This window comes from Variovorax durovernensis, assembly GCF_977011995.1.
This window is the reverse complement of record NZ_CDRNCW010000001.1, coordinates 5,867,347-5,923,694: the sequence shown is the minus strand read 5'-3', so window position 1 is coordinate 5,923,694 and position 56,348 is coordinate 5,867,347. Positions and strand designations below refer to the sequence as shown.

52 protein-coding genes (2 of these 52 only partly in view) are annotated in these 56,348 nt (G+C 65.2%); 26 read left to right on the top strand and 26 right to left on the bottom strand.

Going from position 1 to position 56,348, the window contains the following annotated elements; genetic code table 11:
* From ACWV14_RS28060 to ACWV14_RS28010, 11 genes are all read left to right on the top strand, one after another.
* Positions 1–567: the 3' portion of an acyl-CoA dehydrogenase C-terminal domain-containing protein gene (locus ACWV14_RS28060; RefSeq protein ID WP_454904844.1), read on the top strand. 1,230 nt of this gene lie to the left of the window's left edge; the window shows 567 of its 1,797 coding nt (coding positions 1,231–1,797); the start codon falls outside the window, past its left edge; its stop codon occupies positions 565–567.
* 47 nt (positions 568–614) lie between these two features.
* Positions 615–1,049 carry a DUF2147 domain-containing protein gene (locus tag ACWV14_RS28055; RefSeq protein ID WP_454904842.1) on the top strand — a complete coding sequence of 145 codons (435 nt, stop codon included), beginning with the start codon at positions 615–617 and terminating at the stop codon, positions 1,047–1,049.
* Positions 1,050–1,170: 121 nt separating this feature from the next.
* Positions 1,171–3,594 carry a 3-hydroxyacyl-CoA dehydrogenase/enoyl-CoA hydratase family protein gene (locus tag ACWV14_RS28050; protein ID WP_454904840.1) on the top strand — a complete coding sequence of 808 codons (2,424 nt, stop codon included), beginning with the start codon at positions 1,171–1,173 and terminating at the stop codon, positions 3,592–3,594.
* Between the two features lie 62 nt (positions 3,595–3,656).
* On the top strand, positions 3,657–4,073 hold the full coding sequence (locus ACWV14_RS28045; RefSeq protein WP_454904838.1) for an endonuclease domain-containing protein: 417 nt from the start codon (positions 3,657–3,659) through the stop codon (positions 4,071–4,073).
* A complete protein-coding gene (locus tag ACWV14_RS28040) occupies positions 4,070–5,278 on the top strand; it encodes an acetyl-CoA C-acyltransferase (protein ID WP_454904836.1) in 1,209 nt (402 codons plus the stop codon). The genes ACWV14_RS28045 and ACWV14_RS28040 overlap by 4 nt, the downstream gene beginning before the upstream one ends.
* A 128-nt stretch (positions 5,279–5,406) precedes the next feature.
* Complete coding sequence (locus ACWV14_RS28035) at positions 5,407–5,556, top strand: hypothetical protein (protein WP_454904834.1); 150 nt, start codon at positions 5,407–5,409, stop codon at positions 5,554–5,556.
* 29 nt (positions 5,557–5,585) lie between these two features.
* Complete coding sequence (locus tag ACWV14_RS28030; RefSeq protein ID WP_454906101.1) at positions 5,586–6,422, top strand: acyl-CoA thioesterase; 837 nt, start codon at positions 5,586–5,588, stop codon at positions 6,420–6,422.
* Between the two features lie 6 nt (positions 6,423–6,428).
* Positions 6,429–7,178 carry an SDR family oxidoreductase gene (locus ACWV14_RS28025; protein ID WP_454904832.1) on the top strand — a complete coding sequence of 250 codons (750 nt, stop codon included), beginning with the start codon at positions 6,429–6,431 and terminating at the stop codon, positions 7,176–7,178.
* A 124-nt stretch (positions 7,179–7,302) separates the two neighbouring features.
* On the top strand, positions 7,303–7,899 hold the full coding sequence (locus ACWV14_RS28020; RefSeq protein ID WP_454904830.1) for a DsbA family protein: 597 nt from the start codon (positions 7,303–7,305) through the stop codon (positions 7,897–7,899).
* Between the two features lie 34 nt (positions 7,900–7,933).
* On the top strand, positions 7,934–8,698 hold the full coding sequence (locus ACWV14_RS28015) for an enoyl-CoA hydratase (RefSeq protein ID WP_422088357.1): 765 nt from the start codon (positions 7,934–7,936) through the stop codon (positions 8,696–8,698).
* 174 nt (positions 8,699–8,872) lie between these two features.
* Complete coding sequence (locus ACWV14_RS28010) at positions 8,873–9,988, top strand: ABC transporter substrate-binding protein (RefSeq protein ID WP_454906099.1); 1,116 nt, start codon at positions 8,873–8,875, stop codon at positions 9,986–9,988.
* Between the two features lie 10 nt (positions 9,989–9,998).
* On the opposite strand, the gene ACWV14_RS28005 is transcribed toward ACWV14_RS28010, so the two are convergent.
* Entirely contained in the window at positions 9,999–10,424 is a 426-nt protein-coding gene (locus tag ACWV14_RS28005) for an acyl-CoA thioesterase (protein ID WP_093057333.1), read from the bottom strand.
* A 41-nt stretch (positions 10,425–10,465) separates the two neighbouring features.
* Between ACWV14_RS28005 and ACWV14_RS28000 the strand changes: the two genes are divergently transcribed.
* Together ACWV14_RS28000 and ACWV14_RS27995 are read left to right on the top strand one after the other, a co-directional pair.
* Positions 10,466–12,307, top strand: coding sequence for an ABCB family ABC transporter ATP-binding protein/permease (locus ACWV14_RS28000; protein ID WP_454904827.1), 1,842 nt, complete (start codon positions 10,466–10,468; stop codon positions 12,305–12,307).
* Positions 12,308–12,349: 42 nt separating this feature from the next.
* Entirely contained in the window at positions 12,350–13,288 is a 939-nt protein-coding gene (locus ACWV14_RS27995; RefSeq protein WP_454904825.1) for a 2-hydroxyacid dehydrogenase, read from the top strand.
* A gap of 108 nt (positions 13,289–13,396) precedes the next feature.
* Here the strand turns inward: ACWV14_RS27995 and ACWV14_RS27990 are convergent, their stop codons facing one another.
* Positions 13,397–14,833: an amidase gene (locus ACWV14_RS27990; protein ID WP_454904823.1), complete on the bottom strand. Its 1,437-nt coding sequence runs from the start codon at positions 14,831–14,833 to the stop codon at positions 13,397–13,399.
* Between the two features lie 61 nt (positions 14,834–14,894).
* On the opposite strand from ACWV14_RS27990, the gene ACWV14_RS27985 reads away from it, so the two are divergent.
* The 6 genes from ACWV14_RS27985 (at position 14,895) to ACWV14_RS27960 (ending at position 20,883) form a co-directional block, all read left to right on the top strand.
* Positions 14,895–15,881: a LysR substrate-binding domain-containing protein gene (locus tag ACWV14_RS27985; protein WP_454904821.1), complete on the top strand. Its 987-nt coding sequence runs from the start codon at positions 14,895–14,897 to the stop codon at positions 15,879–15,881.
* A 175-nt stretch (positions 15,882–16,056) separates the two neighbouring features.
* Positions 16,057–17,523, top strand: coding sequence for an aspartate ammonia-lyase (locus ACWV14_RS27980; RefSeq protein WP_454904819.1), 1,467 nt, complete (start codon positions 16,057–16,059; stop codon positions 17,521–17,523).
* Between the two features lie 168 nt (positions 17,524–17,691).
* The gene (locus ACWV14_RS27975) at positions 17,692–18,591 is read left to right on the top strand and encodes an amino acid ABC transporter substrate-binding protein (protein ID WP_454904817.1); all 900 of its coding nucleotides are present in this window, start codon (positions 17,692–17,694) and stop codon (positions 18,589–18,591) included.
* Positions 18,592–18,689: 98 nt separating this feature from the next.
* Entirely contained in the window at positions 18,690–19,418 is a 729-nt protein-coding gene (locus tag ACWV14_RS27970; protein WP_454904815.1) for an amino acid ABC transporter permease, read from the top strand.
* Between the two features lies 1 nt (position 19,419).
* On the top strand, positions 19,420–20,106 hold the full coding sequence (locus ACWV14_RS27965) for an amino acid ABC transporter permease (protein WP_130427494.1): 687 nt from the start codon (positions 19,420–19,422) through the stop codon (positions 20,104–20,106).
* 39 nt (positions 20,107–20,145) lie between these two features.
* The gene (locus ACWV14_RS27960; protein ID WP_454906097.1) at positions 20,146–20,883 is read left to right on the top strand and encodes an amino acid ABC transporter ATP-binding protein; all 738 of its coding nucleotides are present in this window, start codon (positions 20,146–20,148) and stop codon (positions 20,881–20,883) included.
* Between the two features lie 59 nt (positions 20,884–20,942).
* Here ACWV14_RS27960 and ACWV14_RS27955 read toward each other — a convergent pair whose 3' ends face one another.
* The 3 genes from ACWV14_RS27955 to ACWV14_RS27945 all read right to left on the bottom strand — a co-directional run bounded on the left by ACWV14_RS27955 (position 20,943) and on the right by ACWV14_RS27945 (position 23,970).
* Positions 20,943–21,992 (bottom strand): alpha/beta hydrolase family protein, encoded by a 1,050-nt coding sequence (locus tag ACWV14_RS27955; protein WP_454904812.1) that lies wholly within the window; start codon positions 21,990–21,992, stop codon positions 20,943–20,945.
* Between the two features lie 103 nt (positions 21,993–22,095).
* Positions 22,096–23,073, bottom strand: coding sequence for a nucleoside hydrolase (locus ACWV14_RS27950; RefSeq protein WP_454904811.1), 978 nt, complete (start codon positions 23,071–23,073; stop codon positions 22,096–22,098).
* A 69-nt stretch (positions 23,074–23,142) separates the two neighbouring features.
* Positions 23,143–23,970 (bottom strand): dienelactone hydrolase family protein, encoded by an 828-nt coding sequence (locus ACWV14_RS27945; RefSeq protein ID WP_454904809.1) that lies wholly within the window; start codon positions 23,968–23,970, stop codon positions 23,143–23,145.
* 123 nt (positions 23,971–24,093) lie between these two features.
* Here ACWV14_RS27945 and ACWV14_RS27940 point away from each other — a divergent pair, with 123 nt between their 5' ends.
* A complete protein-coding gene (locus ACWV14_RS27940) occupies positions 24,094–25,059 on the top strand; it encodes a GlxA family transcriptional regulator (RefSeq protein WP_454904807.1) in 966 nt (321 codons plus the stop codon).
* 30 nt (positions 25,060–25,089) lie between these two features.
* On the opposite strand, the gene ACWV14_RS27935 is transcribed toward ACWV14_RS27940, so the two are convergent.
* The 3 genes from ACWV14_RS27935 to ACWV14_RS27925 form a co-directional block, all read right to left on the bottom strand.
* Entirely contained in the window at positions 25,090–26,127 is a 1,038-nt protein-coding gene (locus tag ACWV14_RS27935) for a DctP family TRAP transporter solute-binding subunit (protein WP_454904805.1), read from the bottom strand.
* Positions 26,128–26,487: 360 nt separating this feature from the next.
* On the bottom strand, positions 26,488–27,786 hold the full coding sequence (locus ACWV14_RS27930; protein ID WP_454904803.1) for a TRAP transporter large permease: 1,299 nt from the start codon (positions 27,784–27,786) through the stop codon (positions 26,488–26,490).
* Entirely contained in the window at positions 27,783–28,346 is a 564-nt protein-coding gene (locus tag ACWV14_RS27925; protein ID WP_081268393.1) for a TRAP transporter small permease, read from the bottom strand. Before ACWV14_RS27925 ends, ACWV14_RS27930 begins: the two co-directional genes overlap by 4 nt.
* 715 nt (positions 28,347–29,061) lie before the next feature.
* On the opposite strand from ACWV14_RS27925, the gene ACWV14_RS27920 reads away from it, so the two are divergent.
* The 3 genes from ACWV14_RS27920 to ACWV14_RS27910 all read left to right on the top strand — a co-directional run bounded on the left by ACWV14_RS27920 (position 29,062) and on the right by ACWV14_RS27910 (position 32,463).
* The gene (locus tag ACWV14_RS27920; protein ID WP_454904801.1) at positions 29,062–30,144 is read left to right on the top strand and encodes a hypothetical protein; all 1,083 of its coding nucleotides are present in this window, start codon (positions 29,062–29,064) and stop codon (positions 30,142–30,144) included.
* A 309-nt stretch (positions 30,145–30,453) separates the two neighbouring features.
* Positions 30,454–31,869: an IS1182 family transposase gene (locus tag ACWV14_RS27915; RefSeq protein ID WP_454904799.1), complete on the top strand. Its 1,416-nt coding sequence runs from the start codon at positions 30,454–30,456 to the stop codon at positions 31,867–31,869.
* Between the two features lie 282 nt (positions 31,870–32,151).
* The gene (locus ACWV14_RS27910; RefSeq protein WP_454904797.1) at positions 32,152–32,463 is read left to right on the top strand and encodes an AAA family ATPase; all 312 of its coding nucleotides are present in this window, start codon (positions 32,152–32,154) and stop codon (positions 32,461–32,463) included.
* Positions 32,464–32,530: 67 nt separating this feature from the next.
* On the opposite strand, the gene istB (ACWV14_RS27905) is transcribed toward ACWV14_RS27910, so the two are convergent.
* The 3 genes from istB (ACWV14_RS27905) to ACWV14_RS27895 all read right to left on the bottom strand — a co-directional run bounded on the left by istB (ACWV14_RS27905) (position 32,531) and on the right by ACWV14_RS27895 (position 36,027).
* Complete coding sequence (gene istB, locus ACWV14_RS27905; protein ID WP_454901618.1) at positions 32,531–33,334, bottom strand: IS21-like element helper ATPase IstB; 804 nt, start codon at positions 33,332–33,334, stop codon at positions 32,531–32,533.
* Positions 33,324–34,913 (bottom strand): IS21 family transposase, encoded by a 1,590-nt coding sequence (gene istA, locus ACWV14_RS27900; RefSeq protein ID WP_454901620.1) that lies wholly within the window; start codon positions 34,911–34,913, stop codon positions 33,324–33,326. The genes istB (ACWV14_RS27905) and istA (ACWV14_RS27900) overlap by 11 nt, the downstream gene beginning before the upstream one ends.
* A gap of 82 nt (positions 34,914–34,995) precedes the next feature.
* Positions 34,996–36,027, bottom strand: a complete 1,032-nt coding sequence (locus ACWV14_RS27895) for an ATP-dependent nuclease (protein ID WP_454904795.1) — start codon at positions 36,025–36,027, stop codon at positions 34,996–34,998.
* Between the two features lie 92 nt (positions 36,028–36,119).
* On the opposite strand from ACWV14_RS27895, the gene istA (ACWV14_RS27890) reads away from it, so the two are divergent.
* Together istA (ACWV14_RS27890) and istB (ACWV14_RS27885) are read left to right on the top strand one after the other, a co-directional pair.
* On the top strand, positions 36,120–37,709 hold the full coding sequence (istA, locus tag ACWV14_RS27890; RefSeq protein ID WP_454901620.1) for an IS21 family transposase: 1,590 nt from the start codon (positions 36,120–36,122) through the stop codon (positions 37,707–37,709).
* Positions 37,699–38,502, top strand: coding sequence for an IS21-like element helper ATPase IstB (gene istB / locus ACWV14_RS27885; protein WP_454901618.1), 804 nt, complete (start codon positions 37,699–37,701; stop codon positions 38,500–38,502). The genes istA (ACWV14_RS27890) and istB (ACWV14_RS27885) overlap by 11 nt, the downstream gene beginning before the upstream one ends.
* A gap of 50 nt (positions 38,503–38,552) precedes the next feature.
* Here the strand turns inward: istB (ACWV14_RS27885) and ACWV14_RS27880 are convergent, their stop codons facing one another.
* From ACWV14_RS27880 to istA (ACWV14_RS27865), 4 genes are read right to left on the bottom strand one after another with little or no spacing between them, the layout of a single operon-like run.
* The gene (locus tag ACWV14_RS27880; RefSeq protein ID WP_454904793.1) at positions 38,553–39,110 is read right to left on the bottom strand and encodes a UvrD-helicase domain-containing protein; all 558 of its coding nucleotides are present in this window, start codon (positions 39,108–39,110) and stop codon (positions 38,553–38,555) included.
* Entirely contained in the window at positions 39,100–39,861 is a 762-nt protein-coding gene (locus ACWV14_RS27875) for an ATP-dependent endonuclease (protein WP_454904791.1), read from the bottom strand. Before ACWV14_RS27875 ends, ACWV14_RS27880 begins: the two co-directional genes overlap by 11 nt.
* A 60-nt stretch (positions 39,862–39,921) precedes the next feature.
* Positions 39,922–40,725, bottom strand: a complete 804-nt coding sequence (gene istB / locus ACWV14_RS27870; RefSeq protein ID WP_454901618.1) for an IS21-like element helper ATPase IstB — start codon at positions 40,723–40,725, stop codon at positions 39,922–39,924.
* Positions 40,715–42,304 (bottom strand): IS21 family transposase, encoded by a 1,590-nt coding sequence (gene istA, locus ACWV14_RS27865; protein ID WP_454901620.1) that lies wholly within the window; start codon positions 42,302–42,304, stop codon positions 40,715–40,717. The genes istB (ACWV14_RS27870) and istA (ACWV14_RS27865) overlap by 11 nt, the downstream gene beginning before the upstream one ends.
* 92 nt (positions 42,305–42,396) lie before the next feature.
* Between istA (ACWV14_RS27865) and ACWV14_RS27860 the strand changes: the two genes are divergently transcribed.
* Positions 42,397–43,623, top strand: a complete 1,227-nt coding sequence (locus tag ACWV14_RS27860) for a hypothetical protein (RefSeq protein WP_454904789.1) — start codon at positions 42,397–42,399, stop codon at positions 43,621–43,623.
* 1,112 nt (positions 43,624–44,735) lie between these two features.
* Here ACWV14_RS27860 and ACWV14_RS27855 read toward each other — a convergent pair.
* From ACWV14_RS27855 to ACWV14_RS27805, 11 genes are all read right to left on the bottom strand, one after another.
* Complete coding sequence (locus ACWV14_RS27855) at positions 44,736–45,707, bottom strand: NAD(P)H-dependent flavin oxidoreductase (RefSeq protein ID WP_081270846.1); 972 nt, start codon at positions 45,705–45,707, stop codon at positions 44,736–44,738.
* Between the two features lie 11 nt (positions 45,708–45,718).
* Complete coding sequence (locus tag ACWV14_RS27850) at positions 45,719–46,651, bottom strand: electron transfer flavoprotein subunit alpha/FixB family protein (protein ID WP_454904788.1); 933 nt, start codon at positions 46,649–46,651, stop codon at positions 45,719–45,721.
* Positions 46,652–46,665: 14 nt separating this feature from the next.
* Positions 46,666–47,415, bottom strand: coding sequence for an electron transfer flavoprotein subunit beta/FixA family protein (locus ACWV14_RS27845; RefSeq protein WP_454904786.1), 750 nt, complete (start codon positions 47,413–47,415; stop codon positions 46,666–46,668).
* Between the two features lie 38 nt (positions 47,416–47,453).
* The gene (locus tag ACWV14_RS27840; protein WP_454904784.1) at positions 47,454–48,494 is read right to left on the bottom strand and encodes a Bug family tripartite tricarboxylate transporter substrate binding protein; all 1,041 of its coding nucleotides are present in this window, start codon (positions 48,492–48,494) and stop codon (positions 47,454–47,456) included.
* Entirely contained in the window at positions 48,491–50,443 is a 1,953-nt protein-coding gene (locus tag ACWV14_RS27835) for an acyl-CoA synthetase (protein WP_454904782.1), read from the bottom strand. Before ACWV14_RS27835 ends, ACWV14_RS27840 begins: the two co-directional genes overlap by 4 nt.
* 55 nt (positions 50,444–50,498) lie before the next feature.
* Positions 50,499–51,488 carry a Bug family tripartite tricarboxylate transporter substrate binding protein gene (locus ACWV14_RS27830; protein WP_454904780.1) on the bottom strand — a complete coding sequence of 330 codons (990 nt, stop codon included), beginning with the start codon at positions 51,486–51,488 and terminating at the stop codon, positions 50,499–50,501.
* 40 nt (positions 51,489–51,528) lie between these two features.
* The gene (locus ACWV14_RS27825) at positions 51,529–52,737 is read right to left on the bottom strand and encodes a CaiB/BaiF CoA transferase family protein (RefSeq protein WP_454904778.1); all 1,209 of its coding nucleotides are present in this window, start codon (positions 52,735–52,737) and stop codon (positions 51,529–51,531) included.
* A gap of 61 nt (positions 52,738–52,798) precedes the next feature.
* Positions 52,799–53,620 carry an oxepin-CoA hydrolase, alternative type gene (locus tag ACWV14_RS27820; protein WP_454904776.1) on the bottom strand — a complete coding sequence of 274 codons (822 nt, stop codon included), beginning with the start codon at positions 53,618–53,620 and terminating at the stop codon, positions 52,799–52,801.
* The gene (locus tag ACWV14_RS27815; RefSeq protein ID WP_454904774.1) at positions 53,617–54,783 is read right to left on the bottom strand and encodes an acyl-CoA dehydrogenase family protein; all 1,167 of its coding nucleotides are present in this window, start codon (positions 54,781–54,783) and stop codon (positions 53,617–53,619) included. The genes ACWV14_RS27820 and ACWV14_RS27815 overlap by 4 nt, the downstream gene beginning before the upstream one ends.
* A 12-nt stretch (positions 54,784–54,795) precedes the next feature.
* Positions 54,796–56,013 (bottom strand): acyl-CoA dehydrogenase family protein, encoded by a 1,218-nt coding sequence (locus ACWV14_RS27810; protein WP_454904773.1) that lies wholly within the window; start codon positions 56,011–56,013, stop codon positions 54,796–54,798.
* 10 nt (positions 56,014–56,023) lie between these two features.
* Positions 56,024–56,348: the 3' end of an acetyl-CoA C-acyltransferase gene (locus ACWV14_RS27805; protein ID WP_454904771.1), read on the bottom strand. Its footprint extends 866 nt past the window's final position; 325 of the gene's 1,191 nt are visible here — the last part of the coding sequence; the start codon falls outside the window, past its right edge; its stop codon occupies positions 56,024–56,026.

The window sequence follows — 56,348 nt, the reverse complement described above, 5'->3', positions numbered from 1 at the left end:
ACCAATGCCTGCATGCAGGTGTTCGGCGGCCACGGCTTCATCAAGGAATGGGGCATGGAGCAGTTCGTGCGCGACAACCGCATCAACATGATCTATGAAGGCACCAACACCATCCAGTCGCTGGACCTGCTGGGCCGCAAGGTGCTGGGCAACAACGGCGCTTCGCTGAAGAAGTTCGGCAAGCTCGTGGGCAAGCTGGTGGAAGAAGAAGGCGTGAACGAGAAGATGGCCGAGTTCATCAACCCGATCGCGGGCCTGGGCGACCAGCTCACCAAGTTCACGACCGAGATCGGCTTCAAGGGCTTCCAGAACCCCGACGAAGTGGGCGCCGCCGCGGTGGACTACCTGCGCGTGGCCGGCCACTTCGTGTTCGGCTACCTGTTCGCCCGCATGGCACAGGTTGCATTGCGCGAGATCGCGGCCGGCAACAACGACCCGTTCTACGTCGCCAAGCTGCAGACCGCGCGCTTCTACTTCGCCAAGCTGTTCCCCGAGACCGCGACGCTGATGCGCACCGCGCGCGCCGGCAGCAAGGTGCTGATGGACACCGACGCAGCATTGGCCTGAGCGGTAGTACCGTCTCGTCTTTCCTCAACTCCCAGGAACCGCCGATCATGAAGACAACACTCGCAGCCCTCTTGTTCGCCGCCACAGCCGCTTCGGCCATGGCCCAGAGCACGCCGGTGGGGCTGTGGCGCAACGTGGACGACAAGACGGGCGAGGTCAAGGCCGAGATCAGCATCGCCGAGAACGGCGGCGGCCTGTCCGGGCGCATCGAGAAAGCGCTGGGCAAGGACGCCAAGCCCGGCGCGGTCTGCAGCGAATGCAGCGACGACCGCAAGGACAAGCCCATGGTCGGCCTCGACATCATCCGCGGCGGCAAGAAGGCCGAGGGCAAGGACGTCTGGGAAGGCGGAAAGATCCTCGACCCCGAGAACGGCAAGGAATACCGCGCGAGCTTCACGCCCATCGAGGGCGGCAAGAAGCTCGAAGTGCGCGGCTACCTGGGCCCCTTCTGGCGCACCCAAACCTGGAACCGCGTTCCTTGACCCACCCCCGTAGCTGCTCACTTCGTGTAGCAGCCTCCCCCTCAAGGGGGCAACACCAGCGGCCCGGCAAAGCCGGTTCCGCGGTGTTCCCCGAACCGAATCAAAACTTCGAAGCCCAGTTATGTCCCGATTTCAAGTGAAGAAGGTCGCCGTGCTCGGCGCCGGCGTGATGGGCGCGCAGATTGCGGCCCACCTCGTCAACGTGCGCGTGCCCGTCGTGCTGTTCGACCTGGCCGCGAAAGACGCGACCGGAGCTGCCGCTCAAGGTGCGGCGAAGAACGGCATCGTCACGCGCGCCATCGACAACCTCAAGAAGCTCAAGCCCGCGCCGCTCGGCGACGTGGCCGACGCCGTGCTGATCGAGCAGGCCAACTACGAGGACGACCTGGCCAAGCTCGGCGAGTGCGACCTCGTCATCGAAGCCATTGCCGAACGCATGGACTGGAAGCTCGATCTGTACAAGAAGATCGCGCCGCACGTCGCAAAGCATTCGATCCTGGCCTCGAACACATCGGGCCTGTCGATCACCAAGCTCAGCGAAGCGCTGCCAGAAGCACTGAAGCCGCGTTTCTGCGGCATCCACTTCTTCAACCCGCCGCGCTACATGTTCCTGGTGGAGCTGATCAACACGCCCACCACGCAGCCGCAGGTGCTCGACGACCTGGAAGCCTTCGTCACCAGCACGCTGGGCAAGGGCGTGGTGCGCGCGCACGACACGCCCAACTTCATCGCCAACCGCGTCGGCATCGCCGGCATGCTGGCCACGCTGAAGGAAGTCGAGAAGTTCGGCCTCACGCCCGACGTGGTGGACGACCTCACCGGCAAGAAGCTGGGCCGCGCCAGCTCGGGCACCTTCCGCACCGCCGACGTGGTGGGCCTGGACACGATGGCTCACGTCGTGAAGACGCTGCAGGACAACCTCGACGCCGAGACCGATCCGTTCTACGCCAACTTCGCGACGCCGCCGGTGCTGGCCAAGCTGCTCGAGCTGGGCAACCTGGGCCAGAAGACAAAGGCCGGCTTCTTCAAGAAGGTCGGCCGCGACATCCTGCGCTTCGACCTGAAGAGCGGCGAGTACGTGCCCGCCGGCGCCAAGGCCGACGAGGTGTACGGCCGCATGCTCAAGAAGCCCGCGGGCGAGCGCCTGAAGCTGCTGCGCGAGAGCGAAGGCCCGCAGGGGCAGTTCCTCTGGGCCATCCTGCGCGACGGCTTCCACTACGCCGCCGTGCACCTGGCCGACATCGCCGAGAGCGCGCGCGACATCGACTTCGCCATGCGCTGGGGCTTCGGCATGAAGCAGGGCCCGTTCGAGCTGTGGCAGGAAGCCGGCTGGGCGCAGGTTGCCAAGTGGGTGCAGGAAGACATCGACGCCGGCAAGGCGCTGAGCAGCGCACCGCTGCCCAAGTGGGTGTTCGAAGGCCCGGTGGCCGAGGCCGGCGGCGTGCACACGCCCGAAGGCTCCTGGAGTGCATCGCAGAACAAGTTCGTGCCGCAGCGCAGGCTGCCGGTGCATGACCGCCAGCTGTTCCCCGAGAGCGTGCTCGGCGCTAACGCCGCCGATGCCAACAAGGCCGGCACCACGATCAGCGACGAAGGCGACGTGCGCGTGTGGACGCTGGATGGCGAAGTGCTCATCGCCAGCATCCATTCGAAGATGCACGCCATCAGCCCCGACGTGGCCGAGGCGCTGGGCGCCGCGGTGGAGCTGGCCGAGGCCGAATACAAGGGCCTGGTGATCTGGTCGCCCGACGAGGTGTTCTCGGTCGGCGCCGACCTGCAGGCGATGCTGCCGGCCTTCGTGGTCGCCGGCATCGGCGCGGTCGAAGGCGCCGAGGAAGAGCTGCAGAACGTGATGCTCAAGATCCGCTACGCCAACGTGCCGGTGATCTCCGCCGTGCGCGGCATGGCGCTGGGCGGCGGCTGCGAGCTGGCCATTCATTCGGCCAGGCGCGTGGCGGCGATGGAGAGTTACATCGGCCTGGTCGAAGTGGGCGTGGGCCTGATCCCCGGCGCCGGCGGCCTGACCTACATCGCACGCCGTGCTGCGGAGAACGCTGCGGCCTCGACGGGCACCGACCTGCTGCCGTTCCTGACCGAAGGCTTCACGGCCGCCGCGATGGCGAAGGTGGGCACCGGTGCGCTCGATTCGAAGAAGCTGGGCTACCTGCTCGACAGCGACGTGATCGTGCCGAACAAGGACGAGCTGCTGTACGTGGCGCTGCAGCAGGCCAAGGCCATGTCCGACGCCGGCTATCGCCCGCCCCTGCGCCGCAGCTTCCGCGTGGCGGGCCGCAGCGGCGCCGCGACCATCAAGGGCCAGCTGGTGAACATGCGCGACGGCGGCTTCATCAGCGCGCACGACTTCCACATTGCCAGCCTGATCGCCAACGTGGTCACCGGCGGCGACGTGGACGCGGGCTCGCTCGTGACCGAGGAATACCTGATGACGCTGGAACGCAAGGCGTTCTGCTCGCTGATCGTGCATCCGAAGACGCAGGAGCGGATCATGGGGATGCTGAGCACGGGCAAGCCGGTGCGCAACTGACGCTCGTCTTCCTCTTCCGCCTTCCCCCTCTGGGGGAAGGCCGGGATGGGGGCAAGCAGCCTATGCAAAACCAATCGACTCCCAACGCGCAACAGAATGCTCGCACCCTGCGGCGCGAGATGACCGACTCCGAGCGCAAGCTCTGGAGCGGTTTGCGCGGTGAGCAACTGGGCATGAAGTTTCGTCGCCAGCATCCGATCGGAAACTACATCGCCGACTTTGCATGCCTTGACCCCAGGTTGATCGTCGAACTCGACGGATCGCAGCATCAGGCGCAAGAAGGCTACGACGCACGACGCGACGCTTTCCTGCGTGCTCAGGGATTCGAGGTACTGCGCTTCGGATCGAATGATCCGTTTGTCAATTTTGAAGGGGTGTTGCAGGCCATCGTCAATCGACTGGATGAATTGACTGCCGCTTGCCCCCATCCCAACCTTCCCCCAGAGGGGGAAGGAGCCAAATCCAGGAGCTATCCATGAAACAAGTCCAAGACGCCTACATCGTCTCCGCCACCCGCACCCCCATCGGCAAGTCGCACCGAGGCTATTTCCGCAACTACCGCCCCGACGACCTGCTGGCCACCACGCTGCGTGCCGCATTGGCCGCCGTGCCCAGCCTCGACCCCAAGGCCATCGAAGACATCATCTGCGGCTGCGCCATTCCCGAATCGCAGCAGGGCCTGAATGTCGCGCGCATCGGCGCGGTGCTGGCGGGCCTGCCGACCAGCGTCGGCGGTATCACTGTCAACCGCTTCTGCGCATCGGGCCTGTCGGCCGTGCAGATGGCGGCCGACCGCATCCGCGTCGGTGAAGCCGACGTGATGATCGCCGCCGGCGTCGAGAGCATGAGCATGGTGCCGATGATGGGCAACTCGCCCTCGCTGTCGCCTTCGATCTTCGAGCCCGCATTCGACGTACAGGGCGACGTGGGCATCGCCTACGGCATGGGCCTCACCGCCGAGAAGGTCGCGCAGCAGTGGAAGGTGAGCCGCGAGGCGCAGGACGAGTTCGCGCTCGCCTCGCACCAGAAGGCACTGGCCGCGCAGAAGGCCGGCAAGTTCGCCGATGAGATCACGCCCATCGAAGTGACCGACCGCACGCCCAACCTGGAGACCGGCGAGTCGATCGCGAAGACGCGCACCGTCAACCTCGACGAAGGCGCGCGCCCCGACACCAGCATCGAAGGCCTCGCCAAGCTGCGCACCGTGTTCGCCGCGCGCGGCACGGTCACGGCCGGCAACAGCTCGCAGACCTCGGATGGCGCCGGCGCGCTGATCCTGGCGAGCGAAAAGGCCGTGAAGCAGTACGGCCTCACGCCGCTCGCGCGTTTCGTGAGCTTTGCCAGCAAGGGCGTGCCGCCGCACATCATGGGCATCGGCCCCATCGAAGCGATTCCGGCCGCGCTGCGCTATGCGGGCCTGAAGCACGAGGACATCGACTGGTTCGAGCTCAATGAAGCCTTTGCCGCGCAGTCGCTCGCAGTCATCAACACGCTGGGGCTCGATCCGTCGAAGGTCAACCCGATGGGCGGCGCGATTGCGCTGGGCCATCCGCTCGGTGCAACGGGCGCCATCCGCTCGGCCACGGTGGTGCACGCGCTGCGCCGCGAGAACCTGAAGTACGGCATGGTCACGATGTGCGTGGGCATGGGGCAGGGCGCCGCAGGCATCTTCGAAAGGGTTTGAGCAAACCCCCAGGCTTCGCGCACCTCGTGTCGCTGCGCCAACCCCTTGCAGGGGCAACACCTGCGGCCCGGCAAACCCGGTTCCGCGGTGTTCCGCGAATAGACGGTGACCGTTCTGGAGAAACGAGCATGCAACAGGAAGTTCTGAAGGTCGACGGCGGCGCGCAGCAACTCGCGGTGCGCCGCTGCGAGCCCGCCGGCGCGCCGCGCGTCATCATGCACCGGCTCGCATCGCGTACTGCAGTGCAGCACACCGGCGTCCCGCACACGACTGCGTGAGCGCACCCACCGGAGGCACACTGCCGATCATGACGACGAGCATGCACCCCTTCGACAAAGCCCTGACGATCCACCACAGCGACATCCGCGTGGGGCATTTCACCGGCACGACCAGCCCCGACTACTGGAACATGGTCGGACCCTTCGGCGGCACTACCGCGGCCCTGGTGCTGCAGTCGGTGATGCAGCACCCCGACGTGCTCGGCACGCCCATTGCGCTCACCGTCAACTACGCCGCCGCGCTCGAAGCCGGCGCGTTCGACATCCAGGCCACGGCCGTGCGCACCAACCGCTCGACACAGCATTGGACGGTGCAGATCACGCAGCCCGGCCCCGGCGGCACGCCCAACATGACGACCACCGCCACCGTGGTCACGGCCGCGCGCCGCGACACCTGGGGCGAGGGCGACATGCCGATGCCCGAGGCACCGAGGCCCGAGACCGTCGACCGCATGAGCATCGGCCCTTCCGGCGTTGCCTGGATCAACCAGTACGAGATGCGCCCCTTCAGCGGCGGCATTCCTTCGAAGTGGGACGGCAGCCTGCATCACAGCGAAACCCGCATCTGGCTGCGCGACGCACAACCGCGCCCGCTCGACTTTGCCTCGCTCGCAGCGATGAGCGACATGTTCTATCCGCGTGTGTGGCTGCGCCGAGCGAAGCATGTGCCGGCGGGCACCGTGTCGATCACCACCTACTTCCACGTCGGTCCGTCGGAGCTTGCCGAAGTCGGCACGGGCTACCTGCTGGGCCGCGCGGCGGGGCAGCAGTTCTTCAACGGCTTCTTCGACCAGACGGCGCATCTGTGGAGCGAGAAGGGCGTGCTGCTGGCCACCTCGAACCAGATCGTCTACTACAAGGAATAAAGAGACATGACCGCCTTGCATAAAGCCGCTCTCATCGTCGGCGCCGGCGACGCCACCGGCGGTGCCATCGCACGCCGCTTCGCGCGCGAAGGCTTCGCCACCTGCGTCACCCGGCGCAGCCTCGACAAGCTGCAGCCGCTGGTCGCGCAGATCGAGGCCGACGGCGGCCGCGCCCATGCCTTTGCCTGCGATGCGCGCAAGGAGGAAGAAGTGGTCGCGCTCGTCGAGCAGATCGAATCGACCGTCGGGCCGATCGAGGTGATGGTGTTCAACATCGGCGCCAACGTGCCCGAGAGCATCCTCAACGAGACCGCGCGCAAGTACTTCAAGGTGTGGGAGATGGCCTGCTTCTCGGGCTTCCTGAACGGGCGCGAAGTGGCGAAGCGGATGGTGGCGCGCGAGATGCCCAAGGGAGGCCATCGCGGCACGATCATCTTCACCGGCGCGACGGCCTCGCTGCGCGGCGCGGCCAACTTCGGTGCCTTCTCGGGCGCCAAGATGGCGCTGCGCGCGCTGGCCCAGTCGATGGCGCGCGAACTGGGCCCTCAGGGCATTCACGTGGCGCACGTGGTGGTCGACGGCGCCATCGACACCGAGTTCATCCGCAGCAATTTTCCCGAGCGCTATGCGCTGAAGGAAAGCGACGGCATCCTGAATCCTGACCACATTGCCGACAGCTACTGGATGCTCCATTCGCAGCCGCGCGATGCGTGGACGCACGAACTCGATCTGCGTCCTTGGTCGGAGAAGTTCTGAAAATGAAGCGTTGCCGTTCGGGGCTTGCTCACGCCGACGGGGGACATTCGCGGAGGGGAGTACCCAGTGGCCTGTGCAAGCACCCCGAACAGCAGCCCCTGAAGCACAAGCAAAGGAGACACGCATGAAGAAATCAGTCGACTTCTATTTCGACTTCGGCAGCCCCGCCGCCTACCTCGCCGCGACGCAGCTGCCGCACATCTGCGCCGACACCGGTGCCGAGCTGGTGTGGAAACCCATGCTGCTCGGTGGCGTGTTCCAGGCCACCGGCAACCATTCGCCGGCCGAGATCAAGCCCAAGGGTCCGTACATGACGACCGACCTGAAGCGCTTCGCCAGGCGCTACGACGTGCCATTCGCGCATAACCCGCACTTCCCGATCAACACGCTGCTGCTGATGCGCGGCGCCACCGGCATCCAGATGAAGGAGCCGGCGCGCTTCGGCGCCTACGTCGATGCGGTCTACCACGCCATGTGGGTCGAGCCGGAGAACCTCAATGACCCGGCAACCGTCGGCGCCGTCTTGCAAAATGCGGGCTTCGACGCTGCGGGCCTGCTCGCGCTGGCCGGCGCGCAGGAAACCAAGGACCGCCTGAAGGCCGTCACGCAGGAAGCGGTGGAACGCGGCGTTTTCGGCGCACCCACCATGTTCGTCGGCGACGAAATGTTCTGGGGCCAGGACCGGCTCGATTTCGTACGCGAAGCACTTGCCGCCGCCTGAGGGCGGCACCACCCGTTCCATTCAAGGATTTTTTATGAGCGACATCCTCGTCCACACCGAAGCCGGTGTGATGACCATTACCTTCAACCGCGTCGACAAGAAGAACTCGATCACCAGCAGCATGTACGCCGAACTGGCCGACGCGCTGGCCACCGCCGAGAGCGAAGCCACCGTGCGCTGCGTGCTGATCCAGGGCGACCCGACGATCTTCAGCGCGGGCAACGACATCGGCGACTTCCTCAACGGCCCGCCGTCGACGCAGGAGTCGCCGGTGTTCCGCTTCCTGCGCGGCATCGCCACCTTCCCCAAGCCCATCGTCGCCTCGGTTTGCGGCCCGGCCGTGGGCATCGGCACCACGATGCTGTTCCATTGCGACCTGGTCTACGCGGGCGACAACGCGGCTTTCTCGATGCCCTTCGTGAACCTGGGCCTGTGCCCCGAGGCGGCGTCGAGCCTGCTGGTGCCGCAGATGCTGGGCTACCACCGCGCCGCCGAGGCGCTGCTGCTGGGCGAACCCTTCATGGCCGAGGCCGCGCTCGAAGTGGGCCTGGTCAACCGGGTGGTGCCGCCGACCGAGGCCAACGGCATCGCGCAGATGCAGGCCCGCAAGCTCGCGGCCAAGCCGCTGAGCGCGCTGATCGAGACCAAGCGCCTGCTGAAGAAGGGCCAGATGCCCGCCGTGCTCGAGCGCATGGGCGAGGAGGGCGCGAGCTTCGGGCGCATGCTGCGCGAGCCGGCGGCGCGCGAGGCCTTCGGTGCCTTCATGGAGAAGCGCAAGCCCGATTTCTCGAAGGTCTGACCTGCTTTCCGGACTTGCGCGCTTACACTGTCCGGCGTGCAAATCCCAGGGGTCAGAACTCTCGCAACGCCCGGCCAGCGGGCGAATGACGCTACTGAAAAAGTAGCATTCCAGCCGGTGCGCCGGCGTACTTTGGGTTTGCTTGCGGGCGCACTGGCTGCGCCCGCGCTGGTCATGGCGCGGGTGCGGCCGCTGCGCATCGGCGTCGTCGGCTCGTGGTCCGGGCCCTATGCGGGCGGCGGGCGCCAGTTCGATGCGGGCATGGCCGTCTGGCTGGCTGCGCACAACCATCACATCGCGGGCCGGCCGGTCGAGCTGCTGCGGCGCGACGTGCCTGGCAGCGCGCCCGACCAGGCGCGGCGCCACGCGCAGGACCTCGTGGAAAGCGAACAGGTCGACCTGCTGAGCGGGCTCGACTTCAGTTCCAACGCCTACGCGGTGGGCGCTGTCGCCACGCAGGCCAGGGTGCCCCTCATCGTGATGAACGCCGCGTCCTCGGGCATCACGTCGCGCTGCCCGTTCGCGGTGCGGGTGTCGTTCACCATCGCCCAGGTCACGCTGCCGCTGGCGCGATGGGCGCTCCAGCAGGGGCTGCGCGACGTGTGCACGGTGGTGGCCGACTACGCCTCGGGCGTCGATGCCGAGAGCGCCTTCGTCTCGGGCTTCACCGCGGGCGGCGGGCGGGTCGGCGCGATGCTGCGGGTGCCGCTGGCCACGCTCGACTACTCGGCCTACATGCTGCGGCTGCGCGAGCTCAAGCCGCAAGCGGTGTTCTTCTTCCTGCCCTCGGGGCAGATGCCGGCCACCTTCCTGAAGTTCTGGCGCGACCGCGGCATGGCCGACACCGGCATCCGCCTGCTGGCCACGGGCGATGCCACCGACGACCACTACCTCGAAGGCATCGGCGAGCTGGCCGATGGCCTGGTCACCAGCCATCACTATTCGTTCGCGCACGAGTCGCCGGCCAACCGCCGCTTCACGGGCGTCTTCGAGACGGAGTACGGCAGCCACCTGCGGCCGGGCTATTTCGCCGTGGCGGCCCACGATGCGCTCGCGGCCGTGGATGCGGCAATGAGCTCGCCCGCCGCGCGCGGCAATGCGGGCGGGGAGCGGCTGGTGGATGCTTTTCGCGGCCTCAGGCTGGACAGCCCGCGCGGGCCGGTCGAGATCGATGCCCATACGCGGGACATCGTGCAGACCGTGTACATCCGCCGGGTGGAGCGCCGCGACGGGCGCTGGATCAATCGCGAGTTCGAGCGCTTCGAGCGGGTGCGCGACCCGGGCGTGTGAGCCTGCCCGATCAGGGCTGTTGTTCGATGGGGCGCGGGCGGCCGTTGTCGTCGATGGCCACGTAGGTGAAGGTCGCCTGCGTCACCTTGATGTACTCGCCCTGCGCCCGGAAGCGCTCGGCAAACACCTCGACCGTTACCGTGACCGAAGTGCGCCCGATGCGCACCAGCTTGGAATAGAACGAGAGGATGTCGCCCAGCCGCACCGGCTGCTTGAAGATGAATTCGTTCACTGCCACCGTGGCCTGGCGGCCCTTGGCGTAGCGCGCCGGGATCACCGAGCCGGCCAGGTCGCACTGCGCCATGACCCAGCCGCCGAAGATGTCGCCGTTGGCATTGCAGTCGGCCGGCATCGGAATGACCTTGAGCACCAGCTCCATGTCGGTGGGCAGGCTCTTGAGGATGGCGGCAGCGGCAGCGCTGGAAGTATCTGACATGGGCACAATCTGGAACAAACAAGCAACCACGATTGTCTCCCATGCGCCGCAGCGGCGAAGCCCTTCCCCCCTCCCACCCCGTCTCCGGCCACCCGCCGGAGCGCAGCGACCGTTCCGACTGGGCGACGCTGCGCCGCCTGTTTCCCTACCTCTGGCAGTACAAGTGGCGGGTGGCCGCCGCGCTGGCCTTCATGGTGGGTGCCAAGGTGGCCAACGTCGGCGTGCCGGTGCTGCTGAAGAACCTGGTCGACACGATGACGCCGAAGCCGGGTGCTCCCGACATGGCCCAGGCGCTGCTCATCGTGCCCATCGGGCTGCTGCTGGCCTACGGGCTGCTGCGCTTCTCGACCTCGCTGTTCGGCGAGCTGCGCGAGCTGATCTTCGCCAAGGCCACCGAGGGCACGGCACGGCAGATCGCGCTGGAGGTGTTCCGCCACCTGCATGCGCTGAGCCTGCGCTTTCACCTGGAGCGCCAGACCGGCGGCATGACGCGCGACATCGAGCGCGGCACGCGCGGCGTGCATTCGCTCATCTCGATGTCGCTCTACAGCATCGTGCCGACCATCATCGAGCTGGTGCTGGTGCTCACCATCCTGGGCGTGAAGTTCGATTCGCTGTTCGTCTGGATCACGGCGGCGGCGCTGGTGCTGTACATCGCCTTCACCGTGACGGTGACCGAGTGGCGCACGCAGTTCCGCAAGACCATGAACGAGCTCGACTCCGTGGCGCAGAGCCGCGCGGTCGATTCGCTGCTGAACTACGAAACCGTCAAGTACTTCAACAACGAAGACTTCGAGGCCGGCCGCTACGACGCCAGCCTCGACCGCTACCGCAAGGCCGCCATCAAGAGCCAGCGCACGCTGAGCATGCTCAACACCGGGCAGCAACTGCTGATTGCAGTGAGCCTGGTGCTGATGCTGTGGCGCGCCACCTCGGGCGTGGTCGAAGGGCGCATGACGCTGGGCGACCTGGTGATGGTCAACGCCTTCATGATCCAGCTCTACATTCCGCTGAACTTCCTGGGCGTGATCTACCGCGAGATCAAGCAGAGCCTGACCGACCTCGACAAGATGTTCGTGCTGATGGAAAAGGAGCGCGAGGTGCGCGACGTGCCCGGTGCGCAGCCGCTGGCCGGTGCCGACGCCACCGTGCGCTTCGAGGACGTGAGCTTTGCCTACGAGCCCGCGCGGCCCATCCTCAAGCACGTGAGCTTCGAGATCCCGGCCGGCAAGACGGTGGCGGTGGTCGGGCCGTCGGGTTCGGGCAAGTCCACGCTCGCGCGGCTCTTGTACCGTTTCTACGACGTGCAGCAGGGGCGCATCACCATCGGCGGGGAAGACATCCGCGAAGTGACGCAGTCGAGCGTGCGCCGCGCCATCGGCATCGTGCCGCAGGACACCGTGCTGTTCAACGACACGGTCGAATACAACATCGCCTACGGCCGCCCGGGGGCGAGCCGAGAAGAAGTGGAAGCCGCCGCGCGCGCCGCGCGCATCCACGACTTCATCTCGGCCACGCCCAAGGGCTACGACACGACCGTGGGCGAGCGCGGCCTGAAGCTTTCGGGTGGCGAGAAGCAGCGCGTGGCCATCGCGCGCACCCTGCTGAAGAACCCGCCCATCGTGATCTTCGACGAGGCCACATCGGCGCTCGACTCGGCCAACGAACGCGCCATCCAGTCGGAACTCAAGAGCGCCGCGCAGGACAAGACCACGCTGGTCATCGCGCACCGCCTGTCGACGGTGGTCGATTCGCACGAGATCCTGGTGCTTGAAAGCGGCGTGATCGTCGAGCGCGGCACGCATGCCGAACTGCTCGCGAAGCAGGGCCGCTACGCGCAGATGTGGGCTTTGCAGAAGAGCGAAGCAACACCGCTGATGTAGCGCGATCATCCATTTCTTTTTATCGATCTCAGGAGTTCAGACGTGTCGACCAAGATTCCCCTGCTGGTGCTCAACAGCCTCTCGAGCGCCCACCAGGCCCAGATCGGCGAGGTCTACGACGTGACCTACGCCTTCGGCGCGGCCCAGCGCGCGGCCGCCATCGCCGAGCACGGCAAGAAATTCCGCGCGGTGCTGACCATCGGCGTCATCGGCATCACGCCCGAGGAAATCGCGGCCCTGCCCGCGGTGGAGCTGATCTGCTGCCTGGGCGCGGGCTACGAAGGCGTGCCGCTCGAGGTAACGCGAGCGCGCGGCATCGTGACGGCCAACGGCGCCGGCACCAACGACGACTGCGTGGCCGACCACGCCTTCGGCCTGCTGATCGGCATCGTGCGCGAGTTCCGCAAGCTCGACCGGCTGTGCCGCGAAGGCGTGTGGCGCGAAGCCATTCCGCAGCCGCCGAACGTGTCGGGCAAGAAGCTGGGCATCCTTGGGTTGGGCACCATCGGCCAGAAGATCGCCAAGCGGGCGGCGGCCTTCGACATGGAGGTCGGCTATCACAACCGCAAGCCGCGCGAAGGCGCGACACAGCGCTACTTCGACGACCTGAAGTCGCTGGCGGCATGGGCAGACTTCCTGGTGCTGGCCGCGCCGGGCGGGCCGGCAACGAAGCACCTGGTCAATGCCGAAGTGCTCGACGCGCTGGGGTCGCAGGGCTACCTGGTGAGCATCGGCCGCGGCAGCGTGGTCGACACCGAGGCGCTGGCCGCGGCGCTGCGCGAGAACCGCATTGCCGGAGCTGGCCTCGACGTGTACGAGAGCGAGCCGAAGCGGCCGGAGCAGCTGATCGGCCTGGACAACGTGCTGCTGACGCCGCACATGGCCGGATGGTCGCCCGAGGCGACGCAGAAGTCGGTCGATCATTTCCTTGCGAATGCCGAAGGGCACTTCGCGGGGCGCGGCGTTCTTACGCCCGTCTGATGTCTTGCTCCTTCCCCCTCTGGGGGAAGGTTGGGATGGGGGCGGGCAGGGCGCTCGCAATGAGCGCCGCTTGCCCCCACCCCCGCCCTCCCCCAGAGGGGGAGGGAGTCAAGCCAATACCGGCGGGCGGTGTGCGCCCCAGCCGCAGGCCAGGTCATAGGCATGCCCCAGCCGCAGCACATCGAGATCCGAATGGATCGGCCCGGCGAGCTGAATGCCCATCGGCAAGCCACCTTCCCCGAAGCCGGCTCGCACATTCAGCGTCGGCAGCCCCGCCAGCGTGAACGGCGTGACGATCTCCATCCACCGGTGGTACGTGTCGCTCTTCACGCCGCCCACCTCGGCCGGCCAGTGCAGCTCGGCATCGAATGGAAACACCTGCGCCGTCGGCGCCAGCACGAAATCGAAGCGCTCGAACAGCTTGAGAAACGCGCGGTACACGTTCGAGCGGTAATTCGAGGCCTGGTACAGCGAGGCCGCGTCCAGGTGCCGGCTCTGCTCTATTTCCCATTGCGCCTCGGGCTTGAGCTGCGCGAACAGCTTCGGGTCGCTCAGGTAGGCGCCCAGCTTGCCGCCCACCAGCAGTTGCCGCAGCCAGGCACTCCAGTTGTGCTCGCGCGGCACGTCGAGCGTGCAGGGCTCGACTTCGCAGCCGATGTCGCGGAAGGTGCCGAGCGCCTTTTCGCCGAGCTCGCGCACGCCGGGCGCCAGCGGCAGGTCGGGCCAGATGCTGCCCAGCCAGCCGATGCGCAGGCCCTTGCCGTCGCCGTCGAGCTGCAGCGCGTCGGGCGAGGGCAGGGCGTGCGGCGACGACAGCGGCACCCGGCCGTCGAAGCCCGACTGCACCGCCAGCAGCCGCGCCGCGTCTTCCACGGTGCGCGCCATCGGGCCTTCGATGCCCAGTTGCTGGAAGAACAGCTCCTGCTCGGGGTCGCCGGGCACGCGTCCGCGCGACGGCCGCATGCCGATCACGTTGTTGAAGGCGGCCGGGTTGCGCAGCGAGCCCATCATGTCGCTGCCGTCGGCCACGGGCACCATGCCCAGGGCCAGCGCCACGGCCGCGCCGCCGCTGCTGCCGCCCGCGCTGCGCTCGGGCGCGTAGGCGTTGCGCGTGATGCCGAACACCGGGTTGTAGGTGTGCGAGCCGAGCCCGAACTCGGGCGTGTTGGTCTTGCCGATGACGATGGCGCCGGCCGCCCTGGCGCGGGCCACGTGCAGGCTGTCGGTGCGCGCCGGCGAGCGCGGCGACAGCGGCGAGCCCATCGAGGTCGGCAGCCCGGTGGCGTGGCTCAGGTCTTTCACCGCGAGCGGAAAGCCGTGCATCCAGCCGCGCCGTTCGCCGCGCGCCAGCTCGGCATCGCGCTCGTCGGCCTCGGCCAGCGACTGCGCCGGATCGCGCAGCGACACGATGGCGTTGAAGCGCGGATTCAGCGCCTCGATGCGCGCCAGCGAGGCGGCCATCACCTCGCGGCAGGACACGTCGCGCGCGGCGATGCGGCGGGAGAGTTCGGTGGCGCTGAGTTCGAGCAGGTCGGCTGGAGGCATGGCGAGTGCGGGAAAAGGAGGGGGCGCCCAGTATGGCGCGGCGCTCGCATAATCGCCGCGTATGGAAACAAAGTGGCTCGAAGACTTCATCAGCCTGGCTGAGACCCGCAGCTTCAGCCGTTCGGCCCAGTTGAGGCATGTAACCCAGCCGGCGTTCTCGCGCCGCATCCAGGCGCTCGAAGGCTGGGCCGGCACCGACCTGGTCGACCGCAGCTCGTACCCGACGCGCCTCACGCCCGCAGGCCAGACGCTCTACAGCCAGGCCATCGAGATGCTGCAGTCATTGCAGAGCACGCGCGCCATGCTGCGCGGCCACTCGGCCGCCGGGCAGGACGTGATCGAGTTCGCGGTGCCGCACACGCTGGCCTTCACCTTCTTCCCGGCCTGGGTCACGTCGCTGCGCGAGCACTTCGGCCCCATGAAGAGCCGGCTGATCGCGCTCAACGTACATGACGCGGTGCTGCGGCTGGTCGAGGGCAGCTGCGACCTGCTGATCGCCTACCACCACCCGTCGCAGCCGCTGCAGCTCGACGCCAACAAGTACGAGATGGTCAGCCTGGGCGAGGAAACCGTCGCCCCCTGGGTCAAGGCCGATGCCGACGGCGCGCCGCGCTACCGGCTGCCGGGCCGCCCGGGCCAGCCGCTGCCGTACCTGGGCTATGCGCCGGGCGCCTACCTGGGTCGCGTCGTCGACCAGCTGCTGAAGGAGTCGGGCACGGCCATCCACCTCGACCGCGTCTATGAAACCGACATGGCCGAAGGCCTGAAGGTGATGGCGCTCGAGGGCCACGGCATTGCCTTCCTGCCGCAGAGCGCGGTGCGCAAGGAGATCAAGGCGCGCAAGCTGGTGAGCGCGCTGCCGCCTGAGATCGACAGCCTCGAGGCGACGATGGAAATCCGCGCCTACCGCGAGCGGCCGAGCGCGCCGGCGCCGGTCAAGGGCGCTTCCGGCCGCGCCGCCAAGGCGTCGTCGCTCGACAGCCTGCAGCCCAAGGGCACGGCCGATGCGCTGTGGTCTTACCTGGTCGGCACCCAGCCGCCGCGCTGACAGAGTTTTTGTGCACCGCACAATCTATAAATGACGCGCATGAACCGCCCCGCAAACGGCATTGGCACGGCGGGGCGCGGGCCACTACAGTCGCGGCAGTTTTTTAACGCCGCTGTCACAAGCAACCTTTCCGGCACGCGCCACACGCGTGCTTTTTTTTAGCCGAGGAACCTGTATGAGCACCAATTTCAGGACCGAACACGACTTCCTCGGCGAGAAGCAGATTCCCGCCGCCGCCTACTGGGGCGTGCACACGGCGAGGGCGGTCGAGAACTTCGCCATCTCCGGCACCCGCATCTCGGCCATGCCCGACCTGGTGCGCGCGCTGGCCTACGTGAAGAAGGCCGCCACCCGCGCCAATGCCGACCTCGGCGCCATCGACCGCGACCGCGCCGCCGCCATCATCCTGGCCTGCGAGGACATCATCGACGGCAAGCTGCTCGACGAGTTCGTGGTCGACGTCATCCAGGGCGGCGCGGGCACCTCGACCAACATGAACGCCAACGAGGTCATCTGCAACCTCGCGCTGGAAAAGCTGGGCCACGAGAAGGCGCGCTACGACGTGCTGCACCCGAACGACCACGTCAACGCCTCGCAGAGCACCAACGACGTGTACCCCACGGCCGTGCGGCTGGCGCTGTGGTTCGCCATCGGCAGGCTGCTGGAGTCGATGGCTTCGCTGCGCCGCGCCTTCGAGGCCAAGGCGCTCGAATTCAAGGACATCCTCAAGATCGGCCGCACCCAGCTGCAGGACGCGGTGCCCATGACGCTGGGCCAGGAGTTCCTGACCTACGCCATCATGATCGGGGAAGACGAGGAGCGGCTCGGCGAGGCGCGCGCCCTGATCGAGGAAATCAACCTCGGCGCCACCGCCATCGGCACCGGCATCAACGCGCCGCACGGCTATGCCAACCTCGCATGCCAGTACCTGGCCGAGCAGACCGGCGTGCCGCTCAAGCAGGCAGCCAACCTCATCGAAGCCACGCAGGACACGGGCGCCTTCGTGCAGCTGTCGGGCGTGCTCAAGCGCGTGGCCACCAAGCTCAGCAAGACCTGCAACGACCTGCGCCTGCTCTCCAGCGGCCCGCAGGCCGGTTTCGGCGAGATCCGGCTGCCGGCGCGGCAGGCGGGCTCGTCGATCATGCCGGGCAAGGTCAACCCGGTGATCCCGGAAGTGATGAACCAGGTGGCCTTCGAGGTCATCGGCAACGACATCACGGTCACCATGGCCTCGGAAGCGGGCCAGCTGCAGCTCAACGCCTTCGAGCCGATCATGGGCTGGAGCCTTTTCAAGAGCATCCAGCACCTGAGCCGCGCCTGCAACACCCTGCAGAAGAACTGCGTCGAGGGCATCGAGGCCAACCGGGAGTTCCTTGCCAAGCGGGTGCGCGAGTCGGTCACGCTGGTCACGGCGCTCAATCCGCTCATCGGCTACGAGAAGGCCGCGCTCATCGCCAAGACCGCGCTCGCCACCGGCGGGCCGATCGACCTGGTGGCCGAGTCGCTGGGCATCATGACCCGCGCCGAAATGGAGGCGCTGCTCGTGCCGGAGAATCTCACCCAGCCGGTCCGCCTCACGGCCGCACCGGTTCCAGCCGCCGCCGAGCCGTCGGGCCAGGCTTCGGGCACAAAGGCTGCTTAGTGAAAGTCGGACAATGCCAGGAGGCAGGATCGCACCAGGCTGGCGCCCCCATGCGCACTAGCGGTGCAGCGTGTAACCGAACGCACCGGGTTGGTCCGGGTATCACGCAAAATGTGAATGTCTAGAATTTCGTTGTATCTGTTTCAGTCACCCTCAGGAGTTTTCCGTATGAAAAAACAAGTATTGGCATTGGCAATCGCGGCGCTGGCAGCCGGTGGCGCGATGGCGCAAGCCAATGACACGCTGGCCAAGATCAAGGCTTCCGGCGTCATCACCGAAGGCGTGCGCGAATCTTCCGGCCTGTCGTACACGCTGGGCAATGGCCAGTACACCGGCTTCCACTACGACGTCTGCGCCAACATCATCAAGGACCTCGAGAAGGCCGCCGGCAAGAAGCTCGAAGTCAAGTACCAGCCCGTGACCTCGCAGAACCGCATTCCGCTCGTGCAGAACGGCACCGTGGACATCGAGTGCGGCTCGACCACCAACAACGCCACCCGCCAGAAGGACGTGGCTTTCGGCGTGACCACCTACGTCGAAGAAACCAAGATCGTCGTCAAGGCCAACTCGGGCATCAACTCGCTGGCCGACCTGAAGGACAAGACGGTCGCCACCACCACCGGCACCACGCCGCTGCAGACCGTGCGCAAGCAAAAGCGCGCCGAAAACCTGACCTTCAAGGAGGTCTACGGCAAGGACCACTCCGACAGCTTCCTGCTGCTGGAAACCGGCCGTGCCGACGCCTTCGTGATGGACGGCTCGATCCTGGCTGCCCTGGCCGCCAAGTCGAAGTCGCCCAAGGACTACAAGATCCTGCCGGACGTGCTGGCCGTCGAACCCATCGCCATCATGATCCGCAAGGACGACCCCGCCTTCAAGAAGGCCGTGGACGACAGCATCAAGGCACAGGCCAAGTCCGGCGAACTCGCCAAGCTGTACGACAAGTGGTTCCTGAAGCCGATTCCCCCGGCAGGCGTGACCATCGGCCTGCCGCTGGGCGAAGCCACCAAGAACGCCTGGGCCAACCCGAACGACAAGCCTGCTGAAGACTACGTCACCAAGGAATAAACGCCGCGTCGCTGCGTGATGACGCCCACCTTTCGCGGTGGGCGTTTCTTTTCAAGGGACTGGTTTTCGAAGAGACGGTGAAGAAGGAGTAAATACAAATGGGCAACTGGGATTGGCAGGTATTCCTGCAAGACCCCGGGGGGGACTATCCGACCTACCTGCAATGGATGCTGTCGGCCTGGGGCTGGACCGTGTCGGTGGCACTGCTGGCGCTGATCGTGGCGCTGGTGCTGGGCTCGCTGGTCGGCATCATCCGCACGCTGCCCGACAGCCCGTGGCTGGTGCGGCTGGGCAATGCATGGGTGGAGCTGTTCCGCAACATCCCGCTGCTGGTGCAGATCTTCCTCTGGTACCACGTGATCCCGGCGCTCATCCCCGTCATGAAGGGCGTGCCGAGCTTCATCCTCGTGGTGCTGGCACTGGGCTTCTTCACGTCGGCACGTATCGCAGAGCAGGTGCGCTCGGGCATCCAGGCGCTGCCCAAGGGCCAGCGCTACGCGGGCATGGCGGTGGGCTTCACCACCCCGCAGTACTACCGCTACGTGATCCTGCCGATGGCCTACCGCATCATCATCCCGCCGCTCACGAGCGAGACGATGAACATCTTCAAGAACTCGTCCGTGGCGTTTGCCGTGTCGGTCACCGAGCTCACCATGTTCGCCATGCAGGCGCAGGAAGAAACCTCGCGCGGCATCGAGGTCTACCTCGCGGTGACGGCGTGCTACGTGGTTTCGGCGCTCATCATCAACCGCCTCATGGCGTTCATCGAGAAGAAGACCCGCGTGCCGGGCTTCATCGTCTCGGCCAGCGGCGGCGGAGGACACTGACATGAATCTCGACCTGTCCTTCTACAACTGGGACGTCATCAGCAACTTCGTCGTCAAGGGCTTCTACTTCAGCATCATGCTGACGGTGGTGGCCACCATCGGCGGCGTGGTCTTCGGCACGATCCTGGCGCTCATGCGCCTGTCGGGCAAAAAATGGCTCGATGCGCCCGCGGCCCTGTACGTCAACGGCATGCGAAGCATCCCGCTGGTGATGGTGATCCTGTGGTTCTTCCTGCTGGTGCCGGCGTCGTTCTATTCGCTGTTCGGCTCGGTGGGCTCCAACTACCGCTCCGAAATCTCGGCCGTGATCACCTTCGTGGCGTTCGAGGCGGCCTACTTCAGCGAGATCATGCGCGCGGGCATCCAGTCGATCCCGCGCGGCCAGATCAACGCCGGCCAGGCCGTGGGCATGACCTACGGCCAGAACATGCGCCTGGTGGTGCTGCCGCAGGCCTTCCGCAACATGCTGCCGGTGCTGCTCACGCAGACCATCATCCTGTTCCAGGATACGTCGCTGGTCTACGCCATCGGCGCCTACGACATGCTCAAGGGCTTCGAGACGGCCGGCAAGAACTTCGGCCGCCCGATCGAGGCCTACCTGCTCGCGGCTGTCGTTTACTTCGTCATGTGCTACGCCCTTTCTTGGCTGGTCAAGCGCCTGCACAAGAAGATCGCCATCATTCGCTGATTGAGTGGCTGAACCGGAGAGAAAGAAATGTCCGAAAAAATGATCGAAATCAAGAACGTATCCAAGTGGTACGGCCCGGTGCAGGTGCTCAACGACTGCTCCGTAAACATCTCCAAGGGCGACGTGGTCGTGGTCTGCGGTCCCTCGGGGTCCGGCAAGTCCACGCTCATCAAGACCGTGAACGCGCTGGAGCCCTTCCAGAAGGGCGAGATCACCGTCAACGGCATTCCGCTGCACGACCCCAAGACCAACCTGCCCAAGCTGCGCTCCAAGGTCGGCATGGTGTTCCAGCACTTCGAGCTGTTCCCGCACCTGTCGGTGACCGAGAACCTCACGATCGCGCAGATCAAGGTGCTGGGCCGCTCGGCCGACGAAGCCAAGACCCGCGGCCTGAAGATGCTCGACCGCGTGGGCCTGATGGCGCACAAGGACAAGTTCCCGGGCCAGCTGTCCGGCGGCCAGCAGCAGCGCGTGGCCATTGCCCGCGCGCTGTCGATGGACCCGATCGTGATGCTGTTCGACGAACCCACCTCGGCGCTCGACCCCGAAATGGTCGGCGAAGTGCTCGACGTGATGGTGGCCCTGGCCAAGGAAGGCATGACCATGATGGTGGTCACGCACGAAATGGCCTTCGCCCGCAAGGTGGCGAGCCGCGTGATCTTCATCGACGTGGGCGGCCGCATCCTGGAAGACTGCCCGAAGGACGAGTTCTTCAACCACCCCGAGAACCGCCAGCCGCGCACCAAGGACTTCCTCAACAAGATCCTGCAGCACTGATCGGCGCTGCCGCCGGTGCTGACCAGAAGGGCCACGCTGCACGCAGCGTGGCCCTTTTTTCATTTGGCGGGCGCGGACAGTGCCTTGTCGAAGAACGCCGGAATCTCCTGCCCCAGCCGCACCAGCAGTGCCTTGCGGTCGAAGCCCGGCGGATCGTCGCGGATGTCGCCGTCGTCGCTCGGGATCGCGGTGCTGGGCGTGTCCATGAACGCGAAATGCCAGGCGTTGGGAATGCGCTCGAGTTCGGCCGCGGGCATGTTCTGCACCACCCATTCGGCATGGAAGCGCGGAACGAGGAAGCGGTCTTGCTGTGCCTCGTAGATGCGCGTGGGCACGCGGATCCCGGCGAGCGAAGCCGCGGTGAAGGGCTGGCCCGCCGGCGCCATCGCCACGATCGCGCGCACCCGCGGGTCGCGCAGCGAGGGCAGAAGCGACGAGGTCGATGCCCCGGCCGTCGCGGTGCTGCCCGTCGGTCGTGCATTGCGGCCGGCGTTGCAGAAGATCGGGTCGGCCGCGCCCTCGCTCTCGCAATGCTTGCCGATGCGCGACAGGTCGGCCTGTCCGCCCGCCACCGCCAGCACCGTGTAGCCCCCGGCCGAGTGGCCGACCGCGCCGACGCGGAAGCCTTCCGCGTCGCGGGCGATCCGGTCCTTCCACTGCGGGTCTTGCAGCAGCACGTCGATCACGTGCGAGATCTGCCGGGGCCGCTCGGTGAAATAGGCCTTCGCGCCCTGCTGCAGCAGCGAATGGTCCTGCCAGTTGTCGCCGGGGTGGCGCAGCGCCGCGACCAGGTAGCCGTCCCGCGCGAGCGCTTCGGCAATGCTGGTGTGGCCCAGCTCGGTGCCGCCGATGCCGTGGCTCAGCACGATCAGCCCCTTGAACTTGTCCTCGGGCGGAGCCTGGATGGCGACCCGCACCGTGAACGGGCCCATCGGAATGCTGCGCGCGGTGGCCTGCGTCGGGTAATAGAGCGCCACCACGACGGGCGCGGCGTCCGGTGTCGGCCCCGGAATGCTCGACTGCCGCCAGCCGGCCTCGGAGGCCATGATCTGGAAGGACAGCAGCAGGCCGGAGGCAAGCAGCAGGGTCTGGCGGAAAACGGTGCGCATCGCGATCTCCTCGGTGGGTTCAGTGGAGTGCGTATGGTTGCCGCGTTGCGGCGCGGCCTCCACGACATTGCGATGAAGCGCGCGAAACGCGGCGCCAGACGACTCAGGGCAGCCGCGCGATGTGTTCCGTCAGCAGGTCGAAGAAGCCCTGCGCATCGCCGTCGATGATCCAGTTCACGTTGGCCGGCCGGCGCAGGCTGCCGTACCAGTCGGCCACCGTCTGCCCGAAGCCCATGCCCTCGCGGCTGTCGATCTCCACGTGGATGCGCCGGCCCGTGAAGAGCGAAGGTTGCAGCAGGTAGGCCGTGACCGTGGCGTCGTGCACCGGACCGCCGGGCATGTCGTAGTGCTTCATTTCCTGCGGCGCATAGGCGTCGAGGATGTCCGCGACGATCGTGCCGGCCCGGTTGCCCAGCGTGCGCAGCCGCGCGATGCGCTCGTCACTCGTGAGGATCTTGTGCGTCACGTCCAGCGGCAGCATGGTGATGGGTACGCCGCTCTGGAGCACCGCCTCGGCCGCGTGCGGGTCGGCGAACACGTTGAACTCGGCTGTGGGCGTGATGTTGCCGCCGTTGAAATGCGCGCCGGCCATCAGCACCAGTTCGCGCAGGCCGCGCACGATGTCGGGTGCCTGTTCGAGCGCCAGCGCAAGGTTGGTCTGCGGGCCGAGCATTGCGAGCGTCACGCTTTTCTCCGGCGCGGCGCGCAAGGTGCGGATGAGGTAATCGACCGCGTTGCCTTCCGCGAGCGGTGCCGCGGGCTCGTACACGTCGACGCCAGTGAGGCCTTCGCGCCCGTGGATGTTGGCTGCGTAGATCGGCGTGCGCTTCAGCGGCCGCTGCGCGCCTGCGTAGACCGGAATGTCCGGCCGCCCGGCCCACTCGCACGCCAGGCGCGCATTGCGGGATGTCTTGGCCAGCGGCACGTTGCCGGCCACGGTGGTCAGCGCCTGAATGTTCAGCCGCTCGGGCGCGGCCATCGCGAAGAGCAGCGCGATCACGTCGTCGGCGCCGGGGTCCGTGTCGATGATGAGCGTGTGAGGCGCGGTGTGTGCAGTGTCTGCTGGATTCGGCGGCGGCATGAAAAGGGCTCCTGGCGGGCGCGAACAGCGCGCCCCTGCGGCGCCAGTCTGCCAGAGCGCGGGCGCCGCTCAGCCCTGCCGCAGCCGCTTGCCGAAGAACGCCAGGATCTCGTCGCGCGCCGCAAGCGTCGGCTGGCCCGCCTCGTCGATCAGGTGCGCCGTGACCACGCTGTGCGGGCTCGCCACCACCTGCGCGAAGAAGGGCGGGGTGTCGGTGTTGGCCGCGCTGTCCGGCAACACGCGGGCCACGAAGCGCTCGCCCAGCGCCTCGGAAAAGGCGGCGAAGCGCTGCGCCCTGCAATGCTTGTCGCCTTCGAAGCGGTAGGCCATGACCGTCAGGTCTTCGCGCTCCAGCCGCTCGCGGACCGCTGCCAGCTCCTCGGTCGCCATGTTCGTGGCGGCGGGGTTGTCCATCGGCAGCGAAGGCTGGCACATCACCGGCGCGAGGATCGCGGGCTCGAGCATCATCGACAGCGCGAAGTTGCCGGTGAAGCACATGCCGATGGCGCCCACGCCGGGGCCACCGCACTCGGCATGCGCGAGCCGCGCGAGCGCGCGCAGCCATTGCGTGACCGGGCTCGATTCGTTGGCGGCAAAGGCGCGGAACTCGGCGCTCACGCAGGCGCGCCTGAACACGGCCACGCCTTCTTCCGCACCGGGCACGGCACCGTCGCGGCCGAACAGCGACGGCATGTAGACGGTGAAGCCCGCGTCGCGCACCCAGCGTGCGAAGCGCGCCACATGCGGGCTGATGCCGGGCATCTCGGTCATCACGATCACGGCCGGGCCATCGCCGAGCACGTAGACCTTCTTTTCGACGCCGTCGAGCGTGGTCTGGCGCGCGGCGAAATCGTCGAGCGGGTCGTCTTCGGTCAGGGGGCGGGTAGCGGTTGTCATCGTGGGTGTCTCCTCGTCGCATCTTCGCCAGGGTGTCCGGCATGCTTGTATTGGGCCCTTCGCGACCACAGAATGGCAGTGTCCAATTTGACTGTTTAAGGGCTGAATCAGACAGCCGCCCAAATGCACGACTTCACGATCCTGGTGCTGCCCGGCGCCTTCAACTCCAGCGTCGCGGTCACGCTCGACATCCTCGGTGCCGCGCAGGCATTGGCGCCGCGTGCCGGCGTGGCGCCGCCGCGCTGGCGGCCATGTTCGGTGCAGGGCGGCCCGGTGCCGCTGCAGGCTGGCATGACCATCGACACCGCGCGCCTGCCCGCCCGGCCGCGCGACGACTGCTCGACCTGGGTGGTGCCGGGGCTCGGCCTCAACACACCGGGCGACATCCGCCGCTGCCTCGGGAGCGATGACGCAGTCAAGGCAGTCGCGGGCCTGGTGCGGCATGCAAAGGCCGGCGGACAGGTCGCGGCCTCCTGCTCGGCCGTGTTCCTGCTGAACGCGGCCGGCCTGCTTCAGGGCCGGCGCGCGACCACCTCATGGTGGTATGCGCCGCTGCTCGCGCGCATGTCGCCCGAATGCACCGTCGATGCCGACCGCATGGTGTGCGCCGACGGCCCGGTGGTCACCGCTGGCGCCGCATTCGCGCAGACCGACCTGATGCTGCACCTGCTGCGCGAGCGCTGCGGCAGTGCGCTCACCGACCTGGTTTCGCGCATGCTGCTGATCGACGGACGCCAGGCCCAGGCGCCGTTCGTGGTGCCGGAGGTGCTGGCCAACGGCAACGACCTGGTGGTGCGGCTGGCCGCGCGCGTCGAGTCGGCGCTGCCCGACGCACCGGCCGTCAGCGCGCTGGCGCGCGAGTTCTGCATGTCGGAGCGCACGCTCTCACGCCACATCCGCAAGGCCACCGGCAAGAGCACACAGGCGCTGGTGCAGAGCGTGCGGCTGCGGCGTGCCCGCGCGCTGCTCGAAACCAGCCGCATGACGGTCGAGCAGGTAGCCGGCGCGGTGGGCTACCAGGACGCCACCGCGTTGCGGCGCCTGATGAAGAAGATGGCGGGGGCTAACCCGAGCCGCTATCGCAGTTGATGCGGTTGCGGCCCCCGCTCGCTTTCCTGATTACTTCTTGCGCGCAGCAATCGCCTGCTCGGCCTTCGCCACCAGGTCCGCGCCCACGGTCGACTTCCACTTGTCGTACACCGGCCGAGTCGCCTTAACGAACGCTTCACGCTCCGCCGGCGTGAGGCTCGTCACGGTCACGCCCATGCCCGCGATGTCCTTCAGCACAGGCTTGTCGGCCTCCACCAGGCCCTTGCGCGCGATGACTATCTCTTCCTTGCCTGCATCGATGGCGGCCTGCCGCACGATGGCCTGGTCGGCCGGGGTCCACGAGGCCCAGATTTCCTTGTTGACCACGAACACCAGCGGGTCGGCCACGTAGCCCCAGGTGGTGACGAACTTCTGGCCCACGGTCTGCATCTTGAGCACGGTGAACAGGAACAGCGGGTTCTCCTGTCCGTCGACCGCGCCGCTCGCGAGTGCCGGCTGTGCGTCGGCCCAGCTCATCTGCGTGGGGTTGGCGCCGAGCGCGGTGAACATGTCGGAGTAGATGGGCGAGCCGACCACGCGGATCTTCATGCCCTTGATGTCGGCCGGCGACTTGATGGGCTTCTTGGAGTTGGTGATTTCGCGGAAGCCGTTTTCGCCCCATGCAAGCGGCACCACGCCGGCCTTGTCGAGGGTCTTGAACATTTCCTTGCCGACCTCGCCCTGCGTGAGCGCGTCGATGGCCGCGTAGTCGGGCATCAGGAAGGGCATGGAGAACAGGTTGAGCTGCTTGACCTGCGGCGACCAGTTGATGGTGGAGCCGACGGCCATGTCGATGACGCCCTGGCGCAGCGCGCTGAACTCGCGGGTCTGGTCGCCCTGGATGAGCGAGACGCCGGGATAGAGCTTGATGTTGATGCGGCCCTGGGTGCGCTCCTTGACCATGTCGGCCCAGATTTTCCCGGCCTGGCCCCAGGGGGTGGGCGGGCCGAGCACGAGGGACATCTTGTATTCGGGCTTGTAGGCGGCCTGCGCCATTGCGCCGGTCGAGAACATGCCGAGGGCGGTGGCTGCTGCGGCGAGTCCGAGCAGGGTGCGGCGGAATTTCATGAGAGGTCTCCTTATTGTTCGAAACATTTACTGGTACTGAAAAATTTACTGAAGGGGCTCTTGCGTTTGGGCTCTGTGTTCAGGGCGCGTGCACAGGCCGCCGGGTACTCCCCTCCGCGAATGTCCCCCGGCCTGCGGCCTCCTCCTTTATTTCGCTGCGGGGAGCACCCGACGCCCTGTGCACAGGGCACGCCGCTGGTGTACGGCCGATCAACGACTGCTCTTTGCAACGCTCACGACGGCGGGGTGCCTTGCGCAGCGAAATAAAGGAGGAGGGCGAAGCCCGGGGGACATTCGCGGAGCAAGGTACCCCGTCGGCGTGAGCGCACCCCGAACAGCGGCCGCCACGCAAGACAAGCATCAGTACCCCAACTTGCGAGGCAACCACAAAGCCAGCTCCGGGAAGATGATGACCAGCACCATCACCACGAACATCGAGAACAGCATCCACCCCACCCATCGCACCGTCTCTTCCATGCGCACATTCGCGATGCGGCACGACACCATCAGGTTGACCGCGAGCGGTGGCGTGAACTGGCCCAGCGCCACCTTCAGCGTGAGGATCACGCCGAACCACACCGGGTCCCACTTGTAGTACTGCACGATCGGCAGCAGCAGCGGCACGAAGATCAGGAAAATCGACACGCCGTCCAGGAACATTCCGACAGTGATCAGCAAGAGGATCAGCAGCGCCAGGATGCCGTACTCGCCCAGCCCAGAGTTCACGATGGCGCGCGTTACCGGGTCGATCACGCCCAGCGTCGACAGCGAATACGCGAAGATGCCCGCCAGCGACACCACCAGCAGGATCACCGCCGACAGCTCGCCCGACTCGCGCAAGATCACGAACAGGTCGCGCACCTTGATCGTCCGGTGAATGCACATGCCCACGAACAGGCCGTAGAACACCGCCACCACCGCCGCTTCGGTCGGCGTGAACCAGCCGGCGCGCATGCCACCCAGAATGAGCACCGGCGCCGCCAGCCCCCAGGTCGCTTCGCGAAAGCTCTTCCAGAAAGGTGGGCGCGGCAGCGTCGATTCGAGCGCGCCCATCTTGTGCTTGCGTGCCAGCAGCACGGCCGGAATCATCAGCGCCAGGCCGGCCATCACGCCCGGGATCATGCCGGCCGCAAACAGCGCCGGCACCGAGGCGCCCGGCACCAGCACCGAATAAACGATGAAGGCGACCGAGGGCGGAATCAGGATGTCGGTGGCCGCCGCCGCGCCCACCACGCTGGCGGAGAACGCCGCCGGGTAGCCGGCGCGCGACATGGCCGCGATCATCACCGCGCCCACGGCCGCCGCGTTGGCCGGGCCCGAGCCCGAGATGCCGCCGAGGAACATCGCCACCGCAATCGCCACCAGCGGCAGCATGCCGGGGCCGCGGCCCACGATGGCAATGGCAAAGTTGACGAGGCGCAGCGCCACGCCCGAGCGGTCGAAGATGGAGCCGACCAGCACGAACATCGGAATGGCCAGCAGCGGGTATTTGCCCAGGCCGGCATAGAAGTTCTGCGGCACGGCGAGCAGGCCGAACCACTGTGCGTCGCTGTTGGCCAGCGCGATGCAGGCGGCGCCCGCCAGGCCCAGTGCGGCGCCGATGGGCACGCCCACCAGCATCATCACGACGAAGGCGACAAAGAGCAGGGTAGCGATCACTTGGTGTCTTCTGACTTGTAGTTTTTCTTGCGGCCGCGGCGGACCATGAGGCCGATGGCACGCAGCGCGATGGCGAAGGACACGATCGGCAGCCAGATCGAATACCACCACGCCGGCAGCCCGATGCCCGGCGTCGTTTCTTCAAAGCGGTAGTCGTCCCACACCATGCGGATGCTGAGCGCGCCGATCAGGGTGAACAGGATGGCGATCATCAGCGCGCCGAACTGAGCGAGCCGCTTGCGCCGCGCCATCGAGCCGCTTTCGGAGAAGTACTCGATGCGGATGTGGCGGTCGCGTGCCACGGCGGCCGAGCCGGCCACCAGCGCCAGCATGATCATGAGGAACACCGAGAACTCTTCGGTCCACGCGAAGGACGAATCGGTGAAGTAGCGCACCAGCACGTTGGCAAAGGTGATGAGCGCCAGGGCGCCCATGATGATGACGGTGAGCCAGTCTTCGATGGCCAATGGCACCTTGGTGGGTTCGTCGGCGGCTTCGATGTCGGGGGGGATGGGGCTGGCGGCGTCCAGCGTGGGGCCGGACTCGGGTGGAGTTGTCATCGCAGGAAGGTCAGTGAGGCCAAAAGCCATGTCACCGGGCGGACGCCGGGACGCGTTCCGTACACCTCGACAGGGAAACAGCCGTCGATGCTAGGTGGTCGATGACCATTCATGTATCGGGGGTTTCCTTAGCTGTCTTGTTCTGCACAGCGGTGTTCAGGGCGTGTGCGCAGGGCGCCGGGTACTCCCCTCCGCGAATGTCCCCCGCCCTTCGGGCTCCTCCTTTATTTCGCTGCGGGGAGCACCCGGCGCCCTGCGCACGGGGAGTGCGGCTGTGGGATTGGCGGGGCGAGTGCTGTGGCGAATTGCGGATGGACGTGCGTGGGTTCGAACCCTCAACCTGCGCTGGATGATGACGTTCGCAGAGGCTTTACCTGACGCGGAGATTGTGTCGACGCTGTCGACACAATTGAGCTGGAGCCACCTGTTAGCTATCTTGGCGCTCAAGATGACCCAAGGCCCGGCGTCAGTTCCTTGCGCATATGGAGGATCCAAAATGAGCTGCCTCTATTTATGCACCGGGAGCTAACTGTCTTGGACGTTGCCGCATCAAGCGCTGAGCGATCTGCCCCAAAGCAGTCGTTAGCGACCGAACACAACTTAACCCCCGTTGCTACCCGACCCATGGGACTAGTAGCCAGCAGTTTCGCCGCTGAGGAACTCTCGTTGTCGGTCAATGACCATGGAGCGACTTCGGGTTTGTTCGACGTAGGGCGTGTCTCTCGACTACCAATTTCTCGGTATTGATCAAGCACGGTTTCGAGAGCGAAATTCAAACCGGCGGACCCGTTCACGGTGCATCAGAGGCGCGTGCTCGGTTTCATTTTTCACCATACTCGACCCGAATGTGGTCTTTATGACTATGCATGCTGCAGCGCTTCGTCTGTTTCTGGCCGAATGTACGGCGACCTCTCTCAAGAAGGAAATTGAGCTAAAGGGTTCGCTGGCGAGTGCTCTGCAAGTTCGCCACAAGATTCGAGATACCGATCTAGAAAAACTGTTTGATCTGGCTGACGAGGCGCCCCCAGACACATACAGACGGCACTACTACGTCTACACACTGCAGTTGTTCTCTGGTTCGGCGTACAGCACTTTTTCCTCGATCGTGACCGCTCCAGCTGGCACGTTGGCGAACGTCTTGGTCAAGCCTCATTGGGATCCTTTGAAGACGCACAGACTCGGTGCCATCTACGACCAAGAGCCGATGAACCTGTTCCCGGGTTGGTCGCTTACCAATGCGCGAAACAACCAAGTGATGCTCGATCCTCATCTGCTAATGCTTCACTCAGACGGCGGGATATCTACCGATCTCAATGGGAAGGTGTCGTCCAAGGCGACGAGCCACACTATTGGCATGCAGGTTTCTGGGGCGCTGCGTTCGGAAGACGAGCAAATGACGGAAGACCGATTGAAGGGCGGAACACTGCCTGGTCTTCAGCAAATTTATTCCCCGTATAGCAATAAGCTGAAAAAGAGCGAACCTCAGATGCTGAAGACATTGGGAAAGCTGAGCGGTGATAAAAGTAGGGCGTATGACAACACCAAAGCGATCAAGAAGTTCGAGAAGATCATGGATGAGATGAGAAAAACGACAATTGCGGGTGACTCACATTACAACCTCTTGTCGGGTAGCTTGCTGAATCAAAAATTGACTAACTCAGCTTTGTTGAGTGCGCAGAAATACTGGGCCCATCACCGTAGCACTGCTGAGAGAGAGATCGATACCGTGATCAAGGGGTTGCGCACAAAGGACGCGCAAGAGCATGCAATGACGCTGCGCCATCACACGCCTCGCTGATTCGATCAGAAAGGCGCTGTCCATCTCGGTGAGGACTGTTCTAGTCGGAAGTGTCGACTAACAGATAGGGGTGTTCTCGCGACTTTGGTTATCAAAGTTGGGATGTGCGACTGAACCAGCCACCGATACCGGGGCGTTCTCATGCCTGTGGTTATCGTCTGTTTGGCCGCCTGCTTCAGACTGGTTGCTGTCACTCGGCGAGGCTAGGGCGGAGGGGTACTATCGGCCGATTTTGTTGAAAAACTCGGCCGAATCCCAGTAGCTGGCTCGCCGTTTGCATGCCCTTTGTCACCGACGGAGGTAAGCATCATGATGGGGCAAGCAACCGTTCAAGATCAGCTCTTCTACGCATTCAACCTCGACGATCACGTCCCACGTGATCACCTGCTTCGGGGCGTGGACCGCTTCCTCGATCTCGGCGAATTGCGTCAGCATCTTTCGCCGTTCTACAGCCACACCGGCCGGCCATCGATCGATCCCGAGCTCATGATCCGGATGCTCGTCATCGGCTACTGCCTAGGCATCCGGTCTGAGCGTCGGCTGTGTGACGAAGTCCATCTCAACCTGGCCTACCGATGGTTCTGCCGCCTGGGCTTGGAAGACAGAGTCCCCGATCATTCGACGTTCTCCAAGAACCGCCATGGCCGCTTCCGCCAGAGCGATGCATTCCGATTCGTCTTCGAGACGGTACTGCACCGCTGTATGACCGAAGGCTTGGTTCAAGGCGAAGGCTTCGCCATCGACGCCAGCATCATCAAGGCCGACGCCAATCGCGCGCGTAATGCTCCTACTTCTGAGGTTGAGCAATGGCGCCGAGGCACCCAGTGCAGCCGCGCGGTGCGCGAGTACCTTGAAGCGCTCGACGTGGCCAATCCAGTTGCAGACGGTGTGCCCGAAGGGACGTACGACACGCAGACTGCATCCCGGAACATCTCTCCGACCGACCCTGCTGCGCAATGGACCGCAGCACCCGGTGGCCCGGCGTTCTACGCGTACTCGACCAACTACCTGATCGATCTGTCGGCGGGCATCATCGTGGACGTGGAGGCAACGCCTGCGCATCGCACACCGGAGGTCGAGTCCACCCGAACCATGATCGATCGGGTCGAAGAGCGCTTCGACATCAAGCCGCGAAGGCTTGTGGGCGACACCGCGTACGGCTCCGCACCTCTGCTTGGCTGGATGGTCGAAGACAAGCAGATCGAACCTCACGTTCCGGTGTGGGACAAGACGGTTCGCAAGGATGGCAGCCTGTCGATCGGCGAGTTCCAGTGGGTGCCGGAGCGCAATGAGTACGCGTGTCCCGAAGGCCATGCGCTGCGCAATGAGCGACGCCGGTTCACGATCCCGCGCAGCCACGTCACGAAGGCCGACACCGTGATCTACCGAGCCAGCCAGACCGACTGCGTCGACTGCGGGGTCAAAGATCGGTGTTGCCCGAACACGCCGTTCCGCAAGATCGCCCGAAGCATCCATGAAGGTGCCCGCGAGACGGCACGGTCCATCGCAAAGACACCGGAGTACAGCCAGTCGCGCAGGGAAAGGAAGAAGGTCGAGATGCTGTTCGCACACCTCAAACGCATCATGAAACTGGATCGGCTCCGGCTTCGCGGACTCAGTGGTGCGCAGGACGAGTTCCTGCTGGCGGCAACTGCCCAGAATCTTCGGCGAATGGCCAAGTGGTTGATGCCAATTGAAGCAGATGCGGGAATGAGGATCGCGTGAGATGGGCCGCGAGGCCTCTCAGGTTCTATCGCCCCCGCAACCGAGCTGCGAATCCTCGTGATCGCCGATGCGCACAGGATTCGAGAAGAGTTTTTCAACACAATCGGCCAAAAGCTGTCCTTCAATCTGTTAAGCCGGATGCCCGCTTCAGGCGGCGGATTCAACCAGTCGTTCAGTTCGCGAACGTCGAACGATCTTTTGCTATAAATTTCCCACACGAGAGTCGTAAGATTTGACTCGAGGAATACAAGAAGTGATCTCAATCAAGGCTGAGGAGGGGGCATGCGGATAGAAAAAATCGCGATCGAGAATTTCAGGCTCTTACAGAGCACTGAAATGTCGCTTGAGCGGACAACGACATTGATCGTCGGTCGCAATAACAGTGGCAAGACATCCATCACGGAGTTCTTCGCGCACGTCCTTGGGAATGAGCCTAAGAAGCTACGACTTGAAGACTTTTCGGCTGCGAGTAGAGATGCTTTTCTCAACGCCAAGCAGCTGCTTCGCGAGGGCAAAGACGAGAAAAACGTCCTAGCAGCGTTGCCGGTCATCGCGGCTACGGTCTTTGTGTCTTACGACCCAGCCAACTGTTGAGTTCCATGGAATCCTGACCCGCGATTTCCATCGAATATTGACCCACCCTCTTTGCGAGCCAGCCGGCTCACGGTGTGGATAAGTTCTTGGCTTTCTCCTTTTTAGGTTGGACTGCTTGAACGGGTTGAGCCGAGCTGTGCTTGAAGCGGAAGCTGTCGTTTCCGGTCTCCAGAATATGGCAGTGATGCGTGAGCCGGTCCAGCAACGCCGTCGTCATCTTCGCGTCGCCGAAGACGCTGGCCCACTCGCTGAAGCTCAAGTTGGTTGTGATCACCACGCTCGTGCGTTCGTAGAGTTTGGACAGCAGATGGAACAACAGCGCGCCACCTGATGCGCTGAACGGCAGGTAGCCCAGTTCATCGAGCACCACCATGTCCGCGTACATCAGTCGGTGCGCGATGTGGCCGGGATTGCCACTGGCCTTCTCTTGCTCGAGTGCGTTGACCAGTTCTACCGTCGAGAAGAAGCGCACCCGGCGGTGTTGGTGCTCGATGGCCTGCACGCCCAGCGCCGTGGCGATGTGGGTCTTGCCGGTGCCCGGACCGCCCACGAGCACCACGTTCTGCGCATCGTCCATGAACTCGCATCGGTGTAGCTGACGCACCAGCGCCTCGTTGACCTCGCTGTTGGCGAAGTCGAAGCCAGCGAGATCGCGATAGGCTGGGAAGCGAGCGAGCTTCAACTGGTAGGCCACCGAGCGTACCTCCCGCTCGGCTGTCTCTGCCTTTAGCAACTGCGAGAGCATCGGTTGGGCCGCCTCGAAGGCCGGCGATCCCTGCTCGGCCAGCTCCGCGACGGCCTGGGCCATGCCGTGCATCTTGAGTTCGCGCAGCATGATCACGATGGCGCCGCTGGCAGGGTCATGTCGCATGGCGCACCTCCTGGCTACTCGACTTGGAGTTCAGCGGCCCGCGCAGGCCGCCAGCAGCGCTGGCACGCCCCCGGAGCGTGTCGTAGCGCAGCACATCGGCCTTCGGCTCGTTCATCAGGCGCAGTGCCTGCGGTGCCGTGACAGGCGCCGGCGCAATGGGCTTGGCATCGAGCAGTCGGTGCAGCACATTCAGCACATGAGTCTTGCTGGCCACGCCGGCTTCCAGCGCCAGTTCGACCGCGGTCAGCACTGCCTGCTCGTCGTGGTGCAGCACCAGCGCCAGGATCTCCACCATCTCGCGGTCTCCGCCTGGCTGCTTCAGCAGCGCGGCCTGCAGCCGCCGGAAGCCCTGCGGCAGCTCGCTGAAGGGCGCTCCGTTCCTGAGCGCTCCTGGCTTGCGTTGCAGCACTGCCAGGTAGTGCCTCCAGTCGTAGACGGTCTGACCTGCGGTGTCGTGGCGACGGTCAATGATGCGCGTGTGCTCGCACACGATCTGGCCCTCGGCCGCCACGACGAGGCGTTCGGCGTACACGCGCAGGCTCACTGGCCGGTTCGCGTAGGAGGCCGGAACGCTGTAACGGTTGCGCTCGAAGTGCACCAGGCAGGTGGGCGAGACGCGCTTGGTGTGTTCCACGAAACCATCGAAGGGTCTGGGGATCTGCAACAGTAGTGGCCGTTCCTGCGCCCAGACATCGGCTACGGTCCCTGGCAGCTTGCCGTGGACGATCTCGCCCCACAGCGCCTTGCAGCGGTCCTCCAGCCAGTCGTTGAGCAGCGCCAGCGTGGCGAACGCCGGCACAGGTTGCCACAACCGGTGGCGCGCATCACGCACGTTCTTCTCGACCTGGCCCTTCTCCCAGCCCGAGGCCGGGTTGCAGAACTCGGCCTCGAACAGGTAGTGACTGACCATGGCGCTGAAGCGCGCGTTGATGTCGCGCTCCTTGCCGCGGCGTACCTTGTCCACGGCGGTCTTCATGTTGTCGTAGATGCCGCGCCGAGGCACGCCCCCGAGTACCTCGAAGGCCCGGTTGTGCGCATCGAACAGCATCTCGTGGGTCTGCAACAGGTAGGCGCGCACGATGAACGCACGGCTGTGGCTGAGCTTGAAGTGCGCCACCTGCAGCTTGGTGCGTTCACCAGCGATGACGGCCCAGTCCTCGCTCCAGTCGAACTGGAATGCCTCGCCGGGACCGAAGGCCAGAGGCACGAAGGTGCCGCGCCCGGTCGTCTGCTGGACCTCGTGGAGATGCGCATGCCACGCTCGTGCAAAGGCCGCCACGCGGTTGTAGGAGCCCTGGTAGCCCAGCGCCACCAGATCGGCGTGCATCTGCTTGAGCGTGCGCCGCTGCTTGCGTGACTTAGACGCCTCGCTCTTGAGCCAGCCGCCGAGCTTCTCGGCGAACGCGTCGAGCTTGCTCGGGCTGATGCGCTTCGCGTAGCTGGGCGCCGCCTCGCCCTCGCGAAGGTACTTGCGGATGGTGTTGCGAGACAAGCCCGTGCGCCGGGCTATCTCTCGGATGGACAGTTGCTCTCGCAGTGCCCAACGCCTGATGACACTCAGTGTCGCCACGTCAATCACTCCTGTGCTCCTGCTGCTAAAAGCAGCAGGTTAGGGTTATCACGTGGGTCAGATTTAGATGGAAATCACCGGGCCAAGTGGGTCACTTCTGGATGGAAATCAACATGTCAGCTCCTTTTCGGAAGTCCTTAATGACTGTGTGCCGTGTTGCCCCACCTGCGGAGGGCTTGGCGAGAAAATAGCGGACTGCATCAAACGGGGCAGCGTTCGCGATGTGCGATGAGTGCGTCGTGACGACAAACTGGACGGGCCATTCTTGATCTGGATACTCCGCCGAAAAGACCTGGACTGCTGCATTCAGTTGCTTGATAAAGACCTCCTGCATCTGCGGATGCAAATGGGCTTCGGGCTCCTCGATGAAGATCAGGTGCACTGCCGGCAGGGTCGGGTTCGTGCGAAAAGATTTGTGAAAACTCAGAAGCTGAAGAAGGATGTAGATCAGGTTTCGCGCGCCAAGACCGTTGTATCCCTCGGGGAGATGGACCCCATGTGCCCCCGTGTAAAAGACCTTTGTGTGCTCACTGAGGAGACTGACGACATTCAGTGCCGTCTCCGTCCGCAAGTCCGGGTCATTGAGGCCTGGATACCCGAAGCTCTTGATCTTCGGTAGCAACGCGGTGAGCTTCTCGTTGAAGCCCTCATGGATGCTTTGCTCGATGTTCGAAACGGCCGCCTTCAGTTCAGCGGCAATCGCCTGATCTGCCGTGGTTGCTGTGGCACTTGTCGCCGTGGTGAACAATGCCTCTAAGAGCTTCCCCAGGACGTTGGGCTCGCCGCGCTTGTGTTGATCAAGGAACCTTTGCGCGCCCACAAGTCCGCACTGAAAAAGCTTTCCGAGTTGCTTTAGTTCAATGACGCGCTCGTTGGTCGAATCGTTGGGATCAACTGCCGTTACGTGATACTCGTAGGCCTTCGGAACAACCTCTTTGAGGTTCTTAAAGAGGTGCGCCGCGTCATCTGCTCCTCCCGCTGGGATGGGTGAATCAAGCAGCAAACCCAAGGCCGTCTGTGCCGGCCGATATTCAATACGAATCTTGGCGCTCTTGCACTCGGGGTCGAGGTCGATCACAAATGGGGCGAGTGCGCCAAGTTCGTTGGCTGTGTTGATTTCCATCCAGAAGTGACCCACTTGGCCCGGTGATTTCCATCTAAATCTGACCCACGTGATAACCCTAACCTGCTGCTTTTAGCAGCAGGAGCACAGGAGTGATTGACGTGGCGACACTGAGTGTCATCAGGCGTTGGGCACTGCGAGAGCAACTGTCCATCCGAGAGATAGCCCGGCGCACGGGCTTGTCTCGCAACACCATCCGCAAGTACCTTCGCGAGGGCGAGGCGGCGCCCAGCTACGCGAAGCGCATCAGCCCGAGCAAGCTCGACGCGTTCGCCGAGAAGCTCGGCGGCTGGCTCAAGAGCGAGGCGTCTAAGTCACGCAAGCAGCGGCGCACGCTCAAGCAGATGCACGCCGATCTGGTGGCGCTGGGCTACCAGGGCTCCTACAACCGCGTGGCGGCCTTTGCACGAGCGTGGCATGCGCATCTCCACGAGGTCCAGCAGACGACCGGGCGCGGCACCTTCGTGCCTCTGGCCTTCGGTCCCGGCGAGGCATTCCAGTTCGACTGGAGCGAGGACTGGGCCGTCATCGCTGGTGAACGCACCAAGCTGCAGGTGGCGCACTTCAAGCTCAGCCACAGCCGTGCGTTCATCGTGCGCGCCTACCTGTTGCAGACCCACGAGATGCTGTTCGATGCGCACAACCGGGCCTTCGAGGTACTCGGGGGCGTGCCTCGGCGCGGCATCTACGACAACATGAAGACCGCCGTGGACAAGGTACGCCGCGGCAAGGAGCGCGACATCAACGCGCGCTTCAGCGCCATGGTCAGTCACTACCTGTTCGAGGCCGAGTTCTGCAACCCGGCCTCGGGCTGGGAGAAGGGCCAGGTCGAGAAGAACGTGCGTGATGCGCGCCACCGGTTGTGGCAACCTGTGCCGGCGTTCGCCACGCTGGCGCTGCTCAACGACTGGCTGGAGGACCGCTGCAAGGCGCTGTGGGGCGAGATCGTCCACGGCAAGCTGCCAGGGACCGTAGCCGATGTCTGGGCGCAGGAACGGCCACTACTGTTGCAGATCCCCAGACCCTTCGATGGTTTCGTGGAACACACCAAGCGCGTCTCGCCCACCTGCCTGGTGCACTTCGAGCGCAACCGTTACAGCGTTCCGGCCTCCTACGCGAACCGGCCAGTGAGCCTGCGCGTGTACGCCGAACGCCTCGTCGTGGCGGCCGAGGGCCAGATCGTGTGCGAGCACACGCGCATCATTGACCGTCGCCACGACACCGCAGGTCAGACCGTCTACGACTGGAGGCACTACCTGGCAGTGCTGCAACGCAAGCCAGGAGCGCTCAGGAACGGAGCGCCCTTCAGCGAGCTGCCGCAGGGCTTCCGGCGGCTGCAGGCCGCGCTGCTGAAGCAGCCAGGCGGAGACCGCGAGATGGTGGAGATCCTGGCGCTGGTGCTGCACCACGACGAGCAGGCAGTGCTGACCGCGGTCGAACTGGCGCTGGAAGCCGGCGTGGCCAGCAAGACTCATGTGCTGAATGTGCTGCACCGACTGCTCGATGCCAAGCCCATTGCGCCGGCGCCTGTCACGGCACCGCAGGCACTGCGCCTGATGAACGAGCCGAAGGCCGATGTGCTGCGCTACGACACGCTCCGGGGGCGTGCCAGCGCTGCTGGCGGCCTGCGCGGGCCGCTGAACTCCAAGTCGAGTAGCCAGGAGGTGCGCCATGCGACATGACCCTGCCAGCGGCGCCATCGTGATCATGCTGCGCGAACTCAAGATGCACGGCATGGCCCAGGCCGTCGCGGAGCTGGCCGAGCAGGGATCGCCGGCCTTCGAGGCGGCCCAACCGATGCTCTCGCAGTTGCTAAAGGCAGAGACAGCCGAGCGGGAGGTACGCTCGGTGGCCTACCAGTTGAAGCTCGCTCGCTTCCCAGCCTATCGCGATCTCGCTGGCTTCGACTTCGCCAACAGCGAGGTCAACGAGGCGCTGGTGCGTCAGCTACACCGATGCGAGTTCATGGACGATGCGCAGAACGTGGTGCTCGTGGGCGGTCCGGGCACCGGCAAGACCCACATCGCCACGGCGCTGGGCGTGCAGGCCATCGAGCACCAACACCGCCGGGTGCGCTTCTTCTCGACGGTAGAACTGGTCAACGCACTCGAGCAAGAGAAGGCCAGTGGCAATCCCGGCCACATCGCGCACCGACTGATGTACGCGGACATGGTGGTGCTCGATGAACTGGGCTACCTGCCGTTCAGCGCATCAGGTGGCGCGCTGTTGTTCCATCTGCTGTCCAAACTCTACGAACGCACGAGCGTGGTGATCACAACCAACTTGAGCTTCAGCGAGTGGGCCAGCGTCTTCGGCGACGCGAAGATGACGACGGCGTTGCTGGACCGGCTCACGCATCACTGCCATATTCTGGAGACCGGAAACGACAGCTTCCGCTTCAAGCACAGCTCGGCTCAACCCGTTCAAGCAGTCCAACCTAAAAAGGAGAAAGCCAAGAACTTATCCACACCGTGAGCCGGCTGGCTCGCAAAGAGGGTGGGTCAATATTCGATGGAAATCGCGGGTCAGGATTCCATGGAACTCAACACCACCGGGTAAGACCCAGTGAATATCTGCTGGAACTTAGGCATCGCCAGGAAGCGGGCCATCAGCTCTGGGATATCGTCGTGATAGAGAGTGATCCGGTCATCGTGAATGCCGAAATACCCGAGGTCGTACTCAATACGTCGGTTGCCGACGCCGCCTACTTCCGCGATCCTCTCCGCGTGCCTTTGGAGCTTTCCCACTTCCGTTCTGAGAACGGATTGAAACTGACCCATGCATCCCCAGCAGAAGGCATGAATGGTTTCAACCAGCACGGCCGGATGCTCGTCAATCTCTTGCGAAATTTCGCGTTTCGCGCCGTTCGTGTAGGTGATGCATGCGACCTTCTGGCCGCGACGCAAATAATCTGAGCCACGCTCAGAGATGAGTCGCTTAAGGGCTTGGACGAGGGAATAGGTCTTCCCGGCTCCTGCGCCGGCTTCGAGGCGAAAGCACTGATGATGATCAATGCAATGATTGACGCGCTCCTGCGCCTTCTGTGCTGCCTCAACCGCAGGACTTAGTGTTTTAAGCACCATGAGCCACGCCTCCATCTGCGGGCGGGTCGGCAGGTGGCAGCGGTGCTGAATCCGCTAGCCAAAGCAGGCCTTCATTGATGTACGCAGGCACCTTCCATGCGTCTTCGGAAAGACCGTACTTCAATGCGGTCTCGACCTTGCCCATGTCTGCGGCAATGCCGAAAGAAAGGTCACCCCAATGGTCGCCGTCCTTCAACGCAAAGAGCGTGGGGTTCGCGAGGATGAACGCATCTTCATATGTGCGCGCGCAGAACTTCGAGTCGGCTTCGTGAATTTGGTAAGCGACCCGTCGATAGCCCTGTACCTTCTCGTCCGGTGTCTTTGCCTTCAGAACATCTAGGGTGAGTGCCTCACCGTCTTTGATCTTGAACCAATCGCGAAGGGTCGTGTTCAATGACCGCTCACCTTGCGAGTAGGGACACTTCACATAGCGACCCTTATCGCCCATTTTTACGGCGTCAAGATCAGTAATGACCAATGTCCTCAACTCGAGAAAGTCGAGCAGCGGCGAAAAAATCTTCGCGTTCGCTCCGTCGACCTCCACTGTCGATACGTATTGCTGCGAGAGCTTCTTGGATTCGTCTAGCGCCTCGTCAACGAGCTGGAAGATGCGCGGCATCAGGAGGCGCTCGGTCGGACCTTCAATCAGAATGGCCTTGTCGGCGAAGAACAAGTCGCATTTCGTCAAGGTCATGTATCGATGCAGAAAGCTCCGATCTGGCTCATTGATCTTGTCAGTGTTGAGTTCCATGGAATCCTGACCCGCGATTTCCATCGAATATTGACCCACCCTCTTTGCGAGCCAGCCGGCTCACGGTGTGGATAAGTTCTTGGCTTTCTCCTTTTTAGGTTGGACTGCTTGAACGGGTTGAGCCGAGCTGTGCTTGAAGCGGAAGCTGTCGTTTCCGGTCTCCAGAATATGGCAGTGATGCGTGAGCCGGTCCAGCAACGCCGTCGTCATCTTCGCGTCGCCGAAGACGCTGGCCCACTCGCTGAAGCTCAAGTTGGTTGTGATCACCACGCTCGTGCGTTCGTAGAGTTTGGACAGCAGATGGAACAACAGCGCGCCACCTGATGCGCTGAACGGCAGGTAGCCCAGTTCATCGAGCACCACCATGTCCGCGTACATCAGTCGGTGCGCGATGTGGCCGGGATTGCCACTGGCCTTCTCTTGCTCGAGTGCGTTGACCAGTTCTACCGTCGAGAAGAAGCGCACCCGGCGGTGTTGGTGCTCGATGGCCTGCACGCCCAGCGCCGTGGCGATGTGGGTCTTGCCGGTGCCCGGACCGCCCACGAGCACCACGTTCTGCGCATCGTCCATGAACTCGCATCGGTGTAGCTGACGCACCAGCGCCTCGTTGACCTCGCTGTTGGCGAAGTCGAAGCCAGCGAGATCGCGATAGGCTGGGAAGCGAGCGAGCTTCAACTGGTAGGCCACCGAGCGTACCTCCCGCTCGGCTGTCTCTGCCTTTAGCAACTGCGAGAGCATCGGTTGGGCCGCCTCGAAGGCCGGCGATCCCTGCTCGGCCAGCTCCGCGACGGCCTGGGCCATGCCGTGCATCTTGAGTTCGCGCAGCATGATCACGATGGCGCCGCTGGCAGGGTCATGTCGCATGGCGCACCTCCTGGCTACTCGACTTGGAGTTCAGCGGCCCGCGCAGGCCGCCAGCAGCGCTGGCACGCCCCCGGAGCGTGTCGTAGCGCAGCACATCGGCCTTCGGCTCGTTCATCAGGCGCAGTGCCTGCGGTGCCGTGACAGGCGCCGGCGCAATGGGCTTGGCATCGAGCAGTCGGTGCAGCACATTCAGCACATGAGTCTTGCTGGCCACGCCGGCTTCCAGCGCCAGTTCGACCGCGGTCAGCACTGCCTGCTCGTCGTGGTGCAGCACCAGCGCCAGGATCTCCACCATCTCGCGGTCTCCGCCTGGCTGCTTCAGCAGCGCGGCCTGCAGCCGCCGGAAGCCCTGCGGCAGCTCGCTGAAGGGCGCTCCGTTCCTGAGCGCTCCTGGCTTGCGTTGCAGCACTGCCAGGTAGTGCCTCCAGTCGTAGACGGTCTGACCTGCGGTGTCGTGGCGACGGTCAATGATGCGCGTGTGCTCGCACACGATCTGGCCCTCGGCCGCCACGACGAGGCGTTCGGCGTACACGCGCAGGCTCACTGGCCGGTTCGCGTAGGAGGCCGGAACGCTGTAACGGTTGCGCTCGAAGTGCACCAGGCAGGTGGGCGAGACGCGCTTGGTGTGTTCCACGAAACCATCGAAGGGTCTGGGGATCTGCAACAGTAGTGGCCGTTCCTGCGCCCAGACATCGGCTACGGTCCCTGGCAGCTTGCCGTGGACGATCTCGCCCCACAGCGCCTTGCAGCGGTCCTCCAGCCAGTCGTTGAGCAGCGCCAGCGTGGCGAACGCCGGCACAGGTTGCCACAACCGGTGGCGCGCATCACGCACGTTCTTCTCGACCTGGCCCTTCTCCCAGCCCGAGGCCGGGTTGCAGAACTCGGCCTCGAACAGGTAGTGACTGACCATGGCGCTGAAGCGCGCGTTGATGTCGCGCTCCTTGCCGCGGCGTACCTTGTCCACGGCGGTCTTCATGTTGTCGTAGATGCCGCGCCGAGGCACGCCCCCGAGTACCTCGAAGGCCCGGTTGTGCGCATCGAACAGCATCTCGTGGGTCTGCAACAGGTAGGCGCGCACGATGAACGCACGGCTGTGGCTGAGCTTGAAGTGCGCCACCTGCAGCTTGGTGCGTTCACCAGCGATGACGGCCCAGTCCTCGCTCCAGTCGAACTGGAATGCCTCGCCGGGACCGAAGGCCAGAGGCACGAAGGTGCCGCGCCCGGTCGTCTGCTGGACCTCGTGGAGATGCGCATGCCACGCTCGTGCAAAGGCCGCCACGCGGTTGTAGGAGCCCTGGTAGCCCAGCGCCACCAGATCGGCGTGCATCTGCTTGAGCGTGCGCCGCTGCTTGCGTGACTTAGACGCCTCGCTCTTGAGCCAGCCGCCGAGCTTCTCGGCGAACGCGTCGAGCTTGCTCGGGCTGATGCGCTTCGCGTAGCTGGGCGCCGCCTCGCCCTCGCGAAGGTACTTGCGGATGGTGTTGCGAGACAAGCCCGTGCGCCGGGCTATCTCTCGGATGGACAGTTGCTCTCGCAGTGCCCAACGCCTGATGACACTCAGTGTCGCCACGTCAATCACTCCTGTGCTCCTGCTGCTAAAAGCAGCAGGTTAGGGTTATCACGTGGGTCAGATTTAGATGGAAATCACCGGGCCAAGTGGGTCACTTCTGGATGGAAATCAACAACCCGGTGGTGTTCATTGACGAATACCAGGACACGAATGACGAGTTCATGGGTGCGTTGGCAACGCACTTTCTGGAACCTAAGAAGGGACCACTGATTGGCCTGTTCGGCGATCACTGGCAGACCATTTACCGGGACGATTTCGACCTGTCCGCACTGCCAGACGTCGAGGGAGTCGACAAGGGTTCGAATTTTCGCTCTGTGCCTGCCGTGGTGGACATGCTTAACCGCCTCCGGCCTACTTTGCCTCAGGTCGTTGATGACGAGACAGCCCAGGGTGAGGCGCGCGCGTTTCATGCTAACGCTTACACAGGGGAGCGGACTAACACCCCACACTCAAAGCTGGACACGCCGCCAGATGTCACGCGCGCCTACGTCGCCGCGCTTCGCAAACGACTTCAGAATGAGGGCTGGGACTTCTCCCCCAAGGTCACGAAAGTTTTGATGCTGACGCACGCCGCCCTCGCGGCTGAGCAAGACTACCCCTCAATCGTTGAAATCTTCAAGTCCCACCAAGACGCCATCTCCAAGCTCGATGATGCGACCCTGGAATTTCTTGGCAGAGTCGTAGAACCTACGTGTGCAGCGTACAAGGCGAAGAAGTACGGGCAGATGTTTGATGTGCTTGGCCGGGCGGTCACCCTGAAAAATCCTTCAGAGAAGCAGGCTTGGGCAGATGGCATGAAATCCCTCGATGCCCTGCGCGAAAGTGGCACAGTGGGCGAGGTGCTGGATCTGCTGAAGAAGACGCGCCGGCCTCGTTTGCCTGACAACGTGACCCGTCGTGAGGACGACATGGCAGCGTTTGATCCGGCTGCGGGAGAGCCAGAGAAGCTCTCCGTTGACCGCCATCGGCGCTTGCGTGACGTAAAGTATCAGGAGATCGTGAACCTCGTGCGCTTTGTCGATGGCTCCACGCCCTTCGCCACTCAGCATAGTGTCAAGGGTGCAGAATTTGAGAACGTCCTCGTCGTCTTCGGCGGCGGTTGGAACCATTACAACTGGCCGCGCATGCTCGAATATATGGTTGCCGGTGCGAAACCGACTGCAGCCCATCAGAAAGGTTTCAACCGCGCCAGGAACCTCTTCTATGTCAGTGTCTCTCGGCCAAAGCGCCGTCTAGCAGTCCTTTTTACACAGACGATGAGTGAAAAGTCGTTGGGGGTGCTCAACAAGTTGTTCGCCAACAAGGTGGCCGCGGTTAACCTACCCTGACCATCGCTCTGCGCGGTCTTGTCGCGCGGCGGCGTCCAGAGGCGCTGCAAAGTGTGGCCGATGCATTTCAGGTTGCATGCGTTGACGCGGATATCTCTACCCGTCTGTGCTCCCCATCGCTTCGTGCGTCGCTGAATCGCAAGGTCTGAGTTGTCCGGGTCGCAAGCGAAGTTAGGCGGTCGCCCGCATGCGGGGTGAGGGCGAAGCAGGCCGCCTCGGAGCTTGTGTCGACTTCCGCTTTCGCTGCAAAGCAGATGCTCGCATTGTCTGTCGACGATCAGCATGGAACACATAGCTGCCACCGAGGCCTACTCCACAAACCTCAACCGAACCGAATTCCCTTCATCACGAAGGCTTCAGCCGTCGTACCCCAAAGGACCTGTTCCCCAAGGCGGGCCGCGAACCCCGCAGTCCGTAGACCAGCCCCTACCCGCCAGCCTCAGGAGCCCCACGCCGCGCCATCTCGCTCACCTGAAACAGCTCCCCCGCCTTGCGAGCCAACTCAGCCGCAAGCCAAAGCAGGTTGTCCAACCGCCGAGGCCCATCCCCGCTGCACCAGTCGATCTCTTCCCCGTGGCAAACCCACAAGAGCGCTTCGAGTTGAGAGAGGGTGTTTTCAAGAAGATCCGCCGGGTCTTGGGCGTTGTCTTCGGAAGCTACCGGCGTGCGAGGCCGGGCTATAGTCTTGGTAGCCATTTTTGTGCGGTTCCTGATAGGTTGTTGCACGAACTTGGTTAGACGGTCGGGGTGCTAGTAACACCTCGGCCGTCGCCTTTTGATACCTCGCATCTGCATCGCTGCTTTCGCACCGACGACCTGCCGCGAGGCAAGCAGCCTTCAAACATCTAAGTGGTGGGGGGTGTTGCTTCCCTTGGTGGGGTATGGAGTGACAGGGGCATCCACTCTAGAGAAGAACTGGGCAAAGCAGCCGTTTCATGCGGCATGAAGTCCCGCAGAGCGCCAACAAATGCAGCTTCCACAGCAGCGCTGAACGCTCACGCTGGCGGGGTGCCTTGCGCAGCGAAATAAAGGAGGAGGCCGAAGGCCGGGGGACATTCGCGGAGCAAGGTACCCCGTCGGCGTGAGCGCCCCCCGATGCAACCCAAAAGGCATCAGCCCATCAAGGAACGCGCCCGCTCCAGATGCTCCCGGCACTCACGCACCATGCGCTCCAGCAATTCAGCGCAGGTAGGAATGTCATCGATCAGCCCGATGCACTGCCCCGCCGAAACCACCCCGTTCTGCACCTCGCCAGACTCCAGCGCCGCACGGCCGCGCGCACCGGCCACCAGCGGCCGCACTTCCTCGAACTCGCAACCGCCGGGCCGGTTCTCCGTGGCCACCACCTCTTCGGAGATCGCGTTGCGGAACACGCGCGCGGTGTTGCGCATGGTGCGGAACATCAGCTTCGTGTCGCGCTCGGTCGCATCGACCAGCGCCTGCTTGATGTTGTCGTGAATGGGCGCTTCCTTCGTCACGCAGAAGCGCGTGCCCATGTTGACGCCCTCGGCGCCCAGCGCCAGCGCCGCTGCCATGCCGCGACCGTCTGCGATGCCGCCCGACGCGATGATCGGAATGCGCAGCTTGCGCGCCGCAATGGGCAGCAGCACGAGGCCGGGAACGTCGTCTTCGCCGGGGTGGCCCGCGCATTCGAAGCCGTCCACCGACACCGCGTCGACGCCATTGCGCTCCGCCGACAGCGCATGGCGCACCGAGGTGCACTTGTGCACGATCTTCACGTCATGCCGCTTCAGCGCCTCGATGAAGTCCTTCGGGCTGTTGCCCGCGGTCTCCACGATCTTCACGCCGCTGTCGATGATGGCCTGCACGTACTCCGCATACGGCGGCGGCTTCACCGCCGGCAGGATCGTGAGGTTCACGCCAAAGGGCTTGTCGGTGAGCGTGCGGGTGCGCGCGATCTCGTTGCGCAGGTCGTCGGGCGTGGGCTGCGTGAGCGCGGTCACGATGCCCAGGCCGCCGGCGTTCGACACGGCCGCGGCCAGCTCGGCACGGCCCACCCATTGCATGCCGCCCTGGATGATGGGGTAGCGAATGCCGAGCAGTTCGGTGATGCGGGTCTTCATGCGGGGGGCTCCTACAGCGCCTTCACCAGTTCCGGCACGGCCACGAACAGGTCGGCCACCAGGCCGTAGTCGGCCACCGAGAAGATCGGAGCCTCTTCGTCCTTGTTTATCGCGACGATGACCTTCGAGTCCTTCATGCCGGCCAAGTGCTGGATGGCGCCCGAGATGCCCGCTGCGATGTACAGCTGCGGCGCGACGATCTTGCCCGTCTGGCCCACTTGCCAGTCGTTCGGCGCGTAGCCTGCGTCGACTGCTGCACGGCTGGCACCCAGGCCTGCGTTCAGCTTGTCCGCCAGCGGCGTCATCACTTCGGTGAACTTCTCGGCGCTGCCCAAGGCACGGCCACCCGAGACGATGATCTTTGCGGCCGTCAGTTCGGGGCGGTCGCTCTTGGTCACTTCGCGGCTCACGAAGCTGCTCTTGCCGCTGTCGGCCACGCCTTCAGCGGTTTCGACGGTTGCGCTGCCACCGGTGGCTGCTGCCGCGTCGAAGCCGGTCGTGCGAACCGTGATCACCTTGGTTGCGTCGCTGCTCTGCACCGTGGCAATCGCGTTGCCGGCATAGATCGGGCGCTCGAAGGTGTCGGGGCTGACAACCAAAGTGATGTCGCTGATCTGGGCCACGTCGAGCTTGGCGGCCACGCGCGGAGCCACGTTCTTGCCGTTGGCGGTCGATGGGAACAGGATGTGGCTGTAGTTCGCTGCGATCGCCAGCACTTGCGCTGCGACGTTCTCGGCGAGGTTCTCTGCCAGGCTGGGGCTGTCTGCGGCGATGACCTTGGTCACGCCTGCGATCTGGGCGGCTGCCTTGGCGGCTTCGGCTGCATTGGCGCCGGCCACGAGCACGTGGACATCGCCGCCGCAGGCCAGCGCCGCGGTCACGGTGTTGAGGGTGGCCGGCTTGATGCTGGCGTGGTCGTGTTCGGCAATGACGAGTGCGGTCATGTTCGTTTTCTTCCTCAGATCACTTTGGCTTCGTTCTTCAGCTTGTCCACCAGGGTGGCGACGTCGGGCACCTTGATGCCGGCGCCACGCTTCGGCGGTTCCGCGACCTTCAGGGTCTTGAGGCGCGGCTTCACATCCACGCCCAGGTCTTCGGGCTTGAAGGTGTCCAGCTGCTTCTTCTTGGCCTTCATGATGTTCGGCAGCGTCACGTAGCGCGGTTCGTTCAGGCGCAGGTCGGTGGTGATGACGGCCGGCAGCGTGAGCGTCAGCGTTTCCATGCCGCCGTCGACTTCGCGGGAAACCGTGGCCTTGTCGCCTGCGACTTCGACCTTGGAGGCAAAGGTGGCTTGTGGCAGGTCGGCCAGCGCAGCCAGCATCTGGCCGGTCTGGTTGGCGTCGTCGTCGATGGCCTGCTTGCCCAGGATGATCAGCTGGGGCTGTTCCTTGTCGATCAGCGCCTTGAGCAGCTTGGCAACGGCCAGCGGCTGCAGCTCTTCGGTGGTCTCGACCAGGATGCCGCGGTCGGCGCCGATGGCCATCGCGGTGCGCAGGGTTTCCTGGCACTTGGCGTCACCGCACGAGACGGCGATGACTTCGGTGACCACGCCCTTTTCCTTCAGGCGCACGGCCTCTTCGACAGCGATCTCGTCGAAGGGGTTCATGCTCATCTTGACGTTGGCAATGTCCACCCCGGTGCCGTCGCTCTTCACGCGCACCTTCACGTTGTAATCGACGACCCGTTTGACAGGTACCAGAACCTTCATGGCTGTTCCTTTGAATGACGAAGAAATGAATGAATGGGTTACTCGAGCTTGGCGCCCGATTGCTTGATGAGCCGCTCCCACACCGGGCGCTCGGCCTTCCAGGCGGTGGCGAAGAGCTCGGGCGAGCTGTCCTTGATCTCGAAGCCCATGGCCGCCACGCGCTCGCGCACGTCGGGCTGCTGCGTGGCCTTGCGCACTTCTTCGGCGATGCGGTCCACGATGGGCTTGGGCGTCCTGGCGGGCATCGCGATGGCGAGCCAGCCGGTCACGCGGTAGGCCTCGTCCTTCAGGCCCTGCTCGGCCAGCGTGGGCACGTCGGGCAGGGTGCTCATGCGGCGCTCGCCGCTCACGCCGATGGCGCGGATCTTTCCGGAGTCGATGTGCGGCTTGGCCACCAGCGCGCTGGCGTAGGCCATCTGGATCTGGCCGCCGATCAGGTCCTGCATCATCGGCGCCTCGCCCTTGTAGGCGACGTGGTTCATGTCGGAGCGCGTGGCAAGGCTCATGTGCGCGCCGGCCAGGTGCGGGTATGCGCCCACGCCGTAAGAACCGTAGGCCACCTTGCCCTTGTTGGCGGTGACGTACTTCAGCAGCTCGGGCCCGGTCTTCACCGGCACGCTCGGGTGCACCACCAGCACCAGCGGCGCCATCGCGATCTGGTAGACCAGCGTGAGGTCGCGCTGCGTGTCGTAGGGCAGCTTGTCGTAGAGGAACTCGTTGGTCATGAGCGAGTTGCTCAGCCCCAGCACGATGGTGTAGCCGTCGGCCGGCGACTTGGCGACTGCGTCGGTGCCGATGATGCCGGCCGCGCCCGGCTTGTTGTCGATGACGACGGGCTGGCCCAGGCCGGCCGACATCTTCTGGCCGATCACGCGCGCCAGCACGTCGGTGGCGCCGCCCGCGGCGAAGGGCACGACCATGCGGATCGGCTTGTTCGGGTACGTGTTCTGTGCCTGCGCATGGGGCAGCGCGCACAGCGTGGCGGCGGAAGCGGCGGCGCACAGCAGGGCGCGGCGAGTCGGAAGGCGGAAGGTCGTCACTTGTCTCTGTCTCTCGGTCTTGGTTTTGAAAGGGGTCATTGCGGCGCGATGCGCGTCTTGAAGGGCAGCGGCTCCAGCGCCGCCTGCAGCCGCTCGCGCAGCGGCGCGGCCAGCGCGCCGGCCGCGGCCTCGTCGACCAGCACGCACACCAGGCTCTCGCCTTCGGTCTTCACCACCGGGCGGGCCGCGTCCGGCACGCCGAGTGCGGCGCAGGCCTCGGCCACCGTCGCGGCCACCACGTGCCGCGCGGCCATTGCGCGCAGCTCGGGCTTGTAGATTTTTCCGACGTTGGTCATCGGCATGGTCTCGATCACCGACACCCACTTGGGCCGCGCGGGCGCCTCGTCCACGCGCGCGGCGGTGAAGGCCAGCAGTTCTTCTTCGGTGGCCGACGCGCCGGGCACCAGCGTCGCGAAGATCACCGGCAGCTCGCCCGCGTAGGCATCGGGCGCGCCCACGGCGGCGCACAGCTGCACGGCGGGGTGGGCGCCCAGCGCGTCCTCGATGGTCTTGGGGTCGATGTTGTGGCCGCTGCGGATGATCAGGTCCTTCGAGCGGCCCGTGAGGTTGAGCCGCTCCTCGCTGTCGATCCAGCCCAGGTCGCCGGTGGCAAGCCAGCCGTCGGCCGTGAAGGCCTTGGCGTTGTCGGCCGGGTCCACGAAACCCGAGAACACGTTGGGCGACTTGAACAGCACCATGCCCTGCTCGCCGGGCGGCATCTCGCGGTCGGTGGCGTTGCCGTTCTCGTCGAGCGCCACCACGCGCATCTGCATGTAGGGCAGCCGAAAACCCACGCAGCCCGCGGGCCCGTTCACGCCGGGCGGCGTGATGGTCGAGATGCCGGCCATCTCGGTCATGCCCAGGCTTTCATGCACGTGCAGGCCGAACAACCGCTCGAAGCGCGCGGCCAGTTCGGGCGCGAGCACGGCGGCGCCGGTGCGGCAGTAGGTGATGGAGGAAATGTCCGCGCCGTCCAGCGGCACGTTGGCCAGCGCCGCGAGCACCGTGGGCACGGCCGACAGCGAAGTCGGGCGGTAGCGCGCCACCAGCTTCCAGTAGTTGGCCAGCACCTCCTTGTTGCGCAGCAGCGAGGTAGTGGGAATGATCACTTCCACGCCCGCCGACAGCGACGACAGCGAAGCCGGCAGCACGCCGGCCACATGGAACAGCGGGTAGCCGTTGATGGAGATGCCCTGCTCGTTCATGCCCGCGACCTGCACGCTGGCCCAGGCGGTGAACACCTGCGCGCCGTGGCTGTGGCGCGCGAGCTTCGGCGCACCGGTGGTGCCGCCGGTGTGGAAGTACGCGGCGATGTCGGTCGGCGCGATGTCGCGGCCGCTCACGAGGTGGTCGTCGGGTTGCGCGGCGCGCAGCACTTCGAACTCGGCCACGCCCTCGGGCATTGCTCCGGCGGTGCCGGGGGCTTCGTCATGCGGCGCCACGCGCAGCACCGTGGTCAGCGTGGGCACCTGGCCGCGCAGGCGCATGGCCTTCGACCACATGCCCGATTCGCTGTCCGAGCCGTAGGCGATCAGCACCTTGGCGCGCGCGGCGGTCATCAGCGCCACCAGCTTCTCGTCGGTGAGCAGCGGGTTCAGCGGCTGCACGATGCCGGCCGCCTCGCCGCCCCACAGCGCCAGGTGGTACTCCAGGCAGCCGGGCAGCAGCACGGCCACGGCGTCCTGCGGACCCACGCCCAGCGTGTGCAGCATGTTCGCGGTCTGGTGGATGCGCGCGAGCAGTTCGGCATACGACCAGCGGATGGGCTCGTCGGCCGGGTTGCCGGTGCGCAGGAAGGTCAGCGCCGTCTTGCCGCCGAAGGCATGGCCGGCGTTGCGGAAGATCTCGTAGGTGCTGCGCACCGTGAGCGCCTGCGCGAGCGGCGTTTCTTCGAGCTTGCGGATGTCCGCGAGGCTGCGCACGGGAAGGGCCGGGCGAAACGGTGCGCCGACCGGGGTGCCGTAGTTGTTTTCGTGCTTGCCTGTCATGTCTTTTGTCTCCTTGGTGCCGCCGCGGTGCCGGGCCCTGCCGGCCCGGTTCGTTTTACTGGTTCGTGATGTGGTTGTCTCGAATGACCTTGCCCCAGCGCTCGAAGTCTTCGTGCATGCGCACACCCGTCTGTGCCGGCGTGCGGTAGGCCGCGAAGGAGCCCACGCTCTCCAGTTTTTCCTGCACCTGCTTGTCGGCCAGCGCGGTCTTCAGCTCGGCGCTCATGCGGTCGATCACTTCCTTGGGCGTGCCGGCCGGGGCCAGCAGGCCGCCCCACGAGGTGGCGTCGAAGCCGGGGAAGCCTTGCTCGGCCACCGTCTTCACGTCGGGCAGCAGGCTCACGCGCTTGCCCGAGCCCACGGCAATGGCGCGCAGCTTGCCGGCCTTGATGTGCGGCAGCACGCCCACCAGGTCGGAGAACATCGCGGGCACCTGGCCGCCGATCAGGTCGGTCACGGCCGGTGCGCTGCCGCGGTAGGGCACGTGCTGCATGTCGAACTTGCCGATGGTCTTGAGCTGTTCGGTCGTCAGGTGGCCGAAGCTGCCGGCACCGGCGGTGGTGTAGTTGAGCTTGCCGCCCTCGGCCTTGGCCTTGGCGATGAGGTCTTGCACGCCGTTCACGTCGGGCAGCGACTTGGGGTTCACCACCAGCACGATCGGCAGGTCGTACACCGAGCCCACGGGCGTGAAGTTCTTGAAGATGTCGTAGCCGGTGGGGCCATACAGGTGCGAGGCCAGCAGCGTGGGCGTGGCCAGCATCACGAAGGTGTAGCCGTCGGGCGCGGCCCGCGCGGCCGTGGCGGCGCCCACGGTGCCCGATGCGCCGCTGCGGTTGTCGATCACGATGTTCTGCTTGAGCGCGACCGACATCTTCTGCGCCACGATGCGCGAGGCCACGTCGGTCGGGCCGCCCGGCGGAAAGGGCACGATCAGCGTGATCGGCTTGGCGGGCCAGGCTTGCGCGAAGGCGGTGCCGGCCACCAGGGGCAGGGCGAGGGCGAGAAGGGCGCGGCGAACGGGACTGCGAAGGGAAAGGGATGCCATTGGGTCTTGTCTACTTTGGAAATTCGGACGCCTGTCTTCTTCAGACGACGCCACTCGTTTTCAGCGCCGCCAGCTTTTCATCCGACAGGCCGAGCAGGGACTTCAGCACGTCGTGCGTGCCTTCGCCCAGGGTGGGCGGCGCGCTGCGCACCGGCAGGCGCTCGCCATCGAAACGGTAGGGCGGTGCCAGCACGTTGACCGTGCCCGCCACCGGGTGCGGCTGCGTGGTGACCAGGCCGGCGTCGGTGGCGCGCTTCGATTGCAGCGCCTCCAGCAGGCCCAGCACCTCGCCGCACGGAATGCCGGCGGCGGTGAGCTTCTCGAGCAGGTCGGCGCGCTGGCGCTTGGCCAGTTCGGCGTGCAGCTCGGGCAGAAGCACCGCGCGGTTGGCCGAGCGCAGGATGTTGGTCTTGAAGCGCTCGTCGGCCGCGAGGTCGGGCCGGCCGATCACTTCGGTGCAGAAGCGCGCGAACTGCGCGTTGTTGCCCACGGTGATGACCAGCGGGCCGTCGGCCGCGTCGAACACGCCGTACGGCACGATCGACGGATGCGAGTTGCCGTAGCGCGGCGGGTCTTCGCCCATCAGCAGCGCTTCGAGGCCGTAGTAGGCGGTGATCATCAGGCCGCAGTCGAACAGCGCCATTTCCACGTGCCGGCCCTTGCCGGTCTTCTCGCGCTGGTACAGCGCCGCCAGGATGGCCTGCGCCGAGTACATGCCGGTGAACAGGTCCACGGCCGCCACGCCGAACTTCAGCGGCGGCTGGTTGGCTTCGCCGTTCAGCGCCATCAGGCCGGCCTCGCCTTGAACGACGAGGTCGTAGCCGGGCCGCGCTGCCTCGGGGCCGGTGCGGTCGTAGCCAGAGATCGAGCAGTAGATGAGGCCCGGGTTCTCCTTGCTCAGTTGCTCGTAGCCCAGGCCCAGCTTGTCGATGCCGCCGAACTTGAAGTTCTGGATCACCACGTCGCACTGCTTCGCCAGGTCGCGCGCGATCTGCTGGCCTTCTGGCGTCTGCAGGTCGAGCGTGACCGAGCGCTTGTTGCGGTTCACGCTGTTGAAGTAGGCGGTCTCGGTCTTGCCCACGCGCAGGCCCCAGTCGCGGGTGTCGTCGCCGCGGCCCGGGTGCTCCACCTTGATGACCTCGGCGCCCATGTCGGCCAGCACCATGCCGCACCAGGGGCCCGCCAGGATGCGGGACAGATCGAGGACGCGCACGCCGGCAAGCGGCAGCGAGGAATTCAGCGAGGACATGGCTACTCCAGGAAAAACGAAAAGCCCCGTGCGCATGCGCAGGGGGCGGGCAGGGCGGATGTCAGGGCGTGTCCGCCTTGCCGCCGGCGTGGCGCAGCGCCACGAAGTCGGCCTTGCGCTTGCCGAGGAACGCGCCGATGCCTTCGGCCGCTTCGGCATCGCCTTGCGACTCGACCATGAACACGGCCTCGGCGTCGAGCTGCTCTTCCAGCGTGGCGTGGTGCGCCTGGCGGCACAGCGTCTTGATGCGCGCGCTGGCGCGCTGCGGGCCGCTTGCCACCTTGGCCGCGAGCGCGATGGCTTCGGCCAGCGCGGCGCCCTTGTCGGTCAGGCGGTTGACTGCGCCCAGCGCATGCAGGCGCTCGGCCGGCATGCGGTCGCCGGTGAGGCACATCTCGGTCAGCACCTGGCGCGAGACGAACTCCGCAAGGAAGGCCGTGGCGCCGCCGTCCGGCGTGAGGCCGACCTTGACGTAGGCCACGGTGTAGAAGGCGTCGCGCGCCGACACCAGCATGTCGCAGGCCAGCGCCATCGACAGGCCCGCGCCGGCAGCGCCGCCTTCGACCGCCGCGATCACCGGCTTGCTGCAATCGCGCAGCGCGCGGATCAGGTTGTTGAGGCCTTCGAGGATCTGGCGGCGCTCGGCCACCGGCAGCTCGCGGCGCTTGGCCAGCAGGTTCAGGTCGCCGCCGGAGCAGAAGAAATCGCCTGCGCCGGTGAAGACGATGGCGCCCACTTCGGGGTCGTTCTGCGCGTCGGCCAGCGCGGCGCTCAGCTCGGCGTACAGCGTGGGCGTGATCGCGTTGCGCGCGGCGGGGTTGCTGTTGGTCAGGATGCGCACGGCGCCTTCCTGCGAGATCAGAACGGTCTTGTTGTCGCTCATGCCGCAACCTCCCTGCCGGACTCTTTGCCCAGGGCGATGTGGCGCTGCAGGTGGTGGTCTTCGTCGCCCAGCTGGTGGTCGATCATCACCAGGCGCTTGGCGTAGTGGGGCAGGGGCAGTTCCCAGGTCATGCCGATGCCGCCGTGCATCTGGATGCTTTCTTCCGCCACCAGCGCGCCGATGCGGCCGATGCTGAACTTGGCGGCCGACAGCGCGCGCTCGCGCGTCAGGCGGTCGCCGGTGTCGATGGCGGCTGCCGCGTTGATGACGGCCGAGCGGGCCTGTTCGATCTCCAGCAGCAGGTCGGCCATGCGGTGCTGCAGGGCCTGGAAGCTGCCGATGAGAATGCCGAACTGCTTGCGCGTGCGCAGGTATTCCAGCGTGGCGGTCTTGGCGGCTTCCATCGCTCCCAGTGCCTCGGCGCACAGCGCGAGCACGCCGCGGCCGAAGGCGCGTTCCAGCGTGGCGTTGCCCTGGCCTTCGGCGCCGAGCAGCGCGTCGGCGCCCAGCTTCACGCCGTCGAATGCAAGTTCGGCCACGCGGCCGCCGTCGATGGCGGGGCAGCCGCGCACCGTGAGGCCTGCGGTCTTCGCGGGCACGAGGAACAGCGAGATGCCGGCTTCGTCGTCCACGTTGCCCGAGGTGCGGGCTGAGACCAGGAACAGGTCGGCCTGCTCGCCCTGCGGCACCACGGCCTTGGCGCCGTGCAGCACCCAGCCACTGTCGCTGCCGTTGTTGCTGCGCTCGGCCTTGGTGGCCACGCGCGTGCGTTCGTAGTGCGTGTCGGCCTCGTCGTGCGCGAAGGCTGCGACGGTCACGCCGTTGATGATGTCTGCGAGCTTTTCTTTCTGCGCGTCGCTGCCGGCGGCGCTGATCGCCTCGCCGACCATCACCGCGCCCAGCAGCGGCTCGACCACCAGGCCGCGGCCCAGTGCCTCGAAGACCACGGCAATGTCGAAGCCGCCGCCGCCGAAGCCGCCATCGGCCTCGCTGAACAGCGCGCCGATCACGCCCAGTTCGGCGAACTGCTGGAAGATTTCCTTGCTGAACCCGTGCTCCGACTTCGCGATGCGGTCGCGCGCGTCGAAGGCGTACTGCTCGCTGATGAAGCGGTTCAGGCTGTCGGCGAGCATGCGCCGGTCTTCGGTGTGTTCGAAGTTCATGGCATGTCTCCTTTACAGACCAAGAATCATCTTGCTGATGATGTTCTTCTGGATTTCGTTCGAGCCGCCGAAGATCGACAGCTTGCGGTTGTTGAAGTAGCGCGATGCGGCGGCCGATGCGTAATCGGGGCCGAAGGTCTCGCCCCCGTTCTCGGTATAGCCGTCCTTCAGCGCCTCGGCGATGAAGGGGCGGCCATACACGCCCATCGCGCGGCGGGCCAGCGACGAGATTTCCTGGCGGATCTCGGTGCCGCGAATCTTCAGCATCGAGCTTTCCGCGCCCGGCACGCCGCCGCCGGCCACCGCCGCGATCACGCGCAGGTTGGTGGTCTTCATGTTCTCCAGGTCGATCTCTACACGCGCCATGCGTGCAGCGAAGGCCGGGTCTTCGGCCAGCGGCTTGCCGTTCTTGGTCTGCGTGGCGGCAATGCCCTTGAGCTGTTCGAGCGCGGCCACCGAGAAGCCCACGCCCGCGATGTTGGTGCGCTCGTAGGTCAGCAGGTACTTGGCGCAGGTCCAGCCCTTGTTCTCTTCACCCACGAGGTTCTCGGCGGGCACGCGCACGTCGGAGAAGAACACCTCGTTCACCTCATGCTCGCCGTCGAGCGTGATGATCGGGCGCACTTCCACGCCGGGCGATGTCATGTCGATCAGCAGGAAGCTGATGCCTTCCTGCTTCTTCGCCTCGCGGTTGGTGCGCACCAGGCAGAAGATCATGTTGGCGTGCTGGCCCAGCGTGGTCCAGGTCTTCTGGCCGTTCACGATGTAGTGGTCGCCCTGCGCGTCGATGCCGCGCACGGCCGAAGTCTTCACGGCAGCAAGGTCGGAGCCCGCGCCGGGTTCCGAATAGCCCTGGCACCACCAGTCGGCGCCGTTCAGGATGCGCGGCAGCCAATGCTGCTTCTGCGCTTCGTTGCCGTACTTGATGAGCACCGGCCCCAGCATGTTCACGCCGAAGGGCACGATGCGCGGCGCGAAGGCCAGCGCGCATTCATGCTCGAAGATGAACTTCTCGACCGCCGTCCACCCCGGGCCGCCGTACTGCTCGGGCCAGTGGTTGGCCAGCCAGCCGCGCGCGTTGAGGATGGCGTGCCATTCCTGCATGTCGGCCTTCTCGAGGATCTTGCCGCTGCGCACTTTCTCGGAAAGCCGCACCGGCAGCTTGGTCGAAAGGAAGGCGCGCACTTCGCTGCGGAAGGCTTCTTCTTCGGTCGTGAAGTTCAGGTCCATCGCGGGCTCCTCAATAGATTTCGAACAGGCCGGCCGCGCCCATGCCGCCGGCAATGCACATCGTGACCACGGCGTACTTCGCGCCACGGCGCTTGCCTTCGATGAGCACGTGGCCCGCCAGGCGCGCGCCGGTCATGCCGAAGGGGTGGCCGATGGAGATGGCACCGCCGTTCACGTTGAGCAGCTCCGACGGAATGCCCAGCTTGTCCTGGCAGTAGATCGACTGCGAGGCGAAGGCTTCGTTGAGTTCCCACAGGCCGATGTCCTGCACCTTGAGGCCGTGGCGCGCGAGCAGCTTGGGCACCGCGAACACCGGGCCGATGCCCATCTCGTCG

Excerpts from the sequence above, each read along its gene's own strand:
- ACWV14_RS28055 (WP_454904842.1), top strand. The coding sequence starts at position 615 with ATGAAGACAACACTCGCAGCCCTCTTGTTCGCCGCCACAGCCGCTTCG.
- ACWV14_RS28050 (WP_454904840.1), top strand. The coding sequence starts at position 1,171 with ATGTCCCGATTTCAAGTGAAGAAGGTCGCCGTGCTCGGCGCCGGCGTG.
- ACWV14_RS28045 (WP_454904838.1), top strand. The coding sequence starts at position 3,657 with ATGCAAAACCAATCGACTCCCAACGCGCAACAGAATGCTCGCACCCTG.
- ACWV14_RS28040 (WP_454904836.1), top strand. The coding sequence starts at position 4,070 with ATGAAACAAGTCCAAGACGCCTACATCGTCTCCGCCACCCGCACCCCC.
- ACWV14_RS28035 (WP_454904834.1), top strand. The coding sequence starts at position 5,407 with ATGCAACAGGAAGTTCTGAAGGTCGACGGCGGCGCGCAGCAACTCGCG.
- ACWV14_RS28030 (WP_454906101.1), top strand. The coding sequence starts at position 5,586 with ATGACGACGAGCATGCACCCCTTCGACAAAGCCCTGACGATCCACCAC.
- ACWV14_RS28025 (WP_454904832.1), top strand. The coding sequence starts at position 6,429 with ATGACCGCCTTGCATAAAGCCGCTCTCATCGTCGGCGCCGGCGACGCC.
- ACWV14_RS28020 (WP_454904830.1), top strand. The coding sequence starts at position 7,303 with ATGAAGAAATCAGTCGACTTCTATTTCGACTTCGGCAGCCCCGCCGCC.
- ACWV14_RS28015 (WP_422088357.1), top strand. The coding sequence starts at position 7,934 with ATGAGCGACATCCTCGTCCACACCGAAGCCGGTGTGATGACCATTACC.
- ACWV14_RS28010 (WP_454906099.1), top strand. The coding sequence starts at position 8,873 with ATGGCGCGGGTGCGGCCGCTGCGCATCGGCGTCGTCGGCTCGTGGTCC.
- ACWV14_RS28005 (WP_093057333.1), bottom strand. The coding sequence starts at position 10,424 with ATGTCAGATACTTCCAGCGCTGCCGCTGCCGCCATCCTCAAGAGCCTG.
- ACWV14_RS28000 (WP_454904827.1), top strand. The coding sequence starts at position 10,466 with ATGCGCCGCAGCGGCGAAGCCCTTCCCCCCTCCCACCCCGTCTCCGGC.
- ACWV14_RS27990 (WP_454904823.1), bottom strand. The coding sequence starts at position 14,833 with ATGCCTCCAGCCGACCTGCTCGAACTCAGCGCCACCGAACTCTCCCGC.
- ACWV14_RS27985 (WP_454904821.1), top strand. The coding sequence starts at position 14,895 with ATGGAAACAAAGTGGCTCGAAGACTTCATCAGCCTGGCTGAGACCCGC.
- ACWV14_RS27980 (WP_454904819.1), top strand. The coding sequence starts at position 16,057 with ATGAGCACCAATTTCAGGACCGAACACGACTTCCTCGGCGAGAAGCAG.
- ACWV14_RS27975 (WP_454904817.1), top strand. The coding sequence starts at position 17,692 with ATGAAAAAACAAGTATTGGCATTGGCAATCGCGGCGCTGGCAGCCGGT.
- ACWV14_RS27970 (WP_454904815.1), top strand. The coding sequence starts at position 18,690 with ATGGGCAACTGGGATTGGCAGGTATTCCTGCAAGACCCCGGGGGGGAC.
- ACWV14_RS27965 (WP_130427494.1), top strand. The coding sequence starts at position 19,420 with ATGAATCTCGACCTGTCCTTCTACAACTGGGACGTCATCAGCAACTTC.
- ACWV14_RS27960 (WP_454906097.1), top strand. The coding sequence starts at position 20,146 with ATGATCGAAATCAAGAACGTATCCAAGTGGTACGGCCCGGTGCAGGTG.
- ACWV14_RS27955 (WP_454904812.1), bottom strand. The coding sequence starts at position 21,992 with ATGCGCACCGTTTTCCGCCAGACCCTGCTGCTTGCCTCCGGCCTGCTG.
- ACWV14_RS27950 (WP_454904811.1), bottom strand. The coding sequence starts at position 23,073 with ATGCCGCCGCCGAATCCAGCAGACACTGCACACACCGCGCCTCACACG.
- ACWV14_RS27945 (WP_454904809.1), bottom strand. The coding sequence starts at position 23,970 with ATGACAACCGCTACCCGCCCCCTGACCGAAGACGACCCGCTCGACGAT.
- ACWV14_RS27940 (WP_454904807.1), top strand. The coding sequence starts at position 24,094 with ATGCACGACTTCACGATCCTGGTGCTGCCCGGCGCCTTCAACTCCAGC.
- ACWV14_RS27935 (WP_454904805.1), bottom strand. The coding sequence starts at position 26,127 with ATGAAATTCCGCCGCACCCTGCTCGGACTCGCCGCAGCAGCCACCGCC.
- ACWV14_RS27925 (WP_081268393.1), bottom strand. The coding sequence starts at position 28,346 with ATGACAACTCCACCCGAGTCCGGCCCCACGCTGGACGCCGCCAGCCCC.
- ACWV14_RS27915 (WP_454904799.1), top strand. The coding sequence starts at position 30,454 with ATGATGGGGCAAGCAACCGTTCAAGATCAGCTCTTCTACGCATTCAAC.
- ACWV14_RS27910 (WP_454904797.1), top strand. The coding sequence starts at position 32,152 with ATGCGGATAGAAAAAATCGCGATCGAGAATTTCAGGCTCTTACAGAGC.
- istB (WP_454901618.1), bottom strand. The coding sequence starts at position 33,334 with ATGCGACATGACCCTGCCAGCGGCGCCATCGTGATCATGCTGCGCGAA.
- ACWV14_RS27895 (WP_454904795.1), bottom strand. The coding sequence starts at position 36,027 with ATGGAAATCAACACAGCCAACGAACTTGGCGCACTCGCCCCATTTGTG.
- istB (WP_454901618.1), top strand. The coding sequence starts at position 37,699 with ATGCGACATGACCCTGCCAGCGGCGCCATCGTGATCATGCTGCGCGAA.
- ACWV14_RS27880 (WP_454904793.1), bottom strand. The coding sequence starts at position 39,110 with ATGGTGCTTAAAACACTAAGTCCTGCGGTTGAGGCAGCACAGAAGGCG.
- ACWV14_RS27875 (WP_454904791.1), bottom strand. The coding sequence starts at position 39,861 with ATGGAACTCAACACTGACAAGATCAATGAGCCAGATCGGAGCTTTCTG.
- istB (WP_454901618.1), bottom strand. The coding sequence starts at position 40,725 with ATGCGACATGACCCTGCCAGCGGCGCCATCGTGATCATGCTGCGCGAA.
- ACWV14_RS27860 (WP_454904789.1), top strand. The coding sequence starts at position 42,397 with ATGGAAATCAACAACCCGGTGGTGTTCATTGACGAATACCAGGACACG.
- ACWV14_RS27855 (WP_081270846.1), bottom strand. The coding sequence starts at position 45,707 with ATGAAGACCCGCATCACCGAACTGCTCGGCATTCGCTACCCCATCATC.
- ACWV14_RS27850 (WP_454904788.1), bottom strand. The coding sequence starts at position 46,651 with ATGACCGCACTCGTCATTGCCGAACACGACCACGCCAGCATCAAGCCG.
- ACWV14_RS27845 (WP_454904786.1), bottom strand. The coding sequence starts at position 47,415 with ATGAAGGTTCTGGTACCTGTCAAACGGGTCGTCGATTACAACGTGAAG.
- ACWV14_RS27840 (WP_454904784.1), bottom strand. The coding sequence starts at position 48,494 with ATGACCCCTTTCAAAACCAAGACCGAGAGACAGAGACAAGTGACGACC.
- ACWV14_RS27835 (WP_454904782.1), bottom strand. The coding sequence starts at position 50,443 with ATGACAGGCAAGCACGAAAACAACTACGGCACCCCGGTCGGCGCACCG.
- ACWV14_RS27830 (WP_454904780.1), bottom strand. The coding sequence starts at position 51,488 with ATGGCATCCCTTTCCCTTCGCAGTCCCGTTCGCCGCGCCCTTCTCGCC.
- ACWV14_RS27825 (WP_454904778.1), bottom strand. The coding sequence starts at position 52,737 with ATGTCCTCGCTGAATTCCTCGCTGCCGCTTGCCGGCGTGCGCGTCCTC.
- ACWV14_RS27820 (WP_454904776.1), bottom strand. The coding sequence starts at position 53,620 with ATGAGCGACAACAAGACCGTTCTGATCTCGCAGGAAGGCGCCGTGCGC.
- ACWV14_RS27815 (WP_454904774.1), bottom strand. The coding sequence starts at position 54,783 with ATGAACTTCGAACACACCGAAGACCGGCGCATGCTCGCCGACAGCCTG.
- ACWV14_RS27810 (WP_454904773.1), bottom strand. The coding sequence starts at position 56,013 with ATGGACCTGAACTTCACGACCGAAGAAGAAGCCTTCCGCAGCGAAGTG.